56 protein-coding genes (1 of these 56 running past the window's edge) are annotated in these 57,671 nt (G+C 71.2%); 23 read left to right on the forward strand and 33 right to left on the reverse strand.

Going from position 1 to position 57,671, the window contains the following annotated elements:
* Positions 1-198: 198 nt before the first annotated feature.
* A complete protein-coding gene (locus IEY55_RS19660; protein WP_189059968.1) occupies positions 199-435 on the forward strand; it encodes a hypothetical protein in 237 nt (78 codons plus the stop codon).
* A 217-nt stretch (positions 436-652) separates the two neighbouring features.
* On the opposite strand, the gene IEY55_RS19665 is transcribed toward IEY55_RS19660, so the two are convergent.
* Positions 653-1,114 carry a MarR family winged helix-turn-helix transcriptional regulator gene (locus IEY55_RS19665; RefSeq protein ID WP_189059969.1) on the reverse strand — a complete coding sequence of 154 codons (462 nt, stop codon included), beginning with the start codon at positions 1,112-1,114 and terminating at the stop codon, positions 653-655.
* A 957-nt stretch (positions 1,115-2,071) separates the two neighbouring features.
* Here IEY55_RS19665 and IEY55_RS19670 point away from each other — a divergent pair.
* Together IEY55_RS19670 and IEY55_RS19675 are read left to right on the forward strand one after the other, a co-directional pair.
* Positions 2,072-2,476, forward strand: a complete 405-nt coding sequence (locus IEY55_RS19670; protein ID WP_189059970.1) for a MerR family transcriptional regulator — start codon at positions 2,072-2,074, stop codon at positions 2,474-2,476.
* A complete protein-coding gene (locus IEY55_RS19675) occupies positions 2,473-3,462 on the forward strand; it encodes an aldo/keto reductase (protein WP_189059971.1) in 990 nt (329 codons plus the stop codon). The genes IEY55_RS19670 and IEY55_RS19675 overlap by 4 nt, the downstream gene beginning before the upstream one ends.
* A gap of 72 nt (positions 3,463-3,534) precedes the next feature.
* Here the strand turns inward: IEY55_RS19675 and IEY55_RS19680 are convergent, their stop codons facing one another.
* The 6 genes from IEY55_RS19680 to IEY55_RS19705 all read right to left on the reverse strand — a co-directional run bounded on the left by IEY55_RS19680 (position 3,535) and on the right by IEY55_RS19705 (position 11,402).
* Positions 3,535-4,173 carry a peptidase inhibitor family I36 protein gene (locus tag IEY55_RS19680; protein ID WP_189059972.1) on the reverse strand — a complete coding sequence of 213 codons (639 nt, stop codon included), beginning with the start codon at positions 4,171-4,173 and terminating at the stop codon, positions 3,535-3,537.
* A 226-nt stretch (positions 4,174-4,399) separates the two neighbouring features.
* The gene (locus tag IEY55_RS19685; RefSeq protein ID WP_189059973.1) at positions 4,400-5,785 is read right to left on the reverse strand and encodes a helix-turn-helix domain-containing protein; all 1,386 of its coding nucleotides are present in this window, start codon (positions 5,783-5,785) and stop codon (positions 4,400-4,402) included.
* 462 nt (positions 5,786-6,247) lie between these two features.
* Positions 6,248-6,721: a nitroreductase family deazaflavin-dependent oxidoreductase gene (locus tag IEY55_RS19690; protein ID WP_189059974.1), complete on the reverse strand. Its 474-nt coding sequence runs from the start codon at positions 6,719-6,721 to the stop codon at positions 6,248-6,250.
* 291 nt (positions 6,722-7,012) lie between these two features.
* Positions 7,013-8,692 carry a phospho-sugar mutase gene (locus IEY55_RS19695; RefSeq protein WP_229686554.1) on the reverse strand — a complete coding sequence of 560 codons (1,680 nt, stop codon included), beginning with the start codon at positions 8,690-8,692 and terminating at the stop codon, positions 7,013-7,015.
* Positions 8,689-9,492: a purine-nucleoside phosphorylase gene (locus tag IEY55_RS19700; RefSeq protein ID WP_189060048.1), complete on the reverse strand. Its 804-nt coding sequence runs from the start codon at positions 9,490-9,492 to the stop codon at positions 8,689-8,691. Before IEY55_RS19700 ends, IEY55_RS19695 begins: the two co-directional genes overlap by 4 nt.
* A 164-nt stretch (positions 9,493-9,656) precedes the next feature.
* Positions 9,657-11,402, reverse strand: coding sequence for a serine/threonine-protein kinase (locus tag IEY55_RS19705; protein ID WP_189059975.1), 1,746 nt, complete (start codon positions 11,400-11,402; stop codon positions 9,657-9,659).
* A 261-nt stretch (positions 11,403-11,663) separates the two neighbouring features.
* Between IEY55_RS19705 and IEY55_RS19710 the strand changes: the two genes are divergently transcribed.
* The 4 genes from IEY55_RS19710 (at position 11,664) to IEY55_RS19725 (ending at position 17,036) form a co-directional block, all read left to right on the forward strand.
* The gene (locus IEY55_RS19710) at positions 11,664-13,259 is read left to right on the forward strand and encodes an acyl-CoA mutase large subunit family protein (RefSeq protein ID WP_189059976.1); all 1,596 of its coding nucleotides are present in this window, start codon (positions 11,664-11,666) and stop codon (positions 13,257-13,259) included.
* 786 nt (positions 13,260-14,045) lie between these two features.
* Positions 14,046-14,312 (forward strand): hypothetical protein, encoded by a 267-nt coding sequence (locus tag IEY55_RS19715; RefSeq protein ID WP_189059977.1) that lies wholly within the window; start codon positions 14,046-14,048, stop codon positions 14,310-14,312.
* Positions 14,313-14,490: 178 nt separating this feature from the next.
* Positions 14,491-15,738: a M20 family metallopeptidase gene (locus IEY55_RS19720; RefSeq protein ID WP_189059978.1), complete on the forward strand. Its 1,248-nt coding sequence runs from the start codon at positions 14,491-14,493 to the stop codon at positions 15,736-15,738.
* 56 nt (positions 15,739-15,794) lie between these two features.
* Positions 15,795-17,036: an amidohydrolase gene (locus IEY55_RS19725; RefSeq protein WP_373290032.1), complete on the forward strand. Its 1,242-nt coding sequence runs from the start codon at positions 15,795-15,797 to the stop codon at positions 17,034-17,036.
* A gap of 92 nt (positions 17,037-17,128) precedes the next feature.
* Here IEY55_RS19725 and IEY55_RS19730 read toward each other — a convergent pair whose 3' ends face one another.
* Together IEY55_RS19730 and IEY55_RS19735 are read right to left on the reverse strand one after the other, a co-directional pair.
* Complete coding sequence (locus tag IEY55_RS19730) at positions 17,129-17,314, reverse strand: hypothetical protein (RefSeq protein ID WP_189059980.1); 186 nt, start codon at positions 17,312-17,314, stop codon at positions 17,129-17,131.
* Between the two features lie 64 nt (positions 17,315-17,378).
* A complete protein-coding gene (locus tag IEY55_RS19735) occupies positions 17,379-17,831 on the reverse strand; it encodes a gamma-glutamylcyclotransferase (protein ID WP_189059981.1) in 453 nt (150 codons plus the stop codon).
* A gap of 145 nt (positions 17,832-17,976) precedes the next feature.
* Between IEY55_RS19735 and IEY55_RS19740 the strand changes: the two genes are divergently transcribed.
* A complete protein-coding gene (locus tag IEY55_RS19740) occupies positions 17,977-19,380 on the forward strand; it encodes an NAD(P)H-quinone dehydrogenase (RefSeq protein ID WP_189059982.1) in 1,404 nt (467 codons plus the stop codon).
* A 146-nt stretch (positions 19,381-19,526) separates the two neighbouring features.
* On the forward strand, positions 19,527-20,063 hold the full coding sequence (locus IEY55_RS19745) for a hypothetical protein (protein WP_189059983.1): 537 nt from the start codon (positions 19,527-19,529) through the stop codon (positions 20,061-20,063).
* 320 nt (positions 20,064-20,383) lie between these two features.
* Here IEY55_RS19745 and IEY55_RS19750 read toward each other — a convergent pair whose 3' ends face one another.
* The 3 genes from IEY55_RS19750 to IEY55_RS19760 form a co-directional block, all read right to left on the reverse strand.
* Positions 20,384-20,914, reverse strand: coding sequence for a hypothetical protein (locus IEY55_RS19750; RefSeq protein ID WP_189059984.1), 531 nt, complete (start codon positions 20,912-20,914; stop codon positions 20,384-20,386).
* Between the two features lie 345 nt (positions 20,915-21,259).
* Complete coding sequence (gene glpK, locus IEY55_RS19755; RefSeq protein ID WP_189059985.1) at positions 21,260-22,771, reverse strand: glycerol kinase GlpK; 1,512 nt, start codon at positions 22,769-22,771, stop codon at positions 21,260-21,262.
* A gap of 32 nt (positions 22,772-22,803) precedes the next feature.
* Positions 22,804-23,547 carry an MIP/aquaporin family protein gene (locus tag IEY55_RS19760; protein ID WP_189059986.1) on the reverse strand — a complete coding sequence of 248 codons (744 nt, stop codon included), beginning with the start codon at positions 23,545-23,547 and terminating at the stop codon, positions 22,804-22,806.
* Between the two features lie 330 nt (positions 23,548-23,877).
* On the opposite strand from IEY55_RS19760, the gene glpD reads away from it, so the two are divergent.
* Positions 23,878-25,590 carry a glycerol-3-phosphate dehydrogenase gene (gene glpD, locus IEY55_RS19765; RefSeq protein ID WP_229686570.1) on the forward strand — a complete coding sequence of 571 codons (1,713 nt, stop codon included), beginning with the start codon at positions 23,878-23,880 and terminating at the stop codon, positions 25,588-25,590.
* Positions 25,591-25,811: 221 nt separating this feature from the next.
* Here glpD and IEY55_RS19770 read toward each other — a convergent pair whose 3' ends face one another.
* From IEY55_RS19770 to IEY55_RS19810, 9 genes are all read right to left on the reverse strand, one after another.
* A complete protein-coding gene (locus IEY55_RS19770) occupies positions 25,812-26,645 on the reverse strand; it encodes an ESX secretion-associated protein EspG (RefSeq protein WP_229686555.1) in 834 nt (277 codons plus the stop codon).
* On the reverse strand, positions 26,642-28,036 hold the full coding sequence (locus tag IEY55_RS19775) for a PPE domain-containing protein (RefSeq protein ID WP_189059988.1): 1,395 nt from the start codon (positions 28,034-28,036) through the stop codon (positions 26,642-26,644). Before IEY55_RS19775 ends, IEY55_RS19770 begins: the two co-directional genes overlap by 4 nt.
* A 23-nt stretch (positions 28,037-28,059) precedes the next feature.
* On the reverse strand, positions 28,060-28,440 hold the full coding sequence (locus tag IEY55_RS19780) for a PE domain-containing protein (protein ID WP_189059989.1): 381 nt from the start codon (positions 28,438-28,440) through the stop codon (positions 28,060-28,062).
* 288 nt (positions 28,441-28,728) lie between these two features.
* Positions 28,729-29,331, reverse strand: a complete 603-nt coding sequence (locus IEY55_RS19785) for a DUF3558 domain-containing protein (protein WP_229686556.1) — start codon at positions 29,329-29,331, stop codon at positions 28,729-28,731.
* Positions 29,332-29,383: 52 nt separating this feature from the next.
* On the reverse strand, positions 29,384-29,932 hold the full coding sequence (locus IEY55_RS19790; RefSeq protein WP_189059990.1) for a GNAT family N-acetyltransferase: 549 nt from the start codon (positions 29,930-29,932) through the stop codon (positions 29,384-29,386).
* A gap of 165 nt (positions 29,933-30,097) precedes the next feature.
* Positions 30,098-30,994: an HAD family hydrolase gene (locus tag IEY55_RS19795; RefSeq protein WP_189059991.1), complete on the reverse strand. Its 897-nt coding sequence runs from the start codon at positions 30,992-30,994 to the stop codon at positions 30,098-30,100.
* A complete protein-coding gene (locus IEY55_RS19800) occupies positions 30,987-31,388 on the reverse strand; it encodes a DUF1707 SHOCT-like domain-containing protein (RefSeq protein WP_189059992.1) in 402 nt (133 codons plus the stop codon). The genes IEY55_RS19795 and IEY55_RS19800 overlap by 8 nt, the downstream gene beginning before the upstream one ends.
* Entirely contained in the window at positions 31,385-31,882 is a 498-nt protein-coding gene (locus tag IEY55_RS19805) for a DUF1707 SHOCT-like domain-containing protein (protein ID WP_189059993.1), read from the reverse strand. The genes IEY55_RS19800 and IEY55_RS19805 overlap by 4 nt, the downstream gene beginning before the upstream one ends.
* Positions 31,883-32,046: 164 nt before the next feature.
* The gene (locus tag IEY55_RS19810; RefSeq protein WP_189059994.1) at positions 32,047-33,828 is read right to left on the reverse strand and encodes an acetyl/propionyl/methylcrotonyl-CoA carboxylase subunit alpha; all 1,782 of its coding nucleotides are present in this window, start codon (positions 33,826-33,828) and stop codon (positions 32,047-32,049) included.
* A gap of 132 nt (positions 33,829-33,960) precedes the next feature.
* Between IEY55_RS19810 and IEY55_RS19815 the strand changes: the two genes are divergently transcribed.
* The gene (locus IEY55_RS19815; RefSeq protein WP_189059995.1) at positions 33,961-34,692 is read left to right on the forward strand and encodes a hypothetical protein; all 732 of its coding nucleotides are present in this window, start codon (positions 33,961-33,963) and stop codon (positions 34,690-34,692) included.
* 212 nt (positions 34,693-34,904) lie between these two features.
* Here the strand turns inward: IEY55_RS19815 and IEY55_RS19820 are convergent, their stop codons facing one another.
* The 8 genes from IEY55_RS19820 to IEY55_RS19845 form a co-directional block, all read right to left on the reverse strand.
* Positions 34,905-36,227 (reverse strand): dicarboxylate/amino acid:cation symporter, encoded by a 1,323-nt coding sequence (locus IEY55_RS19820; RefSeq protein ID WP_229686557.1) that lies wholly within the window; start codon positions 36,225-36,227, stop codon positions 34,905-34,907.
* A gap of 51 nt (positions 36,228-36,278) precedes the next feature.
* Complete coding sequence (locus IEY55_RS33045; RefSeq protein ID WP_373290033.1) at positions 36,279-36,356, reverse strand: putative leader peptide; 78 nt, start codon at positions 36,354-36,356, stop codon at positions 36,279-36,281.
* Positions 36,357-36,446: 90 nt separating this feature from the next.
* Positions 36,447-37,076, reverse strand: a complete 630-nt coding sequence (locus tag IEY55_RS19825; RefSeq protein ID WP_189059996.1) for a Maf family protein — start codon at positions 37,074-37,076, stop codon at positions 36,447-36,449.
* Positions 37,077-37,258: 182 nt separating this feature from the next.
* Positions 37,259-39,196: a Xaa-Pro dipeptidyl-peptidase gene (locus IEY55_RS19830; RefSeq protein WP_189059997.1), complete on the reverse strand. Its 1,938-nt coding sequence runs from the start codon at positions 39,194-39,196 to the stop codon at positions 37,259-37,261.
* 85 nt (positions 39,197-39,281) lie between these two features.
* On the reverse strand, positions 39,282-39,503 hold the full coding sequence (locus IEY55_RS32145) for a PIN domain-containing protein (protein ID WP_229686571.1): 222 nt from the start codon (positions 39,501-39,503) through the stop codon (positions 39,282-39,284).
* A complete protein-coding gene (locus tag IEY55_RS19835) occupies positions 39,497-39,733 on the reverse strand; it encodes a DUF6364 family protein (protein WP_189059998.1) in 237 nt (78 codons plus the stop codon). Before IEY55_RS19835 ends, IEY55_RS32145 begins: the two co-directional genes overlap by 7 nt.
* 42 nt (positions 39,734-39,775) lie before the next feature.
* Entirely contained in the window at positions 39,776-40,003 is a 228-nt protein-coding gene (locus tag IEY55_RS19840) for an acyl-CoA carboxylase subunit epsilon (protein ID WP_189059999.1), read from the reverse strand.
* A gap of 162 nt (positions 40,004-40,165) precedes the next feature.
* On the reverse strand, positions 40,166-41,806 hold the full coding sequence (locus IEY55_RS19845) for an acyl-CoA carboxylase subunit beta (protein WP_189060000.1): 1,641 nt from the start codon (positions 41,804-41,806) through the stop codon (positions 40,166-40,168).
* A gap of 79 nt (positions 41,807-41,885) precedes the next feature.
* Here IEY55_RS19845 and IEY55_RS19850 point away from each other — a divergent pair, with 79 nt between their 5' ends.
* The 3 genes from IEY55_RS19850 (at position 41,886) to IEY55_RS19860 (ending at position 44,004) form a co-directional block, all read left to right on the forward strand.
* Entirely contained in the window at positions 41,886-42,725 is an 840-nt protein-coding gene (locus IEY55_RS19850; RefSeq protein ID WP_229686558.1) for a biotin--[acetyl-CoA-carboxylase] ligase, read from the forward strand.
* A gap of 98 nt (positions 42,726-42,823) precedes the next feature.
* The gene (locus IEY55_RS19855; protein ID WP_189060002.1) at positions 42,824-43,348 is read left to right on the forward strand and encodes a PH domain-containing protein; all 525 of its coding nucleotides are present in this window, start codon (positions 42,824-42,826) and stop codon (positions 43,346-43,348) included.
* Positions 43,345-44,004, forward strand: a complete 660-nt coding sequence (locus IEY55_RS19860) for an adenosylcobinamide amidohydrolase (RefSeq protein ID WP_229686559.1) — start codon at positions 43,345-43,347, stop codon at positions 44,002-44,004. The genes IEY55_RS19855 and IEY55_RS19860 overlap by 4 nt, the downstream gene beginning before the upstream one ends.
* Positions 44,005-44,046: 42 nt before the next feature.
* Here the strand turns inward: IEY55_RS19860 and IEY55_RS19865 are convergent, their stop codons facing one another.
* On the reverse strand, positions 44,047-44,526 hold the full coding sequence (locus IEY55_RS19865; RefSeq protein ID WP_189060003.1) for a MaoC family dehydratase: 480 nt from the start codon (positions 44,524-44,526) through the stop codon (positions 44,047-44,049).
* Between the two features lie 567 nt (positions 44,527-45,093).
* Between IEY55_RS19865 and IEY55_RS19870 the strand changes: the two genes are divergently transcribed.
* From IEY55_RS19870 to IEY55_RS19885, 4 genes are all read left to right on the forward strand, one after another.
* Positions 45,094-45,546 (forward strand): YbaB/EbfC family nucleoid-associated protein, encoded by a 453-nt coding sequence (locus IEY55_RS19870; protein ID WP_189060004.1) that lies wholly within the window; start codon positions 45,094-45,096, stop codon positions 45,544-45,546.
* 88 nt (positions 45,547-45,634) lie between these two features.
* Positions 45,635-45,955, forward strand: coding sequence for a WXG100 family type VII secretion target (locus IEY55_RS19875; RefSeq protein WP_189060005.1), 321 nt, complete (start codon positions 45,635-45,637; stop codon positions 45,953-45,955).
* A gap of 11 nt (positions 45,956-45,966) precedes the next feature.
* A complete protein-coding gene (locus tag IEY55_RS19880) occupies positions 45,967-48,279 on the forward strand; it encodes a TNT domain-containing protein (protein ID WP_189060006.1) in 2,313 nt (770 codons plus the stop codon).
* Positions 48,280-48,597, forward strand: coding sequence for a hypothetical protein (locus tag IEY55_RS19885; RefSeq protein ID WP_189060007.1), 318 nt, complete (start codon positions 48,280-48,282; stop codon positions 48,595-48,597).
* Between the two features lie 705 nt (positions 48,598-49,302).
* Here IEY55_RS19885 and hisN read toward each other — a convergent pair.
* Positions 49,303-50,097, reverse strand: coding sequence for a histidinol-phosphatase (gene hisN, locus IEY55_RS19890; RefSeq protein WP_189060008.1), 795 nt, complete (start codon positions 50,095-50,097; stop codon positions 49,303-49,305).
* A gap of 32 nt (positions 50,098-50,129) precedes the next feature.
* On the opposite strand from hisN, the gene IEY55_RS19895 reads away from it, so the two are divergent.
* Both IEY55_RS19895 and IEY55_RS19900 read left to right on the forward strand, forming a co-directional pair.
* The gene (locus tag IEY55_RS19895) at positions 50,130-50,798 is read left to right on the forward strand and encodes a response regulator transcription factor (RefSeq protein WP_189060009.1); all 669 of its coding nucleotides are present in this window, start codon (positions 50,130-50,132) and stop codon (positions 50,796-50,798) included.
* Between the two features lie 9 nt (positions 50,799-50,807).
* On the forward strand, positions 50,808-52,091 hold the full coding sequence (locus tag IEY55_RS19900) for a sensor histidine kinase (protein ID WP_189060010.1): 1,284 nt from the start codon (positions 50,808-50,810) through the stop codon (positions 52,089-52,091).
* Between the two features lie 203 nt (positions 52,092-52,294).
* On the opposite strand, the gene IEY55_RS19905 is transcribed toward IEY55_RS19900, so the two are convergent.
* A complete protein-coding gene (locus IEY55_RS19905; protein WP_189060011.1) occupies positions 52,295-52,843 on the reverse strand; it encodes a GtrA family protein in 549 nt (182 codons plus the stop codon).
* Positions 52,844-52,969: 126 nt separating this feature from the next.
* A complete protein-coding gene (locus IEY55_RS19910) occupies positions 52,970-55,189 on the reverse strand; it encodes a sigma-70 family RNA polymerase sigma factor (RefSeq protein WP_189060012.1) in 2,220 nt (739 codons plus the stop codon).
* Between the two features lie 137 nt (positions 55,190-55,326).
* Here IEY55_RS19910 and IEY55_RS19915 point away from each other — a divergent pair, with 137 nt between their 5' ends.
* The 3 genes from IEY55_RS19915 to purE all read left to right on the forward strand — a co-directional run.
* Positions 55,327-56,151, forward strand: coding sequence for a hypothetical protein (locus IEY55_RS19915; RefSeq protein ID WP_229686560.1), 825 nt, complete (start codon positions 55,327-55,329; stop codon positions 56,149-56,151).
* Between the two features lie 80 nt (positions 56,152-56,231).
* Complete coding sequence (locus IEY55_RS19920; RefSeq protein ID WP_189060054.1) at positions 56,232-57,416, forward strand: 5-(carboxyamino)imidazole ribonucleotide synthase; 1,185 nt, start codon at positions 56,232-56,234, stop codon at positions 57,414-57,416.
* Between the two features lie 113 nt (positions 57,417-57,529).
* Positions 57,530-57,671: the 5' end (the start) of a 5-(carboxyamino)imidazole ribonucleotide mutase gene (gene purE / locus IEY55_RS19925; protein ID WP_189060055.1), read on the forward strand. The gene runs 335 nt beyond the window's last position; the window shows 142 of its 477 coding nt (coding positions 1-142); the start codon lies at positions 57,530-57,532; its stop codon lies off the right edge, out of view.

Here is a 57,671-nt window from a genome sequence, read left to right on the forward strand (position 1 = left end):
GAGCACGACGAGGACGTTGACACCCCTGCCCGATCGGCGGAGCCGGCCCATGCCGTAGCCGAGGGGCGGGTCACGGGCGTCAGGCCCTAGGCGGGGTGTGTAGCTTGTCCAGCAGGTTGCGGAGGATCGCGGGCCCGTCGAGGGTCAGGACAGACCCGGCGTGAAACCGGGCGGGTCCACCTCTTCGACGAGCCCACCGTGGGGCTGCACATGGCCGAGGTCGACGTGTTGCTGGCGTTGTTCGGCCGGCTCGTCGATGCGGGGAACAGCGTGATCGTGGTGGGACGCCCGGACAGCTGGAGTGGGTCCACGCGCAACGCTCGCACACGGCCGCCGAACTGCGTCGAGACCTCGCGCGGGCAGCGGTGGATCAACTGGCGAGGAGTGAACCTGGTGATCGTTTATCCGGCATCGGCATCTCGTTTCAACGGATGAGCGATCGGGTGTTCAGGATATCGTTTGCCGTTGGCGGGTTCCGGTAGGGCTGCGCTTCTTCTGCCCACCTGCTGTCCATTTTCCTCCCGGTGGAACTTCAGGAGCTGGACGGAATTGGGTAGTTCATTCTGTTTCCTCTACCCGGAACCGGGGTGGATCGGCTGTGGGTGACTCTTGACCAGTTGTGTCTGGAGGGCAGTGGGAAATGTTCGTGTGCCTAGAGGAACCGCTGCTCGAGTGCCGCTGCCACTTTATGGCAGAGCTCGGCGAACATGGCCTGTTCGCCGGGAGAGAGTGCTTCCACGGCGACCGCGGCGTTCTCCCGGCGGCTGTGTGCCGCGCGAGTGAGGAACTGCAGGCCCCCCTCGGTCAGTGAGGTCAGCTGCTCGCGACGGTCCTCCCCGGCGGCCTGCTGTCTGATCAGGTGCCGGTCCTTGAGGGTGCGGAGGGCCTTGGAGACGCTCGGGCGCGAGCTGCCCAGCGACACGCTCAGCGCCGACGGCGTCATCGGCCCACGGATACGGAGCAGCTCCAGAATGTCGTACTGGGTCCACGTAACACCCTCCGGATTGGTGCGGGTGCGTTGCGCGACCAGTACGCACTGGAGGTGGGACAGCGCATTCTCCAGATCGCAGGGCTGCTCCGGGGTCGGCTGCGGTGAACTGGTCGATGTCGTCATGGGAGCGGCTTTCGGTGTGTTGGGGGAAGGTGATCGTTCCAGGGGTGGGGGAGGTATTCGGGGGTGGCCAGGAACGGGTCCGCCGGACCGTATCCGGCCACCGGTGGCGGCCGCGGTGGGACGCATCCTAGGGTAGATGCCGTGCTCTTCCCAGGCTGCGGCGGTGAAAGGCCGGAAAACGAGGGCGGTAATGCGGCGACGGTCGAGCTTCATGTGCGCCGGCCTTTCTGGAAAAGGTGCCGGCTCGCGCCCTGTCGATGGTCGACGTTATTCGGTCGGCAGCGGCGAAACCTCCGGGGCACCCGAGGCTGGGACAACTCCGGACACCCGCCGCCGACCCGACGGCGCCCGGACGCTGCTGACGCGCGCTGACCAGCCGAAACCACCTCGCCACCGACGATCAGGACCGATAACCGGGAGGCTACCCGTTGGGGCGAGGCACCCCGCCGGCCCGCACTCCGGAACCGGGCCTTGCCCGGTAGTGATCCGCTGTCAACCCGGTCTCACACGCCTGTGGATTGTCCTCGCCAGCTGTGGACACCCGTTTTGACCTGCGCAATTCGCCCCCTAGGCTGGACGCGGGGCGCCGCCCCCGGAGAGGGCGGGGGCTGCCTACAGACAGGGCGGGGCCATCGTCCGGAGGGGCAGCGCAGCCCGGTGCGGGGCTGCGCGGAGCGAGGGGTGGTCGACCCCGCGATGGCCAGCCGGCCACAACCGAAGCCGGTTCGGCCCGCGCCCGGCACCCCCGGGGCGCGGCGGGCCGTTCCCGCTCGCGATGCTCAGTCGCCGGCGATCGGGGCCGGGGGTGGCGGGTCGCCTCGCCGGGCGGGCGGGGTGCTGCGGCGGGGGCAGGGCAGCCAGCTTCGGCAGCAGTCGGCGAGCGGCCGTGCCGTCGCCGGGCCGGCGCCCGCGACCGCTGTTGACTTGGAGCGCGCTCCAACTCGTAGCGTCGTCCCCGTGAGCTACCCGATTGCGCAGGCAGCCGAGAAGAGTGGGCTGTCCACCGACACCCTCCGGTACTACGAGCGGATCGGGCTGATCGACCGGCCGGCCCGTGACTCCAACGGTCGCCGCAGCTACTCCGACGACGACCTGGCATGGCTGGAGTTCCTCACCAAGCTGCGGACCACCGGCATGCCCATCCGACTCATGCGGGAGTACGCGCGGCTGCGGCGAGCGGGAAGCAGCACCGCCAGTCGCCGCAAACAGATCCTGGTCGAGCACCGGCAGCAGGTCCTTGCCCGGATCGCCGAGCTCGAAGCCTGCGTCGACGTGCTCGACTACAAGATCGACAACTACGAGCGGCTCGCCTGCGAAACCGCCGAGCCGCCCACCCACGTCTACCAGGAGAAGACCGCATGACCACGTCCTGCCTGGCCACCCGCTGGCTCGGCACGCTCGAGGTGTCCGCCCAGGGCCTCGGCTGCATGGGAATGAGCGAGTTCTACGGCCCCGCCGACGAAACCGAGTCGGTCGCCACCGTGCACCGCGCCCTGGAACTGGGCGTGACCCTGCTCGACACCGCCGACATGTACGGACGAGGTGCCAACGAGGAACTGGTCGGCCGTGCCATCGTCGCTCGGCGCGATCGCGTTGTGCTGGCCACGAAGTTCGGCATCATTCGTAGCAACAATCCCGACGAAAGGGGCGTTCGGGGCGACCCGGAGTACGTGCGGCAGGCGTGCGACGCCTCGCTCCGTCGCCTCGGCGTCGATCACATCGACGTGTACTACCAGCACCGCGTGGACCCCGAGGTGCCCATCGAGGAGACGGTGGGCGCGATGGCCGAGCTGGTCGCTGCCGGCAAGGTGCGTCACCTCGGCCTCTCCGAGGCGGGCGCGGGCACGATCCGCCGCGCACACGCGGTGCACCCGATCACGGCCGTGCAGACCGAATGGAGCCTGTGGTCGCGGGACATTGAGGACCAGGTGGTTCCTACCTGTCGCGAGTTGGGTATCGGCATCGTGCCGTACTCCCCGCTCGGCCGCGGTTTCCTTACCGGGCGGATCAGTTCCCGCTCCGACATCGGTGGCGACGACCGGCGGCTGAGGTATCCCCGGTTCCAGGACGGCAATCTCGACCGGAACCTCGCCATCGTCGAGGCCCTGCGGAAGATCGCGGCGGAGCTGGACGTGACCGCGGGCCAGCTCGCACTGGCCTGGGTGCAGCATCGCGGCAGCGACGTGGTGCCCATCCCGGGCACCAAGCGGCGCAAGTATGTGGAGGAGAACATTCACGCCGCGACGTTGGAGCTGTCCGACGAGCAGCTGGATCGCATCACGAATGCCGTTCCACCGGTAGCGGGCGACCGCTACGAGGAGACCAGCATGCGAATGATCGGACTCTGATCCACCAACAGCCTGTCGGCGTCTCGCCCACCTGATGGGCGAGACGCCGACGCGGCGCGATTTTTGGAGCCATCAGGCTAGCTTGAATGCTTTGAAACCGTTCGGCATGCTGCGGAACTCGCGCACTGCGATGTTCCCGACGTTGGTGAAGCACCAGCCATCGTTACTGAAGGTTTGGACGGTATTGCCAGTCATGTTGTAAATGGCGTGCGGGACGTTGCCGCCATGCCTCGAGTTGTAGCAGACGCTGGCGAGGCTGGGAGAGCTCGCCCAGCTCTTTCCGCTGAAGTCCCCGTTCTCGTAGAAGCACACTCGACCGCCGTCGCAGCGGGGTGCGACCCGGATCGCCTTGGCGCGATCGGAGACACCCGTCGCGCCCTGCTTGAACCGGATCAGTGCGTAGGGCGCGTTCGAGCAGTTCTCGTCGTCGAACGCCTCGACCTGGGCGACCTCGCTGCGGTTGTTGTAAATGGAGGCCACGCGGGAGGACGTGCCGTCCGGCCAGGTGGCGGTCAGCCGGTAGCACTGGCCGGCCTTCGTGTCCACCTCCTTCTTCTTTCCGGTGTAGTTCGCCTCGGACCACACGCAGACCCGTTTCGTGCCGCAGTCGGGGTCAGCCGGTGCTGCCGACGCTGCGGAGCTCAGTGCGGTACCCAGTAAGGTGGCGCCCATTAATGTGCCGAGAACCAACCGTGCAGTGCGGCGGAACACTATCGGTCCTCCATTTGTTCGCCTTATGCCATCGGAAAACGACGTGGTGGGCGGCGACGTTAGCTAGCACGCATCGAAACGCTCAAGCGACCTCCACCTGAACGGAGCGAAGATCTTTCAGGTTATTGCCGGATCGGGTGAACCGGTGCGAGGTTTCGGGCCCGAGGACGGCGTGCCGGCCGCACGACAACGGCCGGCACGCCATCCATCACTTCCCCCGGGTCCTTCATGCGGCGGGTTCGAGCAAGTCCGAGATGCGCTGCGCGAGTTCCATCGCGTCCCTGGACTTGTGATGCCGCAACGCTTCCGTGCGTAGCGCACCGATCTTGCGCGTAACGCGTTCCGAACGGACATCGGGCACCAAATCGGCCACCTCGTTGCCCACCCGGACGCCGTAGCCGGTGTCACCGAGGCGAAGATGGGTGATGGCGAGCCGGTTGAGCGTCAACACCCGGCGGCGCGTCCTCGTTTGCTGGTCTTGGCTCGCGCTGCGCATCAGACGCTCGACGGCATGCGTCGCGTAGCGGCGGTCGTGCAGGGCGAGCATGGCATAGACCCGGCCGGCCAGGTTGTCCAGGCCGGAGGCGTCCAGCAAGGGCGGTCCGGGACGGTCGGAATCCCGATCCCTGCCGTGGAACGCTGCCTCCGCGCGGGCCAGCGCGTCCACCGCAGCCCGCGGCATCGCCATATCCGCGTACGCCTTGGCCTGGTGCCCCCACAGCAACGCGCTCGCCCGGCCAGAGCGGGACTCGCTCGCCGGCAGATGCCCGAGCTGGAAGTACTTCAACGCCTCGTTCGGCGCGGCCTCGCCGAGGTGGACACAACCAATGTGGTTCAACGCCGACACCGCGCGCACGGGATCGCCCGCCGCGCGCGCGGAGGCGAGCGCTTCCGTGAGCAGGCCGTGCGCTTCCCGATTCAGCCCAAGGTCGTGGGAGGTCCAACCGGCCAGGTTGCGCAGATCGGTGAGCACCGCCAGCAGCCCGCGCTCGACCTCCTCGCCCCGGGCCGCCTCGAGCAGGCGCTCCGCGTAGTGCATGGCGGCCAAGACCGCGTCCCGGATCGTGCGCGCACCGTACTGCTTGTCCAATGCCGCAAGCATGCGCGCCGTGCTGCGCAGCTGCTCCAACTCGGCACGGCCCACCCGGTTCGGCACCGGCGTCTCCGACGTCGGCGTCGCCAGCGCGGTGCCCGTCGAGGCGTCGATTCCGACGCCCGCGGCGAACCCGAGAGCCAGGCTGAAGAACCGTCGGCGTTGCATGTCGTCGTCCTCCACTTCTCCGGCACCGGGGCCGGGTGGCGACGTGACGCGCGGCGGGGCGAGATCGTCGTCCTCTGCGTAGGCCAGCCCGAGGTACCCGCGGGGTACGCCGAGACCGTCGGCGATCCGGATCAGCACGTCGTAGGAGGTGACCTGCCGGCCGGCCAGGATTTCCGACACTTCCGACGGGGACTGCTGGGTGAGTAACGCGATGTTCCGCTGCGTCACCCCGCGGCGTTGCAGCAGCTGGTAAACGCGGGCGATGTCGCGGCGGGCGAGCGCGGCGCGCATCTCGGGCGCCCGCCACAGCACCGGATCCACAACGTCTTCCCCTGGCTGATGCCTGGTCATCCTGACCACCCCCCATGCGGCCTACTCCAGAGTAGGGCTGATCACCCGTACGAGGAGCGCCAATCGGCGAACGGCATCGGCGAGGCCGAACAGCCGTGCGGTGAGCGGTTCGATTGGCGAGGCGAACGGTCGGGTGACGCGTTGGGCCGAGCGGGTACGTCCCGGGAGATGGGCCGCTGCCACGCGTCACCTCGGTTGACCCGACGGTGGCTTTGCACGGAAACCGGCCATCGTCAAGCGTCTTTCCAGCGGCTGTGGATTCCGTCGGTGAGCTGTGGACAGCGGTTTCCGCCGATGAGCGCCGCCCGATAGGCTGGCCCAGGGGCCGCCCCCCGGAGAGGGTGGGGGTGGTCTTTCGGACGAGCGCTCGAGGGCGGGCGAGGTGGCCGGCCGGCTCTCCGGCGCTGGAGCCGGCGAGGCTGCGGTCCAGCAGCGGGCCGGGTGGCCGCGTTCGCGCCGGGCCTAGCCTTGGTCGCCCTGGCCGAGCCGCTGGACGCGAACCAGGGGGAGCCGCTCGGCGATGTCGGCCGGCAGCGGGTCCGGGCCGGCCAGCTCCCGGATACCCAAGGCCCGGGCGAGTCCGGCGGCCGTCCGCCGGTGACGTTGCCGGTAGATCTCCAACCGTGCGCGGGCCTCCTCCGGCGGAAGGACACTCGCCCGCGCCTCGGCCCCACGAACGCGTCCGGTCCACACCCGGACCGCCGGCTCCGCACGGACATTGCGGAACCACTGGGAATGCGGACCATAGCCGGACACCAGAATCAGCGCTCCCGGCTCGCGATCGAGCACTTCCAGGACGACGTAGCGCGGGAGGCCGCTGCGTCGCCCGCGGTGTTCCAGCATCATGAATTGCGGGCCGAGAAGCCATCCGAAACCGCGCCGGAACAGCGGAACCGGAGCGCGGGCAAGGGCGCGCGGAATGCGTCGTCGTACCACGGGTCAACCGTACAGCCGCCGCGTCGTGCCGGCCGACGACCGAAAGCGGACCCCGTCACCGGCATGAGCCCATCCGGCGCACGACACGGTTACCGGATCAGACACGCGAAACTCGCCGAACGGTAAGAAACGACCCATGAGCCGGACGTCAGCCCACCACTGGTCGCGGTGGTGCTCCATGAACGGCAACACGGGTGAGAAGCCCGGAACACCAAGGCAAATCCACCTGGTGCGGAAACCACCGGCCGTGCCTCGCCGGGGAGACGGGACCGGCCGATGGTCCGGACCAGCTCACCCCCGGAGCAGCGCCTCGATCTCACCGCGCAGCCCGTCCAGGGTCTGGCGGCCCCGGCGACGCGCATCGGTCAGCTCCTCCGTGCTGCCGGCCTGCTCCACGACCTCCACGTACGCCTTCAGCTTCGGCTCGGTGCCCGACGGCCGGATCATGATCCGCAGGCCCTCGCCGCGCAGCGCGACGGTGTTGTCACGCGGCCGCAGGTCCTCGGCCGTCACCGCGCGGCCACCGATCTCGGCCGGAAGCCGACCGCGCACCGCCTCCATCGCCGGCACGACCTCCGCCATCGCCCCGAGCCGTACCGACACCTGGTCGGTCATGTGCAGACCGTGCCGCACCGCGAGCTCGCCCAGCGCGTCGATCAGCGTGCGACCCGACGCCTTCAGCTCCGCCGCGAGGTCGCAGGCCAGCAGGGCCGCGGACATCCCGTCCTTGTCCCGCACCAGATCCGGGGCCACGCAGTGCCCCAGCGCCTCCTCGTAGGCGTACACCAGGCCGGTACCCGCACCGTCGCCGGCACGCACCAGCCACTTGAACCCGGTCAGCGTCTCGTCGTAGCGGGCACCACGCGCCGCCGCAACCGACCGCAGCATCGACGAGGACACGATCGTCGTGGCCACCAACGGATCAGGGTACTCCGATCGATCCACAGTGGACAGAATCCGGTCGCCGAGCAGCACGCCCGTCTCGTCACCACGCAGCATCCGCCACGACCCGGCCGGCTCGCGAACCCCGACCGCACAGCGGTCCGCATCCGGGTCCAGCGCGATCGCGACGTCCGCACCCACCTCGGAGGCCAGCTTCAGCAACGCATCCGTCGCGCCCGGCTCCTCCGGGTTGGGGAACGAGACGGTCGGAAAGTCCGGATCTGGCGCGGCCTGCGACGGTGTCACGTGCACGTCGGTGAACCCGGCCGTGTTGAGTACCCGCACCATCGTCTCGGCGCCGACCCCATGCAGCGGCGTCACCGCCACCCGCAGGTCACGCGCCGACCCGGCCGGCAGCTCCGCCACCCGGTGCACGTACTCGTCGACCAGCTTCTCGTCGCTCGTCGTCCAGTCGCTGGATCGCGGAACCGCCACGGCAGCGCCAACCGCCGCGATGGCCGCCTCGATCTCGGCATCCACCGGTGGCACGATCTGCGCGCCCGCCTCGAGGTACACCTTGTAGCCGTTGTCGCCCGGAGGGTTGTGCGAAGCGGTCACCTGCACACCCGCCACGGCGTCCAGCCGCCGCACGGCGAACGCCAGCACCGGGGTGGGCAGTTGCCGCGGCAGCACCCGGACGTCGAACCCCGCGGCCGCCAGCACACTCGCGACATCCGCGTGGAACTCCTCCGAGCCGTACCGGGCGTCCCGGCCCACCACGACCACGCCACCGCCGTGCCCGTGCTCCCGCAACCACGCGGCCAGACCCGCGGTCGCCCGCACCACCACGGAGCGGTTCATCCCGTTCGGCCCGGCCCGCAGCGGGCCGCGCAGGCCCGCGGTGCCGAAGGTCAGCGGGCCGGACATGCGCGCGGCCAGCTCATCCGCCGCCCCCGCGTCACCGGCCAGCGCGGCCGCCAGCACCTCCTGCAGCTCGGCCCTGGCCGCCGGGTCCACGTCGTCGGCGATCCACCGGAACGCCGCGTCCCGCAGCGCCGGTGTCACGCGCCCCGAACCCGGCGTACTCACGCCCGCTCCACCAGCTTCCGCAGCAGCTCGCCCATGCGGGCCGCGGCGGCCCGGCCGGCCTCGAGGACCTCCTCGTGGTTCAGCGGCTCGCCGGTGATGCCCGCGGCCAGGTTCGTCACCAGCGACAGGCCGAACACCTCCGCGCCGGCCGCGCGCGCCGCAATGGCCTCCAGCACGGTCGACATACCCACCAGGTCGGCGCCCAGCGTGCGCAGCATCCGGATCTCGGCCGGCGTCTCGAAGTGCGGTCCGGGCAGGCCGGCGTAGACGCCCTCCTCCAGTGACGGGTCGATCTCCCGCGCCACCGTGCGCAGCCGCTGCGAGTACAGGTCGGTCAGGTCGACGAACGTCGCGCCGACCAGCGGCGAGGTGGCGGTGAGGTTCAGGTGGTCGCTGATCAGCACCGGCTGGCCGACCTGCATGCCCTGCCGCAGGCCGCCGGCGGCGTTGGTGAGCACGACCATCCTGCAGCCCGCCTGCACGGCGGTCCGCACCCCGTGCACCACCTGGGCCACACCCTTGCCCTCGTAGTAGTGCGTGCGGCCGAGCACCACCAGCACGTTCTTCTCGCCCACAGGCACCGAACGCAGGGAGCCGCCGTGGCCCTGCACGCTCGGCGGTAGGAACCCGGGCAGGGTCGCCACCGGCACCTCGGCCGCGGGCTTACCGATCAGATCCGCCGCTGGCCGCCAACCGGAGCCGAGGACGACGGCCACGTCGTGCCGCGCCACCCCGGTGCGCTCGGCCAGCTCCGCCGCGGCCGCGCTCGCGGCGCCCGTGGGGTCGGCCGCCGGATTGATCCTGCGCTCGCTGCTCGGCAACTCCGTACTCGGGGCGGTCGCCGGGTCCGTCGTCGGGTTCGTGCTGCTACCGGTCACGGCCGCAGCCTAGCCCGGGCCGGTGGGCGGTGTTCGGGGTCGGTCCGCGACCACCGCCGGCCGGCTCAGCAGCACGATCCGGCTGGTCAGTCCGTGATCCGGAACGTCGGTGCCAGCCGGTCGTACACCTCGGTCCGGCCCCGGTCCTCCTCCTCGACCGGAACCGTGACCCGCACCACCCACAGATCCGCGCCGTGCGGCACCAGTCGCGCGATCGTCGACCGGTGCGCCGAGTCGTTGCCCTGCGCCCGGCTGGTGTGGCCGCGCTCCTCGGTGCGGTACAGCACCTCGCGCGCCGGCTCGTTCCCGCCCTCCAGCCCCGGGACGACCTGGTCGAAGAGCTTCACGAACGTGTTCGGGCCGGCCTCGACCCGCTTCTGGAGCTGCCGCAGGTAGGAGCTGATGTTGCCGTAGCCGTAGAACCCGGCGAGGCGCTCCACCGCGAGTTCACGTCGCCCGTCGGGGGAGACGTAACGGAGGACGGAGCCGAACATGCCTTCGGTGGGCTGCGCGCGGAAGCTGTCCCAGCCGGCCGGTGCCTGGATGGCGAACGACCCGCCGCCGGTGGGCCCCTCCGCGGTGTCCTCCCGCCGCACGAGGTCCTTCAGCGTGGTCCCGCTGTCGGTCACCGGGATGAGCTCGGCGCGGGGGATCAACGGGTGCCCGGCGACCACCCGGGTCAACGCGAAGCCGCCGGCCGCGGTGACCAGGAAGAGCAGTACCGCCAACACGATCAGACCCACCCGCCGCAGCCGGCTCGGTGGCGTCGGCTCGCGCGGCAGGAACGGCAGCGGGCCCGGGTCGGCGGCCAGCGGAGCCGACTCGGCCGGCGGCTCGGCCGTCGGCCCGCCCACCGGGACCGGCTCGACGGGCACCACCGGCACCTCCAGCTGGGTGCCACCGGCCCGCTCGACGTCGTCGAGCTCTGCGGGGTCGAACACCTGTGTCCCCGGCTCCGGCAACAGCGGTCGCAACGCCCGCCGGACCTCGGTCAACGACATCCGCCGCGCCGGGTCCTTGGTCATCAGCCCGCGGATCACCGGGGCCAGCGGGCCGTCCCCGGGCTCGGGCACCTCGCCGTGGACGACCTGGCTCACCGTCTCCAGGGGGTCGCCGTCCACGTCGTAGGGCGGCCGGCCCTCCACCGCGCTGAACAACGTCGCGCCCAGGCTCCACAGGTCCGCCGCCGGCGTGGTCGGGTCGCCGGCGGCGACCTCGGGCGCGATGAACGCGGGCGAGCCGAGCGTCACCCCCGTGCTGGTGATCGTCTTCTCCGCCATGTTGCGGGCGATGCCGAAGTCGGTGAGCTTGATCCGCCCGTCCCTGCCCACGAGCACGTTGCCCGGCTTGACGTCGCGGTGGGTGATCCCCGCCTGGTGCGCGGCGTCCAGCGCCGAGGCCACCGCGTCCGCCACCGCCGCCGCCTGCCCGGTGTCCAGCGGGCCATGCCGGCGCACCAGGGAAGCCAGGCTGCAGGACGGGATCAGCTCCATCACCACGAACGGCTCGTCGTCCTGCTGCACGACGTCGTGGAGCGTCACCACGTTGGGGTGGGACAGCACGGCGATCGCGCGCGCCTCCCGCATCGTGCGTTCCCGCAGCTCCTCGGCCTCCACGGCGGGGATCCCCGGGGGCAGCCGCACCTCCTTGACCGCGACCGGGCGGCGCAGCATCTCGTCGTAGGCGGCCCAGACCACACCCATCGCGCCCCAGCCCAACACCCGGTCGAGCCGGTAACGCCCACCGATCCGGCGCGGCTGCGGCGCGTCCGTCGCCGGGCCCCCGGCCTCGGCGGGGACCTCGGCCGGCTGATCGGCGTCGGGGTTGGACACCCACCTATTGTCCACACGCCGTCTCGGCCACGACGTTGTGTAATACAGGGTGCTGGCGGCGTGATACCCGATCGCGACGTTGAGCACCGGCGCGGTGACGCGATCGCGCGCCGAGCGGCCGAGCAGGCGTGGCTGTAGGGCCGGCTGATCGGCGCTCGCCCACCGGATCGGACCACACGAGGACCGCTCGCAGGGCCACGATCGGCTCCGATGCCTTGCGAGGTTGTGGCTTCAAGACCCGCACGAGGCGGGGAGGCGACCATGGACCAGTCGGGAAGCCGGGACAGAACAGCGGAGTCCGGGTTCGCGCTGCGGCCGGTGTACCGCGCCGAAGACGTTCGCGCGGGCCTGCCCGGCCGCCTCGGTGAGCCGGGCCATTACCCGTACACGCGCGGGGTCTACCCGGCCATGTACACGAGGCGACCCTGGACGATGCGGCAGTACGCGGGATTCGGCACGGCGACCGAGTCGAACGCCCGCTACCACCAGCTGATCGAAGCCGGAACGATGGGCCTGTCGGTGGCCTTCGACCTGCCCACGCAGATGGGGTACGACTCCGACGATCCGATCGCGCACGGCGAGGTCGGCAAGGTGGGCGTCGCCGTCGACTCGCTGGGGGACATGCGTACGCTGTTCGACGGCATCCCGCTGGACGAGGTCTCCACGTCCATGACCATCAACGCGCCGGCGAGCGTGCTTCTGCTGCTCTACCAGCTCGTGGCGGAGGAACAGGGAGTTTCCGGGGCCCAGCTCACCGGCACCATCCAGAACGACGTGCTCAAGGAGTACATCGCCCGCGGCACCTACATCTTCCCGGCGGCGCAGTCGTTGCGCCTGACGGCCGACATCTTTGCCTACTGCCGCACGGAAATCCCACGCTGGAACACGATCTCCATCTCCGGCTACCACATGGCCGAGGCGGGCGCGAACCCCGTGCAGGAGATTGCTTTCACCCTGGCCAACGGGGTCGAGTACGTGCGCGCGGCCCTGCGTGCGGGAATGGCGGTGGACGAGTTCGCGCCCCGGCTGTCGTTCTTCTTCGTCTCTCGCACGACGCTGCTGGAGGAAGTGGCGAAGTTCCGTGCTGCACGGCGGACCTGGGCACGAATCATGAAGGAGGAGTTCAGGGCGAAGGACCCGAAGTCGTGGATGTTGCGGTTCCACACGCAGACCGCGGGTGTCCAGCTCACCGCGCAACAGCCGGAGGTCAACCTGGTGCGTGTCGCGGTACAGGCGCTCGCCGCCGTGTTCGGCGGTACCCAGTCGTTGCACACCAACGCATACGACGAGGCGATCGCCCTTCCCACCGAGAAAGCCGCCCGGTTGGCGCTGCGCACGCAGCAGGTCATCGCGCACGAGACCGACCTGACCGCGACGGTTGATCCGTTCGCCGGTTCCTACGCCGTCGAAGCGATGACCGACGAGGTCGAGAACGACGTCGTCGAGCTCATGGCCAAGGTGGAAGAGCTCGGGGGAGCGGTGCGGGCCATCGAACAGGGCTTCCAGAAGGCCGAGATCGAGCGAACCGCGTATCGCACCGCGCAGCAGATCGACAGTGGTGAGCGGGTTGTCGTCGGCGTCAACCGGTTCACGCTGGCCAACGAAGAACGCTACGAGCCGTTGCGCGTGGACCCGCACATCGAGGAGCAGCAGCGGGAACGGTTGGCCCGGTTGCGCTCGGACCGTTCGGACCACGAGGTGTCGACGGCGCTGGATGCCCTGCGCCGTACGGCCGAAGGTAACGACAACGTCCTTTATCCGATGAAGAATGCGTTGGCGGCGAAGGCCACCGTGGGAGAGGTCTGCAACGCGCTGCGAGATGTGTGGGGCACTTACGTGCCGTCGGAGACGTTCTGACGGCTACGTATGGAACGACGCCGTCTGGTTCCCTGGCGTCCGTGTACCAGCGAGGTCCCTCGAAGCCCTTTCATGTCCGACGAGAGGGAACGCCGGGACGCCCTCGCCGCAAGGATCCGCTGGATTCTGTCGATTATCTGTCAGCGGAGCGCAATCGAAGGGGAGTCGCCGCCTGGGTGGTGGCCAGGCTGAGGAGCGCCAGCCAGATCTGTCGCGGTCCTTGGACGCCCGGCCCAGGAGGTACCGCGGCGTCCTGTGGCAAGTCGGTAGGCTGCCACGCTGTTGCTGTGCCCGGGCACCAGCATATGAGGCGAGACAAGGCTCTGTGACGGATGCGGCGCAAGCTGTTCCAGCTCAGAGTGCGCATCGAAGTCCTTGCATCACCCGATGGATTCGGCTGCCGCTGGTGCGCGTCGCGCACCGCGGCCACAGTCAGGGACTGGCTGCCCGTCGCGGCGCGCTTCCCCGACACGTTCTCGGCGATTCCGCAGTCGCCGCCGCTCCACGCGGTCGCGGGCCACGCCACGGACGCCGCGTCTCTTCGCAGGTAACAGCCGAGAAACGCGCTCCCGCAACGCCTGGGTTGAACAGACCACCCTGCCCGGAGGAGAGTGTGACCTTCATCGCTGGGATGGGTGAAGGGTGCAGCCCCGGGCGGCACACTCGTACGCATCCGTGCACCCAGCCCCGCCGTCGGCGTGGGAATCGCCACCGACTCTCCCGCGCCCAGCGCGGGAGAGGGTCATCCGGACGGGTACGGACGACCGCACAGACACTGGAGGTGACATGCGGCCCGCGTCCCGGGGAGCGCTCGCCACGCTGCTCGCGTTATCGGTGGTGTTGGTGCCGGCATACCCGGGCGCTGCCGCGGCCGGGAGGGCGGACACGCCGGTCGCGCGGCCGGAGCCCACCACGACGGTGTCCACACCGGACGACACGCCTGGCCAGGATGGACGGGAGAAGGACAGGTTGTGGCTGGGGTTCGTTGCTGCGGCGCTGTTCGCGACCGTCATCTACGGTCGGAGGGTCCGGGCGAAACACCGCTCCTCGTAACGAGCCGGACATATCCCGGAAATGGCATCCCAGTATATGGAAACCTGAGTCGGGACCAGTCCGGGCTTCTGCCAGGCTGAAGTGGCGATAACCGCTCACCGCAGCACGGCGACCGGACAGCCGGCAAGTCCTTCGTTCGGCGCATGAACAATCCACCCGTGATGCAGGATGTGTGCAAATGAGTACCGATCCCAGCAGCCAGCACCGGGACCGCTGCCGCGCAGTCGTGGAGCGGCACGCGGCGGAGCTGGTCGGGCTCTCCCACAGCATCCATGCCGAACCGGAGCTCGCCTTCGCCGAGCACCGCAGCGCCGCCAAGGTGGCCGAGCTGCTGCGTGACGGTGGCTTCACGGTGCGTACCGGGGTTGGCGACCTGGACACCGCGTTCACCGCCACCGCTGGCAGCGGCGAGCTGGTGGTGGGCCTGTGTGCCGAGTACGACGCGCTGCCGGAGGTCGGGCACGCCTGTGGGCACAACGTCATCGCCGCCGCCGGGGTCGGTGCCGCGCTCGCGCTGCGCGCGGTCGCCGACGAGCTGGGGATCACGGTCAAGGTCGTCGGCACGCCGGCCGAGGAGTCCGGCGGCGGCAAGGTCCTGCTGCTCGAGCGCGGCGTCTTCGACGATGTCGCGATGGCGATGATGGTGCACCCCGGCCCGGAGGAGATGGTCGCGCCGTCCTCGCTGGCCATCACCGATCTGGAGGTCCGCTACACCGGCCGGGAGTCGCACGCCGCGGCCGCCCCGCACCTGGGGGTCAACGCCGCCGACGCGCTCACCGTCACCCAGGTCGCCATCGGCCTGGTCCGGCAGCATCTCGAGCCCCGGCAGATGGTGCACGGTATCGTGACCAGGGGCGGAGCCGCGCCCAACATCGTGCCCGCGCACACCGCGGCCGTCTACTACCTGCGTGCCGCTGACGTCGACTCCCTACAGCGCCTGGAGAACCGGATCCGGGACTGCTTCCGGGCGGGAGCCGTGGCCACCGGGTGCACCCACGAGGTGGTCCAGGTCTCGCCGGTGTACGCCGAGCTCACTCCGGACCGGTGGCTGGCCGAGGCCTACCGCGCGGCCGTCGTCGAGCTGGGCCGTCGGCCGCTGTCCCCCGAGGCGGAGCGCACCCGCTCCACCGGCAGCACCGACATGGGCAACGTGACCCGAGTTCTGCCCGCCATCCATCCGACCATCGCGATTGACTGTGGAGACGCGGTGAACCACCAACCCGAGTTCGCGGCCGCATGCGCCTCCCCGTCGGCCGACCGCGCCGTGCTCGACGGCGCCCTGGCGATGGCCTGGACCGCGGTGACCGCGGCCGGCGACACCACCCAGCGCGCCCGGCTGCTCGCCGGCCGGATCGGACGGGAAGGGACCCGGACCGTATCCAACGTCGGCGTGGCCGCCTCTGCTGTGCCAGGAGGTGCGGTGTGACCCTGCTGGATTCCCGAGCCGACGCCGGCTGGCCGTCCCCGGCCCCGAACGGGGCCCTGGACGCCCCGCCCGACGAGCTGTTGCCGGCCACCAGCCCCACTATGTCCACTGTGGCGGACCTCGGTATCGGCCGTGGACCGTCCTGGTTGGACGGATGGCTCACCGCGCACGCCGCGGACGTGGTCGCGTGGCGCCGCCGGCTCCACGCCAACCCCGAGCTGTCCCGCGAGGAGCACGTCACCACCAGCTTCCTGGTGGACACCCTGACCAGGGCCGGGCTGCGGCCGCGGGTGTTGCCCGGCGGCACCGGGTTGATCTGCGACGTGGGCACGGGCCCGCGTTGTGTGGCACTGCGTGCCGACATCGACGCGCTGCCGCTCACCGAGGCCACCGACGTCCCGTTCGCCTCCACCCGGCCGGGCGCCGCGCACGCCTGCGGGCACGACGCGCACACCACGGCGCTGCTCGGCGCCGGGTTGGCACTGGCCAGCGCGCCCGGGCTGCCGGGCCGGGTCCGGCTGCTGTTCCAGCACGCCGAGGAAGTCATGCCGGGTGGTGCGCTGGACGTGCTGGCCGCCGGCGGGCTGGACGGCGTGGACCAGATCTTCGGGCTGCACTGCGACCCGCGCCTGGAGGTGGGCCGGGTGGGCACCCGGGTCGGGGCCATCACCTCCGCCTCCGACCTGCTGGAACTGCGGCTCACCTCGCCGGGCGGGCACACCTCCCGGCCGCACCTGACCGCCGACCTGGTGCACGCGCTGGGCACGGTGATCACCGGGTTGCCGGCGCTGCTGTCCCGGCGGGTCGACCCGCGCTCGGGCACGGTGCTGGTGTGGGGGCAGGTGCAGGCGGGCGAGGCGCCCAACGCGGTGCCGCAGGACGGGGTGCTGCGCGGCACGCTGCGCACCGGCGACCGCGACATCTGGGCGGAGCTGGAGCCGCTGGTCGAGGACCTGGTCAACGCGTTGCTACTGCCGACCGGGGTGGGCTTCGAGTGGCGGCACCAGCGGGGTGTGCCGCCGGTGGTCAACGACCGGGAGAGCACGCAGATGCTGCGTGACGCGGTGCGTGCGGCGCTGGGCGAGGACGCGCTGGCCGGCACCCAGCAGTCGTCGGGCGGCGAGGACTTCGGCTGGTACCTGGAACACGTGCCGGGCTCGTTCGCGCGGCTGGGCGTGTGGCCGGGGCACGGGCCGAAGAAGGACCTGCACCAGCCCACGTTCGACCTGGACGAGCGGGCGCTGCTGTGCGGGGTGCGGGTGCTGGTGCACTCGGCCCTGACCGCGCTGAAGGCGTAACGAGAACGAAGGCGGACCGCGGGGGAGCGACCACGGTGGTCCGTCGCTTCCGAGTGCGGGTGGTGGGCTTCCCTGGGGGCAACGCCGCTTGCTCAGCGATCGAACAGGCTGGGAGCGTCCGTGTTCTCGCACGCCATCGCCTTCTCGGTGATCTTGGTTCGACCTCGAGCATCGTTCCCGGGGAAGGCCATCGTCGCTTCGCCGTGTTGTGGCCGCGCACCCCATCCACCGTGCCGGCCGTTGCCGCCGGGGTAGGGCGGCTTTCCCAAACCAGCCACGAGGATCGCACCTTGTCCCGAGGCATCCGGCGAACTGCGTGTGCGCCGGTACGGCTGCGTTCGGTTACGGGCCGACGCGGCGGCAGGGGCGGGTGCGGAGGTCGTTGACGTAGTCGTCCGGGGCGCCGGCCGCTTCGGCGGCGTCGGCCACCACACCCAGGTAGCGCGCCGACGGCAGGCCGCCCTCGTAGGCGTCCAGCACGTACAGCCAGGCCAGCACCGAGCCCTCCAGGGTCTGCACCCGCAGCCGGATCTTCCGGTGCAGTCCCAGCTCGGCGCCCTCCCAGCGGTCCAACTCCGGCTCGTCCTGCGCGCTCACGTCGTAGAGCACCACGAACACCCGGGCGGTCAGGTCCTCCACGATCGTCGAGAGGGCGCCCTCCCAGCCGACGTCCTCCCCGGCGAACGTCAGCCGCCAGCCTTCCAGCCACCCCGTCCCCACCATGGGCGAATGCGGGGCACGCTCCATCATCTGGGCCGGATCCATGTTGGACCCGTAAGCGGCGTAGAGCGGCACGGGGGACAGCGTAGCGACCGCGGGCCCCGGACATGGGACGTACACCACTCCTGGCCGGGGCATTCCGGCCACCCGACGGGAGCACGCGAGCCACCGCGTACGGTTGGGGCGGCTCGGACACCGACGTCGCGCGCAGGAGGACCTGGTGACCCGCATCGTGATCATGGGAGGCGGCCCCGCCGGCTACGAGGCCGCGTTGGTGGCCGCGCAGCACGGCGCCGACGTCACCGTGGTCGAGTGGGAGGCGCTGGGCGGCGCCTGCGTCCTCTACGACTGCGTCCCGTCCAAGACCTTCATCGCCTCCGCCACCGCGCGCTCGGCCTTCCGCAACGCCGGCGAGCTGGGCATCCGCACGCAGAACGACGACGCCGCGGTCGAAGTTCCGGTGGTCCACGGCCGGGTGAAGGGCCTGGCGCTCGCGCAGTCCGCCGACGTGCGGGCCCGCCTGCAGCGCGAGGGCGTGCGGTTGCTCACCGGCAACGCCCGGCTGTGCGACGACCAGCCCGGCCTGGCCCAGCACCGGGTCGGCGTGGAGCTGCCGGACGGCGGTCACGAGGTGCTGCCCGCCGACGTCGTGCTGATCGCGACCGGCGCCACCCCGCGCGTGCTGTCCGGCGCCGAGCCGGACGGCGACCGCATCCTCACCTGGCGGCAGATCTACGACCTGCCCGAGCTGCCCAAGCACCTGATCGTGGTGGGCTCCGGCGTCACCGGCGTGGAGTTCGCCTCCGCCTACACCGAGATGGGCGTGAAGGTCAGCCTGGTCTCCAGCCGCGACCGGGTGCTGCCGCACGAGGACGCCGACGCCGCGGCGGTGCTGGAGGAGGTGTTCGCCGAGCGCGGCACCACGGTCGTCAAGCACGCGCGGGCCGAGCGGATCGAGAAGACCGCCGACGGGGTGACCGTGCACCTGCAGGACGGGCGCACCGTCGAGGGCAGCCACGCCCTGATGACCGTGGGCTCGGTTCCCAACACCACCGACATCGGTCTCGACCGGATCGGCATCGAGGTCGCGCGTGGCGGCTACATCCCGGTAGACCGGGTGTCCCGCACGTCGGTGCCCGGCGTCTACGCGGCCGGCGACTGCACCGGCGTGCTGCTGTTGGCCTCGGTGGCGGCGATGCAGGGCCGGATCGCCATGTGGCACGCCCTCGGCGAGGGCGTGCAGCCGATCAAGCTCAAGACCGTGGCCGCGAACGTGTTCACCAACCCGCAGATCGCCACGGTAGGCATCACCCAGCAGGCGATCGACACCGGCGAGGTGCCGGCCCGCACCATCATGCTGCCGCTGGCCACCAATGCCAGGGCCAAGATGGAGGGCCTGCGTCGCGGGTTCGTGAAGCTGTTCTGCCGACCCGCCACCGGTGTGGTGATCGGCGGTGTCGTGGTGGCCCCGGAAGCCAGCGAGCTGATCCTGCCGATCGCGTTGGCGGTGCAGAACCAGCTCACCGTCGAGCACCTCGCCTACACCTTCGCGGTGTACCCGTCGTTGTCCGGCTCGATCACCGAGGCCGGGCGGCAGCTCATGCGGCACGACGACCTCGACTGAGTGTGACGGCGCCCGGGGGTGCGCCCTCCCCCTGTCGCGTGCGCGGATGACCGTGCACGTCGCCGGATGATCCGGCAGGCTCCTTGCGTCGGGGGTGCCGACGGCTGGTGCGGCGCCCGTAGCGCTAGCCACGGCGGAGGCTCGTCATGGGAAAGCGAGCGCACGCGGTGCTCGGGTCCCTACTCGTCGGGGCGTTCCTCGCCATCGCGGTACCCGGTTCCGCGCAGGAGGAGGGCGGCACCAGACCCACCGACGCTCCGGTGTGGATCAAGGTGTCACCGGACCATGCCGAAGCCGGCGACCGGGTGCAGGTGCAGGCTGCCTGCGAGGCACTCAGCTGGGGGCCGGTGGTCTCCGATGCGCTGCGGGCCGAGACGCTGGAACGGCCGGCGGAGGGACACCAGCCGTGGGCGTTGTACGCCCAGGCCACGGTGCTCGACGTCACTCCCGGTACCTACCCGGTCTCCTTCCGCTGTGGGCGGGGACGCGCGGACACGGCCGTCACGGTGTTCAACGCGGGGACCGTCCGGGTCGTCACGAAGTCGGAGACCGGCGCCGGTGACGGAGAAGACGGTCCCAAGGAGGGTGGCGTCCTCGCCCTCATGATTGCCGGCGGGGTCGTTCTGGTCGCCCTGGCCGGTGCCGGGGTTGCGCTGACCCGCCACCGGAGCGGACGTCGCTAGTGGGTGACCGCTTGCCTTCGCCGGGTTGACAGCATTCAGGCGTCCCTGACGCCAGCACTCGTGTCGACCCGGTGAACCTTTCTGGCCACCGCACCAGGGCCAGTTATCAACATGCTGGCGAGTTGTCCACAACTTGCGATCTTGTTTTTGCCCCGCCTTCCGACGGCTCACTACGCTGGACGCGGGGCGCCAGCCCCGGAGGGGGCCGTCCGCTGAAGCGGCAGCCAGCTGTGGGCCAGTTCATTACGGGGTTGCGTCAAGATCGCCGTATTTAGTGATCAGCGGCCGAACGGGTTAACGGTCTGCGCGTGTGGGCGATGTCAGGGGTGGAGAGCGTGATCACTCCACTCGTCATCGTCCTGGGAGTACGTGCAGATGAGCATGCGGTTGCCTGCCGAGAGCGAACTGTCGGCCCAGCAGTGGCTGCGGCCGGTTCTCGCCGCGGCACTGCTGGGTGGTCTCGCGACGGGGGCGGTGAGCTGGAGCCAGCAGGCGCGGGTCGAGTTCACCGCCCCCTCGCCCATCGACATCATCGGATCGCCCGCCACGACCGGCTTCGGCGGGGTGGCCGCCCCGCCGGTGGTCCGAACGCCCACCGCGGCCGAGGAAACCAGCCGGCCCACCGAGACGCGGAAGCCGACGCCCTCCGGCCGGCCGGAGCCGACGGTGCGGCCCGCTTCCACCGCGGCGGTGCGGCCGATCCCCATGCCGACGCCGGCTCCTCCGCCACCCCCGCCGCCGAGGGAAACCATGCAGCCACGAGCAAAGACCGCACCGACGGCAACGCAGACGTCCACCAATACCTCGTCGGGCGGGGAGCGGGGAATCCTGGTGCCCTGCCTCCCCGGCATGTGCGGGCGGTAGGTCTTCGCCGAGTTATGGCTTGTTCCTGCAAGCCCGTAAATACGGGGTGACACAGGGAAAGCGGCCATACGTGGGCATGGGACGTTGGCCGTGCAGGCGTAGCGTAAGACCCGCGAGCCTGATGTCACACGACAACCCGGAAGATGTCGGGTGTGCGATTGCGCATGCCACGGCGGTGATCCGCCGCTGGGCAACTGAATGGCCCCGTGTGCGGCTGAGGGGGTCGGTTCACCAAGCGGCGCCCGACAGCTGGCGAAGACACGAAACGACCCGCTGCCCAACGGGCTTCCATTGGGCAGCGGGCCGCCGCTAGTCCACAGCTGACTGTCTACTCAGGATCGCTTGACCCAGTCGAAGGTCTTCGTGACGGCCTTCTTCCAGTCGGCGTAGAGGGACTCGCGCTGGGCGTCGCCCATCTTCGGGTCCCATTCCTTGTCCTTGGCCCAGTTCGACCGGATGTCGTCCTCCCCGGACCAGAAGTCCACCGCGAGACCGGCGGCGTAGGCCGCACCCAGCGCGGTCGTCTCGTTCACCACCGGGCGGATCACCGGCACGCCCAGGATGTCCGCCTGGAACTGCATCAGCAGCTCGTTGACGACCATGCCGCCGTCGACCTTCAGCGACTTCAGCGGCACCCCGGAGTCGGCGTTCATCGCGTCGATGACCTCGCGGGTCTGGTAGGCCGTCGCCTCCAGCACCGCCCGCGCCAGGTGACCACGGTTCACGAACCGGGTGAGGCCGACGATCGCGCCCCGCGCGTCCGCCCGCCAGTAGGGGGCGAACAGGCCGGAGAACGCCGGCACGAAGTAGGCGCCGCCGTTGTCCTCCACCTCCGAGGCCAGCTTCTCCACCTCATCCGCCGAGCCGATGAGCCCGAGGTTGTCGCGCAGCCACTGCACCAGCGAGCCGGTGACCGCGATCGAACCCTCCAGCGCGTACACCGCGTCCTTGCCGTCGAGCTTGTAGCACACGGTGGTGAGCAGCCCGTTCTCGCTCATCACCTTCTCGGTGCCGGTGTTGAGCAGCACGAAGTTGCCGGTGCCGTAGGTGTTCTTGGCCTCGCCGACCGACAGGCACGCCTGGCCGAAGGTGGCGGCCTGCTGGTCACCGAGGATGCCGGCGATCGGCCGGTCGCCCAGCGCGCCCCGGTGCCGGACCTTGCCGTAGACCTCCGAGGAGGACCGGATCTCCGGCAGCATCGACATCGGAATGCCCATTTCGGCACAGATGTCGGCATCCCAGGACAGCGTGTCCAGGTCCATCAGCAGGGTGCGCGAGGCGTTCGTCGGCTCGGTGACGTGCACCCCGCCCTCCGGGCCGCCGGTCATGTTCCACAGCAGCCAGGTGTCCATGTTGCCGAAGGCGAGCTGCCCGGCCTCGGCCCTGGCCCGGACGCCCTCGACGTTGTCCAGGATCCACTTGATCTTGGGGCCGGAGAAGTAGGTGGCCAGCGGCAGGCCGGTGGTGGTCCGGTACCGCTCCTGGCCCCCGCCCAGGCCGCCGAGCTTCTGGCAGATCTCGTCGGTCCGGGTGTCCTGCCAGACGATCGCGTTGTAGACGGGCCTACCGGTGGTGCGGTCCCACACCACCGTGGTCTCCCGCTGGTTGGTGATGCCCACCACAGCGATGTCCGCGTTCACCAGGTCGGCCTTGGCCAGCGCACCGGCCGCGACCCGACGGGTGTTCTCCCAGATCTCCTCGGCGTCGTGCTCCACCCACCCCGCCTGCGGGAAGATCTGCCGGTGCTCGAGCTGGTCGACCGAGACGACGCGGCCGGCGTGGTCGAAGATCATGCAGCGGGTCGACGTCGTGCCCTGGTCGACGGCGGCGACGTACTGGGTCATGGCTCCTCGCTTCCAGGTTGTGCGGTGCCGGGTCACGGGGTCGGTAGCGCCAGGAACAGCAGACCGGCCAGCGCGCCACCTACCAGCGGGCCCACGATAGGCACCCACGAGTAGGCCCACTCCGCGCTGCCCTTGCCGCGGATCGGCAGCAGCGCGTAAGCGATGCGCGGACCGAGGTCACGTGCCGGGTTGATGGCGTATCCGGTGGGACCACCCAGCGACGCGCCGATGCCGATAACAATGAAGGCAACCGCGGCGTAGCCCAAGGCCGAGTTTCCGAACTGTGGGACACCGTCCGGCCCGGCCTGTGCGCCCGGGCTGAGCAGGATCCAGAACACCAGTACGAAGGTGCCGACGATCTCCGTCAGCGTGTTCCACAGCTTGCGGTCCACGGTCGGTCCGGTGCAGAAAATACCGCGCGTGTTCGCCAGGTCATCGTGCGTGTCGAACTGCAGCTTGTAGGCCAGGTATGCCACGACCGCACCCACGAACGCGCCAACCACCTGCGCGGTCATGTAGACCGGCACCTTGTCCCAGGCAAGCTTGTCCGCGGCCGCCAGGCCGATCGTCACGGCCGGGTTGATGTGCGCACCGCTGGGGGCGGCGATGCTGGCGCCGGCGAAGACGCCGAAACCCCACCCGATGTTGATCAGCAGCCATCCACCGTTGTGCCCCAACGTCTTTCTGAGCACAACGTTCGCAACAACGCCGCAACCGAGCAAGGCCAGTGTGGCGGTGCCGAGGAACTCCCAGAGGAAGATTTCGGCATTGCTCATCGCGGACCTCCTTGTCCGTCCCTCGCCCTGCACCGGTCCGGACACGGGGAACGGACCGCGCGGACGTTACCCGCCAGTAGCGGGCGGGAGGCTACCTGCACCGCTCGGCAGTGCTGCGGGAGGCTACCGAGCACACCCTCGTCTGTCCACTGTTTGCGCAGCTCACGCGGGTTGCCACGGACTGTGAAATCGGGCCGCGGGGGCACACTTCGAGCGGCACATGTCCACCGGATGCCCCATGCTGGGCGGTAGCCTGCTGATCGGGTGATGCCGCGGTTGCGAGGGAGGCGGGTACCGGTGGCCGACTCGGAGCACCGAGGAGCTGAGGTCATCACCGGCCGGCTCGGCCCGGCCGAGCGTGCCGACGCGTGGCGGCGGCTCGGATCGGAACAGTTCGACCTGGTGATCATCGGCGGTGGAGTGGTCGGGGCGGGCGCGGCACTGGACGCCGCGACCCGCGGCCTGAGGGTGGCCCTGGTGGAGGCGCGGGACCTGGCGTCGGGCACCTCCAGCCGGACCAGCAAACTGATCCACGGTGGCCTGCGGTACCTGGAACAGCTCGAGCTCGGGCTGGTGCGGGAGGCGTTGCGGGAACGTGAACTGCTGCTGACCCGGCTTGCCCCGCACCTGGTGAAGCCGGTGAGCTTCCTGTACCCGCTCAGCCACCGGTTCTGGGAGCGGCCCTACACCGCGGCCGGTCTGTTCCTCTACGACAGCATGGGCGGGGCACGTTCGGTACCGGGCCAGAAACACCTCACGCGGGCCGGCGCGCTACGCATGTGCCCCGCGCTCAAGCGGGACGCCCTGATCGGCGGCATCAGGTACTACGACGGCCAGACCGACGATGCCCGCTACGTGATGTCCCTGGCTCGCACCGCGGCCCATTACGGCGCGGTGGTACGGACGTCCACGCAGGTCGTGGGGATGTTGCGCGAGGCGGACCGGGTGTCCGGGGTGCGGGTGCGCGATGCCGAGGACGGAAGCGAGACCGACGTGGCGGCGCACGCGGTCGTCAACTGCACCGGCGTGTGGACGGACGAGATCCAGCGCCTGTCCGGAAGCCGTGGGCGGTTCCGGGTGCGTTCCAGCAAGGGTGTGCACATCGTGGTCCCCCGGGACCGGATCGTGTCCGACACCGGGATGATCCTGCGCACCGAGAAGTCGGTGTTGTTCGTGATTCCTTGGCGCAGCAACCACTGGATCGTCGGAACCACCGACACCGACTGGAACCTCGACCTGGCGCACCCGGCGGCCACCAAGGCCGATGTCGACTACATCCTGGACCACGTCAACAAGGTGCTGGCCACCCCGTTGACGTACGAGGACATCGAGGGCGTGTACGCCGGGCTGCGGCCGTTGCTGGCGGGGGAGAGCGAGGAGACGTCGAAACTGTCGCGCGAGCACGCGGTGGCCCGGGTGGCGCCCGGGCTGGTCGCGATCGCCGGCGGCAAGTTCACGACCTACCGCGTGATGGCGGCCGACGCGGTGGACGCGGCCTCGGCCGACCTGTCCGGCCGGATCGCACCCTCCATCACGGACAAGGTGCCGTTGCTGGGTGCGGACGGCTATTTCGCGCTGGTGAACCAGGCGGACCAACTCGCGGCCCGGCACGGGCTGCACCCGTACCGGGTGCGTCATCTGCTGGACCGCTACGGGGCCCTGGTACACGAGGTGCTCGCGACGGCGAAGGACCGCCCCGAGCTGCTCAAACCCATTCCCGCCGCGCCGGACTACCTGCAGGTCGAGGTGGTGTACGCGGCGGCGAACGAGGGTGCGTTGCACGTCGAGGACGCGCTCACCCGGCGCACCAGGATCTCGATCGAGTACCCGCACCGCGGCGTGGACTGCGTCGAGCCGGTGGCGCATCTGATGGGCGAGGTGCTGGGCTGGGACGGCCAGACGATCGCCCGCGAGATCGAGGTGTACACGGCGCGGGTGGAGGCCGAACGGGACTCGCAGACCCAGCCCGACGACCAGGCGGCGGACGCCAAACGCTCGGCCGCCCCGGAAGCCCGGCAGAGCATTTCCGATCCTGTTGCCTGAGCGGTTCCACAATGGACAGATAACTCGAGGGCTCTTCCTTACCGGCCCTCGGTACACAATTCTTGTCGGCGGATGCTCTGGGAAGTCTTCACGGGGATGGCTAAAAAGCCCACCCCCTACTGCCCAGTATAGTTGATCTTGCTTAGCTGGGCAAGATCACTGAAGAGGGGATTTGGTGCACTGGCGGCGGTCCCTGGGCGCAGCTTCGTGGTCTCTCACGGTCAGGTGACCGTCCCGGTCGGGTTCGGCACGCTGCCATCGCCCTCGGCTTCCCCGAGCGCTTCCTCGACGAGTGCGGTCAGGCGGCGCTGATCGGTCGGGCAGACCGTGCTCCACGCCCCGCAACCCGACAGGCTCCGCCGGATCTGCAGGTAACGACCGCGGGGCGTGTCGAAGAACCCGACGACCCACTCGGTTCGGCGCCGGCGGTCGAGCCTGTCGCGCGCCGCCGCACCGAACTGCCCTCGGTTCCCGGCCTCGGCCACCATCGCCGCGAGCGCCCGCGCATCCTCCGCACGCACTCCACGCTCCCGGAGTGCCCGCGCGAACCCGTCCGGGGTTCCGTCGCAAGCGGCCGCCGCGGCATCCAGGTTGGCCGACGGCACGCTCACCGAGTGGCCGAACCCGGGACCACACGGCGGCAGTACGCCCACCGCTGCCCGCGGCAGGCCGGACGGCGTCACCGGGCGCAGCGTCAACTGGTCCCCGTCGAGTACGGCCAGCACCGCTTCGTCGCCCCTTGCCGCGGCCAGCACGCGAACACTGCGGTTGAGCCAGATCCGCGCGTCAACATCGCGATCCGGTCGCGCAAGCACCCGCAGCAGCTCCGGGATCCGCGGGTCGAGGCGCGCCGGGCCGCCCAGCCCGCGGGCCAGCAGCCCCGCCCACGCCGTGTCGGCGATCTCCGCCCTCTCGGTCCACGTACGGCCCGGGGAGGCAACCTTGACCACCAACGGCATCGGTCCCAGCTCCAGGTGCTCCCAGAGCACGTCGAACTCCAGCGTGGTCAACGTGATCGGTGCATCGTCGACCGAGGTGCCCAGCAGGTCGATCACGACGCGTCCGTCTCCCCGATCACCGGTGGCGCGATCCGCTGCCGCGAGCCGTGCGGGCTGTAGTCCTCGTCAACGTCGAAGACATCGTCCGCCGACAACAGATAGTCCGGCCGCTCGTGGTCCTCGTCGTCGTTCCCCCCACCTTGTCCCACCGGCGCAAAAGCCGCGTCCCCACGGGAATCCGTCACGCTCCGCCGGTGTGTCGTACCCGAGCCGCCGAGCATCGGGCCCGCGCCGACCATCCCGATCGGTGCCGCGCGTCCGGCTCCGGCGTGACCGGCTCCGGACGCCGTGCCCTCCCGCAGGGCCGCATGCAGTGACTCGGCGGGCCCCAGCGGACCCCGCCGCATTCCCGGCGTGTGCTCCGGCTCGGCGGCCCCGGCCGCGACCACCCCCGGGCTCATCCAGGTCGACAGCGAACTGCCCCGCGACGGAAGGTCCTTCGCCGGCGCTGGTCCCGGCGACGACGGTGCGACACCACCCGGCCGGCCCTGGCCGGGCTGCCCGGCAGGCCCACCACCGGGGCGCGGACCCGGTGCCGCGGCGCCGAGACCGGAACCGGGCGCCGATGCGCCCGTCTTCGACGGCGCCGCCGAGGATCCGGTCGACGGTGCCGCAGCCGCCGGGTTGGTGGCCGCGGGACGTACCGTCCTGGCAGGCCCCGCGATGGCCTTGGTCTCCGGCGAGGTCGGCGAGCCGAGCACCGAGAAGCCGCCGGGTGCCGGGCGGGCGGGCTGTGGGCTGGTCCGCGTCGGAGTAGCCCAACCACCCGGCCGCGCGGCCCCCATCCCGGTGAGCAACGCTCGACCGACCAGGCCGGCCACCGTGCCACCGACCGCGAGTGCGGCCGCCGGACCCGCCACCGCGATCTCCGGTGGCGGGCTGAACTGGCTCAGCGTGCTGGTGTTGCTGCTGGTGCTGGCCTCGTAGGTGGCCATCACCTCGAACGCCTTCTGCTCGGCCGCGTCGGCCGCGGCCTCCTGCCGCTCGTAGTCGGTCTGCCCACCGAACAGGTGGACCAGGCCGCTCACCGCGGCGGGTGGCTGCTCGGCGGTGACCTCCACCGGCGCCGGCATGTCGGCCCGCGCCTTGCTCACGTGGTCGGCCTGCAACTCGGCCGACAAGCGCATCACCTCGGCGCTGTGCTGCGCGTCGCTCGCCCACTGCCCCAACGGGTTGAGCCCGGCCCGCGCGGCGTCGGCGGCGGCCCCCTCCCAGCTACCCCCGGAACGCTCGAGGGCGGCCGCAAGATCGCCGTCGATCTCCCCGAGCGCCTTGGACAGCTCGTTCCATCGTCCCGCCGACGAGGCGGAGGCGGCCGGACCGGGGCCGGCGTGGATCTGTCGGTAGAGCTCCTCGTGCGTATACCCGCGCCAGCGGTGGTCGCCCATACCGCGCCCTCCTGATGGCGTTGTCAGCGCTGTTGGGGTCCCCAGAGGGCGGTGTTCTCACCCTCCGCGGTCCGGTACTGGTGCTCGGCGCCCTGCAACGCCTCCGCCGCGGCCCGCAGCTGACGCTGGTAGCCCTGCAGCGCGGCGAGTGCGGCCTCGCTGCCGCTCACCGAGACGCGGTTGAACCGCTCGGCGGCCTCCGCGCTCACCGGGTCGCCGGCCCACGGCCGGATGCGCAGGTCGGTCACGGCCATGTCCACCTGGGGGTCCAGCCGGCTGAGCGCGGCCTCGAAAGCACGCCGCAGCTCGGGAATCGCCGCCGGGTCGACGTGCAGCGTCGGCTGGCCAGCGGCGTCCGGCTCGCCGGGTGGGGAACCGTTCTCGGGGCGCGACGTGAACGGCATGAGCTGCCCTCCCAGGAGTCACGTAAGGCTCGATCACTGTATCCACCGAGAGTGATGATGTGGAGTGGCCCACGTGACGTTCACGCAGTCCGGGAACCAGGGATTTCACCCGGGAACGGTAGTGGTCGCGGCGCGCCCCGCCGCCCGGTTCGTCCCGACCGGCCCGTAGCCACAGCCCGCGTACACAGGTGCTTTCCCATGGGCCGGTCGCACGGCGCCCGCAGCGGTTTCATCGCGCGAGAAACCACGTTTCGTGCGACGAGAAACCACCGGGAAGGAGGAAGCGGCCTACGGCGTGTTGGCGGCCAGCGTGGACACCGCCTCCTCGGCGATCTCCCGTGCCCCGGCGCACAACGTGTCCAGCGGTGGAACGTGCTGGTTTCCGCCGTCCCGCAGGAGAATGTCGAGGAACTGGGCGTCCGCCACGTCGACCTCGACGTTGCAGAACGTGTCCTGGCCGGGGGTCCGCACCTCCAGCGCGGGGAAGCCGGCCACCTGGATCGGCTTCGCCTCCACCTGCGCGGTCCCGTCCAGCCACACCTCGATTCCCTGGTCGGTGACCAGGGCGAGCCGGGTTGCCACGCCGCGGTGGTTGTCCCGCATGCTGCACGCTCTGGCGTGGGAGAACCGTGAGTCGGTATAGGGCTTGGGCGGCCCGTCCAGGCCGAGTTCCGCGCGCTGCCGTGGAGTGAGCAGGCTGCACGGATCGACCATGTCCAGCGGCAGCTCACGTGGACGTTCCGGCAGCCCCGGCTTCGTGGTCGTCGGCAGGGGAGCGGGCGCCGTCGCGCGTCCGGAGTGGGCGGTGCCGCCCCACGTACAGCCGCTGGCGAACAACGCCATGGCAAGCAGAACGCATCCGGTCCATCCCGGCCGCAGCCGACCCCACACGGCGCCGTACGGTAGCGGACCGGACCACCGATGACGGGATCCGGTTGTCACGTCACGGATCGGTGGCCAGCCGTGACCAGACCAGCACGTCCTCCCGCGCACCGTCGACCAACGCCGCTGCGCGCAGCCGGCCGTCCAGTGTGAAGCCGCATTTCTCGGCAACGCGGCGGGACGACGTGTTGCTCGCCGCGTGGGCGTAGCCGATGTAGTGCAGATCCAGGGCGCCGAAGCCAAACCGAAGGACGGCCCGCAGCGCCACGCCCATGATCCCCAGTCCACGCCAGTCCGGGTGTGTCCAGCAAGACGCATTGGCGAAGGCTTGGTGGAGGTCGACATCTTTCAGCCCGACCTCGCCGACCATCTCGCCACTGACCGGCTCCGCGATGGCCCACGAGTAGCGCTCGTCGCGCTCCCACTCCGCGGCGCGGCGCGCCACGTACTCGCCCGCTGCCGCCAGGTCCGGGATCTCGAACTGCGGGGTGTACCGCTTCAGCGCCGCCTCGTTGAAGGCGGCCGTGATCGCGGGCCGATCGTCGATCGCCGAGTCGGCCCGGATCTGCCGCAGGTACCAGGTGCCCGTGTTGATCTCGACAGGCTGCACGGGTCGACCCTATCCACTGCCGTGTGCGGCCCGGTCCGCGTCGTCCCCCAAAGTGTTCGCGGGCGGTGCCAGCTCGGTATGTGGGCCTGTTTTGTTTCCGGACCTGCTTGCCTTCGCGGACCCGACGGCCGTCGGCCGAGCCTGCCGGGTCTGGTGTCGCCGTGCCTAGTCCGCCTGGCAGGTGAAGCCGTCGCGTCGCTCGGCGAGGCGGTCGAGGGTGTCCTGCCAGCACGCCGCGGGCAGCCCGTCGGGCGCGGTCTCCACGACGATCACCCAGTCCACGTCCTCGGCGTCGTCCTCACCGGCCAGCATGTCCCGGTGCACGGCACAGGGCGACCAGCCGTCGGTCGCCAGCTCCTCGGCCAGCTGTTCGGCCTCGTCGCGGTCCGGCAGCACGAGGTAGATCCCCGGCGCCGAGCCCGTCCCCGATGAACCACCGCAGCCCTGCCCGTCGAGCAGGCCGTGCGCGGCGAGCGCCTCGCGCAGCGCGGCCGTGGTCGGGACGTGGGCGGTGCGCAGCCCCAGCGCCGCCGCGGCCGTCACGTTCCGCTCCTCGTCGTCGACGTAGAGCGTCCGGCCGGGGGAGTGCTGGAGCACGCGCAACGCACGCCGGAACGCCTCCGGGTCCGGCTTGGCCGCCCCCAACCGGTAGGACGCGACGACCGCGTCGACCTCCTTGTCCAGCCCCAGCAGACGAAGATCGGTCCCCAGCGACGACGTCGCGTTCGTCAGCAACGTCACCCGGCACCGCTTCCGGGCCGCGCGAACCAGCTCCAACGCCTCGGACACGACGAAGCCGGTGCGGCGCCACGCCGTCACCGCGGCCTGGGCGGCATCCACCGGCACGCCGTCGGTGACGAGCCGCCGCACGATGGCCTCCCGCCATGCCGCGTCGTCCACCTCGCCGAGCAGCGCCGGCCGGATGACCTCCGGCCGGAACGCCGCGGCGGCCAGCACGCCCCTGGGCAGCCGGTGGACGCCCTCGATCACGTGATCGGGCTCGAAGCCGCGCAGCACACCGTCCAGATCGAGCAACAACAACGTGGGGTGGGGCTCAGCCACTCCGCCTCCCGGCACCGATGACGAGGAACAGGACCACGATCAGCGGCAGCATGATCATCCAGTGTCTGGTTACCACGAGGAGCGCGAGGCCGGCGACGAGGGCCACGGCCAGCAGCACGCCGACCCGGAGCCGGGGGCGGTGTGCCGGCGGTCCGGTGGCGTCGGGGGTGCGGACCACCGCGGAGCCGACGAAGCCCGGCCGCGGGTCCGGCAGGTCGTCGAACAACGTCACCAGCTCCGACCGGAAACGGGCCCGGGTGGCGCGGGCGCAGCGCTCGTCGTACTCGCCGATGTCCAACCGGCCGGCACCGAGGTGCTCGGCCAGGGCGGCGATGGTCTGCTCCCGCTCGGTGTCGCCGACCCGCAGGTCCCGTCCCGGCTCCCGGCCGGTCATGCCCGACCCCTGCCCCGCTGACCGCCGGCCGGATCACCGCGCTCGCCGTTCGGCCCACAACATTCCGCGTCCTCGCCGCGCAGCGCTTTCGCCACCACGTAAACGGCCGCGGGGAGGAGGAAGACCAGCGGGCCGAGGGGGGTGGTGAAGAACAGGATGAGCGTGATGATGCCGGACAGTCCCATCGCCGCGTCGCCCAGCCGTCGGGCGAGGGTCGGTTCGGTGCGGGGTGCCGGGCTCCTGCCGCCCTCCGTGGGGGCGGGCGCGCTCCCGGCGGCCGGCACCGGCAGGTCGAACCGGGGGTGTGGCTCGGGCAGGTCGGTGAACAGGTCGGTCAGCTCACCCCGGGTGCGGACGGTGGTGACCTTCGCCGTGCGCTCCCCGTACTCCTCGACGTTCAGGCGGCCGGCCTGGAAGTGCTCACCGAGCAGCGCGAGCGCGTTCTCGCGCTCCGTGTCGCCGATGCGGATCCCCGAGGGCGGTTGCTGGGTCACATCCCGATCGTACGGCGGGCGCGACGGCGTGGGACCGGGTTCGGTTGATCCGCGAGCAGCCTTGACCTGGCCCGATGCCCGGGAGGTCGTAGGTCGGGAGGAAACCGACGAACGCGGCGCCCGAGGTGCGCCAGCACCCGGACGCCGCGCCCGACCCGATTGCGTCAGCCCTTGATCTCGCAGAGGACCGTGCCCTGGCTGACCGTGCTGCCGGGCTCGGCGGCCAGCGAGGTGACCGTGCCGGCCTTGTGCGCGGTGACCGGGTTCTCCATCTTCATCGCCTCGAGCACCAGCACCAGGTCGCCGGCGGCGACCTCCTGGCCCTCCTCGACCGCGACCTTGACGATCGTGCCCTGCATCGGCGCCGCCACGGCGTCGCCGGAGGCAGCACCCCCCGACTTGCCGGTGGCGCGGCGCCGCGGCTTCGCCTTGGCGCCCGCACCCGGGTTGGCGGTGCCCACGGCCAGGTCACCGGGCAGCGAGACCTCCAGCCGGCGCCCGCCGACCTCGACCACGACCGTCTGCCGCTCGGCCGCTGGCTCCACCTCGGCGCCGTCGCTGAACGGCTGGACCGTGTTGTCCCACTCGGTCTCGATCCAGCGGGTGTGTACCAGGAAGCCGTCCTCGCCGGTGAAGGCCGGGTCGCGGACCACCAGCCGGTGGAACGGCAGCACCGTGGCCATGCCCTCCACCACCATCTCGTCCAGCGCCCGTCGGGCCCGCTCCAGCGCCTGGGTCCGGTCGGAGCCGGTGACGATCAGCTTGGCCAGCAGCGAGTCGAACTGGCCCCCGATCACGCTGCCGGACTCCACGCCGGCGTCGACCCGTACGCCCGGCCCGGCCGGCGGCTCGAACCGGGTCACCGTGCCCGGGGCGGGCAGGAAGTTGCGCCCGGCGTCCTCGCCGTTGATGCGGAACTCGATGGAGTGGCCGCGCGGGGCGGGATCGGCGTCGAACCGCAGCTTCTCGCCGGCAGCGATCCGGAACTGCTCCCGCACCAGGTCGATGCCGGTGGTCTCCTCGCTCACCGGGTGCTCTACCTGCAGCCGGGTGTTGACCTCCAGGAACGAGATCGTCCCGTCCAGGCCGACCAGGAACTCCACGGTGCCGGCGCCGTGGTAGCCGGCCTCCCGGCAGATGGCGCGGGCCGCCCCGTGGATCGTCCGCCGCTGCTCGGAGCTCAGGAACGGGGCGGGTGCCTCCTCCACCAGCTTCTGGTGCCGCCGCTGCAGCGAGCAGTCCCGGGTGCCGACCACGATGACGTTGCCGTACTGGTCGGCCAGCACCTGGGCCTCGACGTGCCGGGGCTTGTCCAGATACCGCTCGACGAAGCACTCGCCGCGGCCGAAGGCGGCCTGCGCCTCGCGCACCGCCGAGTCGTACAGCTCGGGGATCTCCTCCAGCGTCCGGGCCACCTTCAGGCCACGGCCGCCGCCGCCGAAAGCGGCCTTGATCGCCACCGGCAGACCGTGCTCGGAGGCGAACGCGACCACCTCGTCCGGGCCGGACACCGGGTCCTTGGTGCCCGGTACCAGGGGCGCGCCGGCGCGCGTGCCGATGTGTCGGGCGGTCACCTTGTCGCCGAGGTCACGGATGGCCTGCGGGCTGGGGCCGACCCAGGTCAGTCCGGCGTCCAGGACGGCCTGGGCGAAGTCGGCGTTCTCGGACAGAAAGCCGTAGCCCGGGTGCACCGCGTCCGCGCCGGACCGCTTGGCCACCTCGATCAGCTTGTCGATGACCAGGTAGGACTCGGCGGCGGTGGTGCCGCCGAGGGCGAATGCCTCGTCCGCCATGCGGACGAACGGGGCGTCACGGTCGGGATCGGCGTAGACGGCGACGCTGCCCAGACCGGCGTCCTTGCAGGCTCGGACCACCCGGACGGCGATCTCGCCCCGGTTGGCGATCAGCACTTTGCGGATAGTGCGCTCCGCGGCCGGCTCGGGCACGCCTACCTCCTCGTGTCGCGTCCCACGCACCCTGCTCTGCGCTGCGCGGGCGTTTCCGGCTGAGTTTATGGTCGGCGCGGGGCGCGCCGACCGAGAGCCGCCTCACTCGTTGTTGACGGGAGGTGCCACGCAGTGCCCGCTGGACGCCCGCCGCGCCCGGCCGGTCCGTCCCGCTCGGTGGTGGTCACCATGTGGCTGGCCGCCATCGTGGCGACGGCCGCGCTGGTCACGGCCGCAGCGCTGCGCGCGGAACCGGCGGGAACGGCGTCGGATGCCTCGGTCGCCCCTTCAGCGCAGGGTACGCCCGTGCCACCGAACGCCCCGATGAAGTGTGGTGGAGACCCCTGCGAGCGGCTGGCCTCGGCGACCGTGGCCGACGAGGAGGTCGAGCTGCTGGTCGGCACGGATGGCCGGAGCGGCCGGGTGCGGATCGCCGGGCGGTCGGGGGCGAACGTGTTCGAGACCGGCCTGCCCGAGTCCGGGGTCCGGCTGACCGCGGACTCGCTGCGGTGCGCCGACCTCGGCCGGCCCGCCTGCCTGGTGCGGGGACCGGACGTCAGCGGGGTGCTCGTCGGTGAGGTCTACGCCCGCGACGACGACGGCGCCTGGTTCCGGCGGGCCACGATCCACTCCGACGCCGGCTACCTGGAGCTGGGGCAGGTCGACGGTGCGGAGGGGGTGCGGGTCATCGCGCTGCAGCGGTCCTGCGGGGACGAGTCGCCGAGCTGCCGGCGGGTTGTGGCGCAGGTGGTCGACGTGAACGGCGAGGACATCTCCTGCACCCGCGCGTTCGAGTCGCGGGAGCAACTCCCGGGCTGGCCGAACCCGAAGTTGCGCCCCGACCAGCTCGAGGAGTGCTTCTGACCGGTCAGGACGCCTCGACGTTCCCCGGTCACGTGGCCGGGCCCGTGCGCCGTGCTAGCTCGGTCACCGAGAGCCCGGGCGCCTTGCCCGCGAGGTCGTGACGCACCCGCAGGGTGCTGACCGCTGTGCTGGAGGCCGTCAGCTCGGCCGCGAACAGACCAAGGGGTGGACACCGCGGCGGTGTCCACCCCTTTATTACGTCTGTGCTGGTTTCAGACCGTCGCCGGCTGTGGGGCCGGAGCCTTCTCCCGCTCGACGACGTCCTCCTGCTCGAGCGTGTCGCGCCGCGGCGCCGCAAAGGTCTTGTCGTCCAGCATCCCCTCGCTGCGCGCGACCACGACCGGCACGACCATCTGACCGGCCACGTTCGTCGCGGTCCGCATCATGTCGATGATCGGGTCGATCGCCAGCAGCAGCGCGATTCCCGCCAGCGGCAGGTTCAGCGTCGACAACGTCAGCGTGAGCATCACGATCGAGCCCGTGAGCCCGGCGGTCGCCGCCGAGCCGACCACGGACACGAACGCGATCAACGCGTAGTCCTTCAGGCCCAGCGGGATTCCGAACACCTCGGCCACGAAGATCGCCGCGATCGCCGGGTACACCGACGCGCAGCCGTCCATCTTCGTGGTCGCACCGAACGGCACCGCGAAGCTCGCGTACTCCCGCGCGACACCGAGGTTGTCGACCGTCGTCCTCTGGGTCAGCGGAAGAGTGCCGACCGAAGAGCGGGAGACGAAGGCGAGCTGGATCGCCGGCCACGCGTTCGCGAAGAACCGCAACGGGTTGACACGACCGAACACCCGCAGCAGCACCGGGTACACCACGAACAACACCACCGCGCACGCCACGTACATGGCGATGGTGAAGTTGGCCAGCGGCTTCAAGGCGCCGAACCCGTACTGCGCGGTGGCCTTACCGATCAGTCCGAGCGTGCCCAGGGGTGCCAACCGGATGACCCACCAGAGGGCCTTCTGCACGATTTCCAGCAGCGAGCGGTTGAAGTTCAGGAAGGGCTCCGCCTTCGCGCCGACCCGGTAGGCGGCGATACCGACCACGATGGCGAGGAAGACGATCTGCAGCACCTCACCCTCGGCGAAGGCGGCCACCGGGTTGGCCGGGATGATGCCCTGCAGGAAGTCCAACCAGCCGCCGGTGCTCTTCGGCTGGTAGTTCTGGTCGACCGCCAGCGTCACGCCGCGCCCGGGCTGCGCGATGAGCCCGGTCGCCAGGCCGATCAGCACCGCGACCAGCGAGGTGATCCCGAACCAGAGCAGGGTCTTGCCGCCGAGTCGGGCGACCGCGCGCGGACCACCCTCGATGTCACGCAGGTTGGCGATGCTCACCACGATCGCGGTGAACACCAGCGGGATGACGGCCAGCTTGAGCAGCTGGACGAAGGTGTTGCCGATGGTGGCCAGGGTGGTGGCCAGCCATGCGGTGTCGGTGGTCCGGGCGATCAGGCCGAGGACGACACCCAGCACCAGGCTGGCGATGACCTGGACGCTGAAGGGAATCTTTCGCAGCGCGCTGAGCACGGCACACTACTCCGGGTGTGTCGGAGGGATTGCGGACGCGGGAGATGTGCTTCAGCGAGAACAGATGGCGCTGGCCTGCCGTCGGAGGTCGACGTGCAGGCGTTCGGTGAGAAGCCAACCAAGGTCCATAGCGCTCGGTGCAACCCTAAGCGCCGCCCGGACTGTTCCCGGGTCAACTAACAGGTGAGAACTGTCACGCTCCGGATACGGCCGTCCGGCTCAGTCGTCCCTCCGCCACAGGTCGGTGACACTGACCCCGACCTCGCCCAACAGGTGGCGGGTGAGCGGCAGGCTGATGCCGATCACGCTCGAGGGGTCACCGTCGACACCTTCGATGAACCACCCGCCGTAACCGTCCAGCGTGAAGCCGCCGGCGACCACCATGGGCTCCCCGGTGGCCAGATATGCCTCCAGCTCCTCGTCGGTCGGGGTGCCGAACCGTACCGTGGTGCTCTCGCTGCCGTCGGCCTCCGCCGTGCGCCGGCCGCCGCCGAGTCGGACCACGGCGTGCCCGGTGACGAGTTGGGCGCTGCGGCCGGCCACCCGTGCCCATCGCTCGCGGGCCCGCTCCGGGGTACCCGGCTTGCCGACGATCTCCGGGCCGTCGGCCACCAGCATCGAGTCGCAGCCGACCACGACCGCGTCCGGGTACTCGCCGGCCACCTGCTCGACGACGGCCTCGGCCTTGGCGAGGGCCAGCGCGGTGACCAGCTCGGCCGGCCCGGGGTCGACGAGCCGGGCCGCGACCGCGTCCTCGTCGACGCCGGAGACGACCACGACGGGGTCCACCCCGGCCGCACGCAGGACCGCCAGCCGGGCGGGGGAAGCCGAAGCGAGCACCAGGCGCATGGTTTTCGAGCCTAAAGGCTGAGTCGGAACGCGGATGCGGCCGTGCACCAGACCACCCTTTTGTGATCTTGCCCTCCCTCGGCAAGATCAACTAGAGTAGAGAATTAGGGGGTGGGCTAGTTGCCATCCCCGTGAAGACTTCCCAGGGGTGCACGGGTACGTTGCTCGGCCGCCCCGGTGCGTCAGCCGCGTACCACGTCGCCCTCCAGGCGGATCTCGGGCTCGGTGGGGATACGGTCCGGCCGGATTTCGGGTTCCCGCGCTTCTCCGCGCATCGGCGGCGGCGTGCCGGCGATCGGCAGGTGCACCGAGGATTTGTTGAGATCGATGGTGATCTGCGGAGGCTGCGCGGGAGCGACGATGAAGTGCCCATCCGTGCCACCGATGATCAAGGCCAGCTGGTGGCCGGCCGGCACGACGTGGTCGGTGGTGGAGAGCCGGAAGGTCATGGTGTAGGGCGCACCGGGTCGCAACCGCTCACCGTGGCGGAGCGAGGCGTGGTTGCCGATGTCCGCCCACCCGCGAGCGAACACCTCGAGATCGACTTCTTTGGTCGTCGTCGCCGTGTCCCGGAAACAGGCGGTGTCACCGGGCCGGCTGGAACCCCAACAGGACTTCGACGTCAGGGTGTGGACACCTTCACCCGCACCCAGATAGTCCCGGATCGTGTTGGGGCCGTAGTGGACCAGGACGGCCGAGACGTGCGCGGTCGGGGTGGAGGAGCGCACGGTGACCGTCACCTCACCGGTCCCCGACAGCCGGAGATCCTCGGCGAGCGGCCCGGTGTTGAACACCACCCGCTCCGAGAAGGGCTGGTTGGGTTGCTTGGCCCAGTCGAACTCGCTCTGGCGCGGGTCATCGGTGAACGATTCGGTGGCCCCGGGCCCGGGCGGCTGCACACCGAGCCGTCCGATACCGGGAGTATCGCCCCGGCGCATGCGCAGGGAGATCCCGTTTGCGGTCGGCCAGCTCGGCTCGTCCACCCACTGGTCGGGATGACGTTCGATGCTCACGACCGGCTCGCGGTCGATGCCGTTGGGAACGTTCAGCAACCAGCGGTCGAACCAGCGGTGCAGCGTGCGCACCCACTCGGCACGGCGGAAGTCGAACGGGTCCACGTGCCCGGCCTGGCCGAGCCACAGCTTGCGCGGCACGCCCGCCTTCGCCAGCTCGTTCCACCACTGTCCGAAGTGGATAGTCTTGACGTTCAGATCACCCTGGCCGTGGACAACGAAGACGCTCGCCTTGACTCGTTGGGCTCCCGGCACGTAGTCACGAGCGGTCCACAGTGGAGTTACGTTGCCGTTCGCCGGGGCGCCCCTGGAGAGGCCGTCCTTCACGTGCCGGCAGTCCGGCCGACCGCCGTTCTCCTCCACCGTCCTGGCCAGCCGATCCGGGTTGAAGCCGAACGAGACGCCGTCCGAGCGGTAGTAGTCGTACCAGGAACTGATCGCACCGATCGGTACGATGGTACGGAGTCCGGGGACGCCGAGGGCCGCGACGCCGTTCGCGATCGTGCCGTCGTAGGACTTGCCGATCATGCCGACCGCGCCTGTCGACCAGCCTGCTCTCACGTGTCTGCCGCCGGCCTTTGCGTCGTATCCGTTGGCGCGACCGTTCAACCAGTCGACCACGGCTTTGGCCGACATCACGTCGGACCGGCCGCCGACGTCGACGCAGCCTTCCGACCGGTTCGTACCCGCCAGGTCCACCAGCACGACCGCGTAACCACGCGGCACGAAGTAGTTGTCGTAGAACAGTGGGAAGCCGACCGGGCGGCCGGACTTGTCGTATGTCTTGTGTTCGCTGTCATTGCCCCGGCCGCAACAAGAGAAGTACGGGCTGGCGACCATGATCACCGGAACCCGTTGACCACGTGTCGCCGGCTCGGCGGGTCGGATGATGTCGGCCGCGACCCGGTCCCGGACGTTGTCGCGGTCGCCGTCCATACCGATGTCGACCCACACCGTCTCGCGGACGGCCCGGGCGAAGTCGTAGATTGGCTGTGTTACGCCAGTTGTCACCACATGTGCCGGGCTTGGTTCCGCCGAAGCAGGGGCTGCCAGTGCGGACAACAGCGTGGCGAGCGCAGTGAGGGCAAGGAGTAGACGACGCGACACCGAACACCTCCCGCTGCAGGGTGATCGGCACGCTACTGGTGATGATCAGTGGCAAGGCAGGGTCGATCGTCGGTACCTGGCCGTATCAGCGGAACGGATTCTTCACGACGAGTTGGGCTGAACGGCGGCCGTGCCGCAGCTGCTCCGAAACGAGTCGTTCGGCCCCGCAACGGAGAGCGGCTTCGATGATCAATGCATACCAGTAAGGCGAGAATGTGCTCCTCAGGTGCCGGTGGCCTTCGTCCAAGTCGTTCGCGTACACCAGCACATTGGTATCGATAAAGATCGGTTGGGTAGAGGTCACCACCGGTCGTAGAGGTCCTCTCGACGCCAGTGACGACCACCACGACCTATGGCTTCGTCCATGGCCTTGAGCGCGACCTCTCGCGCTTGCTCACAGCGCTCCTCGGCCGTGGCGAGCTTGGTGACCTGCTGCGCCAGCAGCCTGCTGAGAGACGTACCGCGCTTGGCGGCGACCACCTTGGCCAGCTGGATGACCTCCTCATCCAGCTGGATCGTCACGTTCTGCTTGGACATAACCACAGAATTTCGCGTGGAACACGTGATTGTCACGTGGGCTCAGCGGGGAAGGGCGGAAGCGCGCCAGGCCCGGGGGCCAGGATGCAGCGGCCGCCGCATCCGCGCCGCCGGATCGGCCCACAGCGACCGCTCCTTGGCCGCCGGCTCGGCCGCCGCACCGGCCGCCAACGACAGCCCGGCCACCACCGCGGTCAACGCGGCCAGCTCGACGTCATCCGGGGTGCCGCGCACCACCCGCAGCACCGGGCGCTGGTTCTGCTCCGTCACGGCAACCTCCTGCACTTGTCCGGCACACCTGCATCCCGTCGACGACCGCGAGCGTAGCCAGCACAAGCACCACTCACGGTCATCGTCCAGCTTCGGGCGAGACGAGCCGGGGCCGACGCGCCGCGGCAGTACCGGCCCCGCGCCCGTCACCACCAAGCCAGGTCACAGCGGGATGTTGCCGTGCTTCCTCGGCGGCACGCTCTCCCGCTTCTCGCGCAGCATCCGCAGCGCGCGGGCCACGTGCCCCCGCGTGTAGGAAGGCGGGATCACCCCGTCCACGTAGCCGCGCTCGGCCGCCACGTACGGGTTGCACAGCGCGTCCTCGTACTCCTGCTGCAGCTTCGCGCGCAGCGCCTCGACGTCCTCGCCCCGTTCGGCCGCCTCGGCGAGCTGCCGCCGGTACAGGATGTTGGCCGCACCCTGCGCGCCCATGACCGCGATCTGCGCCGTCGGCCACGCCAGGTTCACGTCCGCGCCCAGGTGCTTGGAGCCCATGACGTCGTAAGCACCGCCGTACGCCTTGCGCGTGATCACTGTGACCAGCGGCACAGTGGCCTCGGCGTAGGCGTAGATCAGCTTCGCGCCGCGCCGGATGATGCCGTTCCACTCCTGGTCCGTGCCGGGCAGGAAACCGGGCACGTCCACGAAGGTCAGCACCGGGATGTTGAACGCGTCGCAGGTGCGCACGAACCGCGCCGCCTTCTCGCTGGCGTCGATGTCCAGGCAGCCGGCGAACTGCGTCGGCTGGTTGGCCACCACACCCACGCTGTGGCCCTCCACCCGGCCGAAACCGACCAGGATGTTCGGCGCGAACAGCGGCTGCACCTCGCAGAACTCGCCGTCGTCCAGCACGCGGGTGATGACCTCGTGCATGTCGTAGGGCTGGTTCGCCGAGTCCGGGATGAGGGTGTCCAGCTCCCGGTCGGCGTCGGTCAGCCCCTCGGCGATCGCACCCCCGGTGGGCGCCTCGGCGTCGAACACCGGCGCCTCGGACAGGTTGTTCGACGGCAGGAAGGACAGCAGCTCCTTGACGTAGGAGATTGCGTCCTCCTCGTCACTGGCGAGGTAGTGCGCGTTGCCCGACCTGGTGTTGTGCGTCCGGCCGCCGCCCAGGTCCTCGAAACCGACGTCCTCGCCGGTCACCGTCTTGATCACGTCCGGGCCGGTGATGAACATGTTCGACGTCTTGTCGACCATCACCGTGAAGTCGGTGATCGCCGGCGAGTACACCGCACCGCCGGCGCACGGCCCCATGATCAGCGAGATCTGCGGGACGACGCCGGAGGCGTGCACGTTGCGCCGGAAGATCTCGCCGTACAGGCCGAGCGAGACCACGCCCTCCTGGATCCGGGCGCCGCCGGAGTCGTTGATCCCGATCACCGGGCACCCGGTCTTGAGCGCCAGGTCCATCACCTTGACGATCTTCTCGCCGAACACCTCGCCGAGCGAGCCGCCGAAGACCGTGAAGTCCTGGGCGAACACGCACACCGGCCGGCCGTCGATGGTGCCGTGGCCGGTCACCACGCCGTCCCCGTAGGGTCGGGTCCTGTCCAGACCGAAGTTGGTCGACCGGTGCCGCGCCAGTGCGTCGAGCTCCACGAACGAACCGGGATCCAACAGCATGTCGATCCGCTCGCGGGCTGTCCTCTTGCCCTTGGCGTGCTGCTTCTCCACCGCCCGGCCCGAGCCCGCGTGGACCGCCTCGTCGTCCCGGCGGTACAGGTCGGCGAGCTTGCCCGCAGTGGTGTGGATGTCCGGCTCGGTGGCCGGCGGCTGCCCGATCGGCTCCGTCGCGCTGCTCACGGACGTGGAGCGTAGCCAGCCCGGGTCAGACCGCCGCGCCCACGTTGCCCACGTCACCCCGCTCGGCCACGCTGGAGGGGTGACGACCGACGTGCTGCGCGCCCCGTTGCGCGCCGAGGTGCTGCGGGAACAGCTGGTCGAGGCGAACCGCTGGGTCCGGTTGGACGTGGTCGAGCGCACCGGCTCCACCAACACCGACCTCGCCGGGGCCGCCCGGGCGGGTGCACCGGACCGCAGCGTGCTCATCGCCGAGGAGCAGACCGCCGGCCGCGGCCGGCAGCAACGCGACTGGACCTCACCCAAGGGCGCCGGCCTCTACCTCAGCGTGCTGCTGCGGCCGCCGGTGCCCGCGCAGCGGGTGGGCTGGCTGCCGCTGCTGGCCGGCGTGGTGCTGGCCGAGGTGATCGACGAGCTGACCGGGGTGGACGCCGCCGTCAAGTGGCCCAACGACCTGCTGGTGGGCCCCAGGCGGGGCAAGTGCGCCGGCATCCTGGCCGAGGTGGTGGCCACACAGCCGGAGCCTGCCGTGGTGGTGGGTGTCGGGCTCAACGTCAGCCACCGGCAGGAGGAGCTACCGGTCGGCCCGGGTGGCCTGCCCGCCACCTCGCTGGCCATCGAGGGCGTCACCAACACCAGCAGGGAGCACCTCGCGATCGGGTTCCTGCGCCATCTGGCGACGGCTGAGGCCGCGTGGCGGGCGGCCAATGGCGACGCCGAGAGCAGCGGGCTCCGCGCCGCGTACGCCCAGGTGTGCGCCACGATCGGCCAGGAGGTGCGCGTGGCGCTGCCCGACGGCGGCGAGCTGCGGGGCACCGCGGTGGACGTGGACGCCGACGGCCGGCTCGTGGTGCGCGACGCGGCCGGTGAGCTGCGCGCGGTGGCCGCGGGTGACGTGGTGCACGTGCGGCCACTTGAGTAGGACCTCACAATCACCGGGGCCTCGGCTCGTCACCGTCGTGGCCAGGGCCGACCCGGGTACCGTGTCGACACCAAGGGCGCGGTACCCGGGAGGAGCACGTGGCGTATCCCGACGACCTGCTCGGTGACGACGAGTACGTGGTGGTGCACAAGCACCCGCACTGGAAGATCCTCGTCTTCCCGGTAGTCGTGTTCCTGCTCACCGTGGGCGTCTGCGTCTACCTGGCCGCGCTGGTGCAGGACTTCTCGTGGCGGTCGATCGCCTGGATCGCGCTCGCCGTCCTCGGCGGGGTCGTGATCATCTGGTTCACGCTGGTGCCGCTGGTCCGCTGGCGCACGACGCACTTCGTGGTCACCACGCAGCGCGTCATGGCGCGCGAGGGGGTGCTGACCCGAACCGGGATCGACATCCCGATGTCGCGGATCAACAGTGTCCGCTTCCAGCACGGGCTGATCGACCGCGTGTTCGGCTGCGGCACGCTCGTCGTGGAGTCCGCATCGGACGAACCGCTGGAGTTCGACGACATCCCACAGGTCGAACGGGTGCACTCGCTGCTCTACCGCGAAGTCAACGCCGACCCGGACGACGACTACTACCCGCAGCCCCGCTGGGAGGGCCGTTGACCGCGGGCTGGTGCCCGCCGTTACCCGAGCTGTGCTGGGCCGAGGGACGCCCACTGCTGGTCTGGCGGTGTCACCGTCCCTGGCAGGCCATCTCCTCGGGGCCGCACGGCGGCGGCCTGGGGCAACGGTGGTGGGTGCTCAACGCCACCGTGTGGACGGATTACGACCGGGACGATCCCGCCGAGCACATCGGGGAGCTCGCCCGCGAGCAGGGGCTCACCGGCGTGGGCACCGGCCTGCTCACTGCCGTGGACGTGCGGTACGTGGTCTCCGAGACGGAGGGTGGGGTGCGCGCGGATGTCACCACCGGGGTCGGGCAACCGGTGTGGGCGGCGGAAACGGGTACCCGGACGCTCGACCGTCTGGTGGCCGGGACGATCAACATCGTGTGCTGGTTGCCGTCCCGCATGAGCGAGGCTGCCCTGGTGAACGCGGTGGCCACCGCGACGGAGGCGAAAACCCAGGCGCTCGTGGAGGCCGGGCTGCCCGGGACGGGAACCTGCACGGACGCCGTGGTCTTGCTGTGCCCAACGGAAGGAGCAGCCGAACCCTACGGCGGCACGCGATCCCGGCTCGGTGCGGGACTGGCCCGCGCCGTGCACCGTGCGGTCACCGCCGGCCTGAAGGTTCAGCAGCCCCGATTTGCGTGCCGATAACAGACATTCCGCGCATACCGAGCCGTCGCATGCGGCGTGTCGTCAGCTCGACTCTTCGGAGTCCTTGCCGGCGACTCCGAAAAGCCCGGTGTAGGTGAAGCGCAGGACGCACTGCTCCCCGCCGTCTTCGGTCATGCGGTACGCGGTGCCCGTCATCTCGACCAGGCCCATCTCCGGGCGGCTGCGGGACCGGCGTGCGGACAGGACCTCCAGCTGGAAACGCAGTTCGTCTCCGGCGCGCACCGGGGCGAGCCAGGACAACTCCTTGCCGCCGGGGGAGCCGAGGGAGGTGGAGTCGGCCAGCAGGTGGTCCACGTAGGCGCGCATCCACAGTGACGCGGTGAACCAGCCGGAGGCGCACAACCCACCGAGGACCGAGTCGGCCGGGGTGTCCTCGTCGAGGTGGAACGGCTGCGGGTCGAACCGGCGTGCGAAGGCGAGCATCTCGTCCCGGTCCACCACGGTTCGGCCGAGGTCGATCACTCGGCCCGGCGAGAGGTCCTCGTAGGCGACGGTAGCCACGTCCACGATGTTGCCACCCATACGGGTGCAGGACGGGCGCGGCCCGGCCCGGCATCGCGCCCGCCCCGCCGGTGAGAGTTTTACCCGTTTAGGTAAGGCTTACCTTAGAAAGCGGGCGTGCAAGGTGTCCAGGGTGAAACGGCCCTGGCGACCGAGATCCGTGCCACCCCACGGCAGCGCCGGAGGAGCAAACTCCTGGAGGCACCGCGATGGAGGAAGGCCGGCGCCTGGGCATCGCGCTGACGATGTTGGTCGTCTCCTTGGCGAGCGGCCCGATCTCCACGTGGACCTCGTTGGTGAACTTGAGGCGGACCACGCCTCAGTACGAGCTGCACCACGCGCCTGCGGCGTACCTGCTCCGCGGTCGCGATCGGTACTTCGCCAACAGCGTCCCCCGTGCACCCGGGCAGCCCTGCGAGGTCAGCTCACACCAACCATTCGCTCCGGGGAACAGCCTGACGACGAGCCGACCGAAAATTCGCGGAAACCGGCGGGAACCTGCTTGGCTCGCGACACGTCGAACACCCGCGACACCACTGCCAGGCAGCCCGCACCACGGAGGTGGCCGTGCCGACCGACCACCATGCGGAGGTGGCCCAGCTCCTCTCCGACTACCGGCGGAGCCGCGACCAGCTCGCCGCCGTCCACCACGCCCTCGCCACCGTCAAGGAATCCCGCACCAGCGACGACGGCACCGTCACCGTCACGGTCGGCGCCGGCGGCATTCTGGTCGACCTGGCCATCGGCGACGACGCCTACCGGCGGCACCGCCCCGCCGACCTCGCCCGCCTCATCCTGGATCTCACCACCGTGGCCGTACGCCGCGCCGCGGAGCGGTCCGAGCAGGCGGTAGCCGCCGTACTGCCCTCGGACGCCGATCCCCGCGCACTCCTGGCCGGCACCGCCGACCTCCGCCCGAACGAACTGGCCCCGCCGGCTCCGAGGCCGCAGCCGGCCGAGGACGACGACAACTCCGAACAGAGCTGGCTCGAGCATTCCTATCCCGGGAGGCGCAGGTGATCAGGCGACCCACACCTGCTGCCAGGCCGACTGCGATCCAGGCACGCAGTGGCACGTCGGGAACCACAGCTGAGAACGGGGGTGCCCGATGAACGGTTTCCGGGTAGACGACCAACGACTTGCCGAGCGGGCGCACCAGTTCGACGGCCTGGCCGAACGCAGTGGCCAGATCGCCGAGGAACTGAACCGTGCGCTGTCGGGCACCGGGGCGTGCTGGGGCAGCGACGAGATCGGCCGGAGCTTCGCCGCGGTCCACGCCGGACCGGCCGACGACGCGCTGGGTCGGCTCTCCGGCTTGGCCGACCGCCTCACCGACGTCGGGCAGCGGTTCGCCGAGACCGCTCGTGACTACCGCGCGGCGGAGAGCGACGCCGCCGCCCGGGTCCGCGCGATCGAACACGGCCGCTGAAGGGGACGGACATGGGACTCGAGCTGCCGGCCGAGCTGGCCGACGTGGCCGCGGCCGCCGGAGTGCGATGGCCGGAGGCGGACGAGGACGCCATGCGCGAACAGGCCAGGGCGTGGCGGGACGCGGCGGGCAAGCTCGACGGCCTCGGCCGGGACGCCGACGGCCTCGCCCAGGACGCGTTGTCCACAGTGGAGGGAGGCGCGGCCGATGCCGCGCGGCGGCACTGGGACGGCTTCGTCGCACCCGACACCGGCCACCTGTCCCGGGCGGTGAGCGACTGCCACCGCGCCGCGGACCGGCTGGAAAACGCCGCGGAGCAGGTTGGTGCCGCCAAGACCGAGATCGTGCGGCAGCTGGCCGGGCTGGCCCAGCAGCGGGATGCGGCGGAGCAGGCCGCGTCGGCCGGTCACCCGAACGCGCGCCTGGGGTTGGACACGGTCGTTCGCGGCGTCGCCGCGAACGTCGCCGCCGTCCACGACACCCTCACCAAGGCGGTGCAGCCCGGCAGTGGAGTCTCTGTCGCCGGTATGGAACTGCCGGCACAGCCACCGGAGATGACATCCCAGATCGAGAAGGCGGTCTCCGACGTCATGCCTCCCGGTCTCCCGAATGAGGCGGACCGCGCGGGCGATGCGCTTCTCCAGACGGCGGACGGGGTCGACGAGACGGTGGACGGGGCTCTCCGCGACGACGTGCCGGGCGTTGGCCGGGACCAGCTGCCCGATGTGGGCCGGGGCCAGCTGCCCGATATCGGCCGGCACGGTGTCGACGACCTTTCACCCGGGGTGGGCGGGACGGAGCGGCCACCCAGCGGCCCGCCCGTCGACCTCAGCCACCTCGACGCGGAGAGCACGGGCCCCATCCCGGTCAACGCCGCGGGTGGGCCACCCGTGAGCCAGGTGGGCCCGGTCGACCTCGGCGGTCCCGCGCCGCACGGCCCGGTCCCCCCGGGAGCGGTCCCGCAGATTCCCCCGGGCCCGGCGCCGGGGCAGGTCCCGTCCGGGCCGGCCCAGGTCACCCAGGCGTGGGCGAACATGCCGCCGGGTCCGCCCGCGCCACCCGTGGTGTCCGCGGAACCCGGGCCGGCGCCCGCCCAGGGCACCCCCGCGGCACCCGGGGTACCCGGGCCGGCCGGCGGCCTGGCAGGGACGGCGGCGGCCGGGCCCCATGCCCCGGCCGCCCCCGTCGCGGGTGGGACTCCGGCCGGTTCTGCCGGAGGTCCCAATCCCGCGGTGGCGCAGAAGCCGGCCCCGGGACCGTGGCGACCCGTCGGCGGGGCGGACCTCGGCAACATCACAAAGCATCCCGGGGACGTTCGTGGGGCTCCTCCGCAAGCGCCGGCGCCCGGTGTCAGGGGGCCGGTCGGCTCGTCCGGCGGTGCACCCCAACCCGGCGTCCAGCAACCTCCGCAAGCCGGCATCGGCCATCCCGCAGCACCCGCGCCGCAGCCGAACCAATCACTTCCGCCCGGACAGTTCACCGGGATGGGCCAAGCCGGGCTGCCCGCTCCGGGGAGCTTCGGGGCCGCACCTTCCACGCTCCGTGCGGGTGGTTTTGCCGGTGCCGTCGAGCCGTTGCCCATCGGTGAGCCCGCGCGGGACGTCGATGCGGGCCGCACGAACCGGGCACCGCGCAACGAAACCGTCATCGCGTTCCTGCTCCACCAGTTCCCGATCGGTTATTTGCCGAAGATCGCGATTCGGCCGGCTCGGCAGCTGCAGCGGCCGGAACCGGACGAGGACTACGCGCCCGGGCTGCGGTTCCCGCCGCAGGACCATCCCCGGTCCGGTCTGGTGGTCGACCACGCCGCGTTGGCGCGGGTCGGCACCGGTGCCCCGCCGGCGATGTCCGCGGGCCTGCCCGCCGGGCACGCCGTGGTCGCCGAACTGGTGGGCGACCACGACCCCCTGGGCGGGCAGCACGAACGGGACTGGGAACGCCGGTTCGTGGTACGGCCCGGGGCAGAAGGCGGCCGCGCGGAGTACAACTGGCCACCCTCGGAGATGTTCCCCGAAGGCGGCAGCGACCCCGGGGGCGGCGAGCCGGTGGTGCTCGCCGAGGGCACGCTGCTCGACCGGTTCGGCCGGCCGGACGGCAGGGTCCTCTCCGCCGCGGGCACACCGTTTTCGGCCCGCTCGCTACCGCCCGAGTACCTGGCGCGCGGCTACCACCGTTACCGGGTGCTGCGGCCGCTCCCGGTGTGGCGGGCGCTGTCGGCGCCCTGGTTCGGCCAGCCCGGTGGCGGGGAGAGGTACCGCGCCACGTACGCGGTGGCGGAGTTGGTCGCGATGGGCTACCTGGCCGAGATCGGGGAGGAGACCTAGGTGAACGCGGAGTCGGTGACCAACTGGCTGACCTCGGCGGGGGTGCCCCCCGAGGTGGTGTCGATCGGGGCGGAGGCCGACGACGCATGGTGCCTGCTCCGGGACGAGCAACCCGGCCCGGACGGCCAGCTCGGTTGGGAGGTCTTCTGGCGGGAGCAGGGCAACCGGTACGACTGGGCGCGTTTCGACAACGAGCAGGTCGCCTGCTTCTACCTGTTCGGCCGCCTCGCCTGGACCCAGCTCGTGCGCGGCCACCTCACGCCGACCACGCCGGCCGAGCGGCCGGAACCCGCGGCCGGGGGAGCGCCCGCACAGTGAGCCCGCGTCCCGCGAGGGCGTCGATCTGCCGGGAGAAGAAGGCGCCGGACGTCGGTAGGTGCTATGCAGGGTGAGCGGGGGTGGTTCGGGCCGTGGCGCGAACGGCCCGAACCACCCGCCGTCCGGATGCTCGGTTCCGGGTCTGCTCCGTGCGCCGTGGCAACGGAGCGATTACTGGCTCTACTCGGTCACCGCTGTGTTGATCTGCTCGGTTTCGGGCTCGCTGCGCGCCTTGTCGTCGCGTAGCGATACTCGCTCTGCCCGTCACCGCACTGTGGTTGTCAGTTCGGTTCCGGGCTCACTCCGTATCCCGTGCTACGGAGCGATGCTCACTCGCCCGTCACCTCGCTGTGGTGGTCTGCTCGGTTTCGGGCTCGCTCGCCGTGCTCATCACCTTGCAGGAACCGGTCTCGGTCAGGGGGCTGTGTGATCTCGGTTTCTGCCACTGAGCCGAATGGGCGTCGACTCGTCTGGTCCTCGCCCGGATGCACCCGCTTGTTAGCGCCATCCGGCGCAGTTCACCCGCACGTGAGTGACCGCTGTTGTGCATGTGGGTTTGGCCCGCTCACACGAACGGACGCAGGCCCACCGGAATGGCCCGCCCGCACTCGTCTTCCTACGAATGAATCTCGCCTCCCCGGCCCCGGGGGCCGGCTGCCCGAGCCACCCCGCTGAAACAACACGGGCCCGGACAGCACGCAGACTTCAGGAGCCGCCCGGAAGCTTCAGCAGCGCGAGCGCGTCTTCGTGCAGCCGACCGTTGGAGGACAACGCGGTCCCACCGTCGTAGCGGGCCTCGCCGGACAGGTCGGTGAACCGGCCACCCGCCTCCTCGATGAGGACCTGTACCGCGGCCACGTCCCACGGGTTGACGATCGGCTCCGCCGCCAGGTCGATCGCACCCTCGGCGACCAGGCAGTGCTGCCAGAAGTCACCGAACGCCCGGTTCTCCCAGCAGGCGTCGGCCAGCGCCAGGTACGCCTCCCGGGAGTGGTACTCGCGCCACGTCCCCAGGTGCGTGGTCGACAGGTAGGCGTCCACCAGATCGGACACCGAGGAGACGTGCACCTGCCGTTGCGCGCCGTCGGGGTCCCGGGTCCACGCCCCCCGACCGCGGGCGGCCCACCAGCGCCGGCCCAGCGCCGGGGCACTGATCACGCCCAGCACCGGCCGACCCCCGTCCACCAGCGCGATCAGGGTGGCCCACGCCGGCACCCCGCGCAGGAAGTTCTTGGTGCCGTCGATCGGGTCGAGCACCCACGCCCGTCCCTGGCCGGCCTCGCCGCCGCGCTCCTCGCCGACCACCGCGTCGCCGGGCCGTTCGGTGGCGAGCATCACCCGTGCCGCGTCCTCCACGGCCAGGTCCGCGTCGGTGACCGGGGTGCGGTCCGGCTTGCGCGTCACGTCGAGGTCGAGGGCCCGGAAACGGGCCAGGGTGTGGGCGTCGGCGGCATCAGCCAGCCGCAACGCGACTTCGAGATCCTCGACAAGTGTCGTCACCCGGGCATGCTCGCACGCCTACTCTGGGCGCCGTGAGTGTGGTTCTGCTGGCGGAGGACGATCCCGCGATCGCCGAGCCGCTGTCTCGCGCGTTGGAGCGCGAGGGCTACCAGGTCATCGTCGTCATCGACGGCCCGGCGGCCCTGCACGAGGCCGCCCAGGGCGGCATCGACCTGCTCGTGCTCGACCTCGGCCTGCCCGACCTGGACGGCCTGGAGGTGTGCCGCCGCCTCCGCTCGGCCGGCCGGGACCTGCCGGTGCTCATGCTCACCGCCCGGGCCGACGAGGTGGACTTCGTGGTCGGGCTGGACGCCGGAGCCGACGACTACGTCGCCAAGCCGTTCCGCCTGGCGGAACTGATGGCCCGGATCCGGGCCCTGCTGCGCCGCCGGGTGCCGGAGGCGGTCGAGGTCAACGGCGTCCGGATGGACCTGGCCGCGCGCCGGGTGCAGGTGGACGGCCACGAGGTGCAGCTGGCGAACAAGGAGTTCGAGCTGCTGCGGGTGCTCATCCAGCACGCCGGCCAGGTGGTGAGCCGGGACGAGATCCTCACCCAGGTCTGGCACGACCCCGAGCTGAAGGGCAGCAAGACCCTGGACATGCACATCTCCTGGCTGCGCCGCAAGATCGGCGACAGCAGCGGCCGGGAGCGCCGGATCTCCACCGTGCGGGGCGTGGGCTTCCGCTTCAACGCGGACTAGGACGGCGGCGTGCGCAGGCGAATCCTCGCCGGGACGCTGCTGGCGGTCCTGGTCACCGCGATGGTGCTCGGCCTCCCGCTGGGCTACACCGCCATGCGTGTCGTGGAGGACACCAAGCGGGCGGAGCTGAAGACCCGGGCCCAGCAGATCGCGGCCACCCTGGACAGTCAGCAGGCCAACGGGCGCCCGGTGGACCTGGAAGGGGTGCGGATTCTGGTCCCGCCCAACGGCGGGCGGGTGGTGGTGCGGCTGCCCAACAACGGAGTGCAGTCCTACGAAAACGGGTCGCCCGGCACCGATGCGCTCACCGAGACCGCACCGATGGTGCACCAGGGCCTGGTCGAACTGTCCGCGCCCGCCGCCGACCTGCGCGCCCGGCAGACCGAGGTCGGCCTGCTCGTGGGTCTGCTCGTGGTGTTGTCGGTCGGCGTCGGCATGATCGCCGCCTCGCTGACCGCGCACCGGCTCGCTGAGCCGCTGCAGCACGTGGCGCGGCGGGCGGCCCGGCTGGGTGCCGGCGACTTCCGCGCCGACTCCCGCCGGCACGGCGTGCACGAGCTGGACCGGGTGGCCGAGGCGCTGGACGCCTCCGCGTGCGCGCTGGCCCAGCTCATGCAGCGGGAGCGCAACCTCGTCGGCGACGTCTCGCACCAGCTGCGCAGCCGCCTCACCGCGCTGCACCTGCGGCTGGAGGGCCTGGCCGTGCATCCCGATCCCGGTACCGCGGCGGAGGCGCAGGCCGCGCTCGAGCAGGCGGAGCGGCTGTCCGGGGCACTGGACGAGCTGCTGGCCGCGGCCCGTGCCGCGCGGCAGGAGGGCGCCTTCCCGGTCGACCTCTCCGAGGAGTTGCCGGTACTGGCCGAGGACTGGCGGGAGCTGTTGCGCGCCGAGGGCCGGACGCTGCGAGTCCGGGTGCCCAAGGGGCTGCTGGCCAGGGCCACGCCCGCGCGACTGCGCGAAGCCATCGGGGTGCTGCTGGACAACGCGCTGCAGCACGGTGGCGGCACCGTGACGCTGTCCGCCCGCCTGGGCGAGGGCACCGTGGTGGTCGAGGTCGCCGATGCCGGCACGGGTGTGCCCGACGAGCTGGTGCCGCACATCTTCGAGCGGGGCGTCTCGGGCAGCGGGTCGACGGGCGTTGGCCTGGCGCTCGCGCGGGCGCTGGTTGAGGCCGACGGTGGCCGGCTGGAGCTGAGCTCCAAGCGGCCCGCCACCTTCGTGGTGTTCCTGCGGGTACCGCGCGCCGACGACCTGCTCAGTGTCTCCTGGCAGACCGAGCGCGCCCCGCGCTGATCTGCCGGCGTGGGCCCCGACATCGACGACCTCGGCGCCGACTCACCCGTGGGCTGCGCTGAATCCGGTATCGACCTACCCGTCCGGGGCGACGCATTCGGCACTGTCTCGCAGGAAACCCAGTGTGGAATCCGACGCCGCCCCCGTGCCGGACGTGCCGGACGCACAACCTCACTGACGCCCGTGGCCACCCGTGCCGTGAATCAGGAGTGGCCCAGCTCCTCGGTGACCAGGTCCTCCTGGGGCACGCTGCCGCGCGGCGGCCGGACGTCGGTGTTGGGAAACACCCACTTCCGGAACGCCCACCACCGGAAGATCATCGCCAGCAGGGTGCCCAGCACGACACCGAAGGCGAAGTCGGAGACCTCCTGCACCAGCAGGCTGACCTCGGGCACCCTCAGGTGGAACACGTTGCGGGCGAAGAACAGCGGCGTGGCGGTGATCCCCACGCCAATTCCGCTGACGATGAAGAACAACGCCGCCTCGTGGTGCCGCTCGCGCCCGCCGCGGGTGCGGAAGGACCACTCCCGGTTCAGCACGTACGAGACGATCGTCGCGACCAGGGTGGCGATGATCTTCGCGGTCGTCACCTTCTCGTTCAGGATGGTGAGCTTGAGCCAGTAGAAGATCGCCTGGTCGATGATGAAGGTCGTGCCGCCGACCACCGCGAACTTCAGCATCTCGTGGTGCTGCTGGGCCAGCGCACGCAGCCGCGGAGGCAAGCGGCTCATCACGGTATCGACGACGGACACCCCAAGGAGTCTACGGATCGCCGTTGAACCGGCTCACCGCATCCGGCAATCATCCGGTCGCCGCGTGGGACCTTTCACAGCTCACGCCGGGGAATCCGGCCTCGTGGGGATCGAGAAAGCGACAAATCACGCGCGCCCCTGCCCCGGCGGCGTGCTCGGCGGCCCCTGCGGGGTCTCCGGCTTGTCCGGCTTCGACGGGTGCGTCGGTTTCGAGGGGTGCGTCGGCTCCGTCGACGGCGGGTCGGACGGCCGCGGCGGTTCGCCCGTCGTGGTCGGCGGCGCCGAAGGCGGCGTGGTGGTGGGCCGCCCGGGAGTCGACGGAGGCGTCGGTGACGGATCCGTCGGCGTCGGCGTAGCCGGGTTCGGCTTCGTGGGTTCCGTCGGCGACGTGCTCGGTGGTGGCGTCGGCGTTGTCGTCGGTGGCTCGTCCGGTGGCTTCGGCTTGTCCGGCGGCTCGGGCTCGTGCGGCAGGTTGAGCTCGATCGACTTGCTGGCCTTGGCGTCGCCCAGGGTCGCGGTGATGTTGACCGTGCCGTGGTGGTGCCATCCGATCGTCCAGAACGACACCGTGTACCGCTCACCCGGCAGCACCTCGTGCTGTGCGGTGCAGGTGATCCGTTTGGGCTCGTAGTGGCACCCCGGCGCGAGCGTGATGGCCGGGATGAACCACGGCGTCTCGACCGTGATCGTCGGCCGCCCGGGAAGATCGCCGGTGTTCGTGGCGGTGACGTCCATCCGGCTGTGCAGGGGCGGGAAGCCCCAGTGGAAGAGGCGGACACCGAGATCCACCCCGTACCGTCTGGGCACGGTCACGGCCACGTTCACCGGCGCGTTGATGTTCGGGCCACCCCGGATGCTGCCCGTGATCACACCGCTCTGCAGCTCCGGGCCCGCGGTCAGCACCAAGGTGAAGGTCACCTGCTCGCCGGGCTCCAGTCCCCGGTCCGTCGTGCACTGCACGGCGCGCTCGGGGAACTCGCAGCTCACCTTGGCCGGCGCGGAGGCGGTCTCGCGCCGCAGCAGGCCGCTCTCCAGGAAGCGCGCGGTACTCCCGCCCTGGCGAGCGGTCAGTCCCTCGGGCAGGTCCAGCTGCAGGGTTACCGGCTCGGAGGCGCCGTCCCCGTTGTTGGTCACCGTGATCGGCAGCTCGGCCGACTGGCCCGGCGTGAGCTGGAGCGTGGTCGGCGTGCTCAGGGTCAGGCTCGGCCGGCCGGGCACCGGCGGGGGCGGCGGTGGTGGAGGTGGTGGCGGGGGCGGCTCCACCGGGGGCGGCGGAGGCGGGGGCGCGGGCGGTTCCGGTGGTGGAGGTGGCGGGGGCGGCTGCACGGGGCTCGGCGGGGGAGGCGGCGGTTCCTGGGCGAGCGGCGCCTTCTGCCCGGTCGGGCCGGCCACCAGGGCGGCCACGACGGCGGCGGCCAGTGCGGCCGACGAGGCGCCCGTGCCCACGGCCTGCCGCGGCACCGAGCTGGCGGCACTCCCGAGCCCACCGCCGGCACCCGCCCCAGCCCCACCCGCCACGGCGGCACCGGCCACCCCGGCGACCTTCGCACCGGTGGCCGTGGCCGCCAGGTAGGCGGTGACCGCACCACCGAGCACCAGCGGCGCCACGACCGCCTTCAGCGCGCCGTTCACGTCGGCCAGCTCGGCGGCCAGCGCCCGGCACCGGTCGCACTCGTCGAGGTGCTTCTCGACCTGGGCGGTCTCCCGCCGCGACAGCCCCTTGCGGGTCCAGGCCCCGAGGCGATCAACGGTCGCCCGGCACCGCTCCGCGGTGGTCTCGGCCAGGTGCACCTGCAGGTATGCCTGGCGCAGGCCCTCCCGGGCACGGTAGGCCAGCGCCGACACCCCGTTGGCGGTGAGCCCCAGCAGCGGCGCGACCTCGACCGGGGACTGGCCCTCGATCTCGGTGTGCCAGAGCACCGTCTGCCAGCGCTCGGGCAGGCGGGCGAAAGCCTTGGCCGCCAGCGAGCGCTCCAGACCGGCCAACGCGGTGTCCTTGAACTGCACCACGGTCTGCTCGCTGGTGATGTTCGACACATCGTCGGAAAGCTCGACCTTCCGCTCGCGGCGCGTGCGGTCGTAGGCGACGTGGCGCAGCGCGGTCAGCAGGTAGGCGCGGAAGGCGGTGTGTGGGCCCCCACCGGCCCGCAGCGTGTCCAACACCTTGGCGAACGCCTCGGACACCAGGTCGTCGGCCTCGGCCGGAGACCGGGCCAACTGGCGGGCGAGGTTGTAGGCGGCCCGGACGTGCCGCTCGTAGAGCTGGCCGTAGGCGTCGATGGTTCCGGCGCGCACCGCGGCGATGAGTTCGGTATCGCTCGGACCCTCGGCAGCGGCTGTCGACACTTGCGTCCCTCCCCTGTCCTGCTCGGTCAGTGTGACGAACGAAGCGAGCGACCGTCACGCCAGATGGCGTCACGACTTGAGGCGGCGGGAGTCACATGGGTGGTGCGAACAGCCGACCCCGGAAGGGAGGGCCACCGGTGACGAACGGGTCGAACACGCGCCGCCGCATGCACGGTGGCATCACCCATCCGGATGAGACCGCGGCGCTGCGGGCCCGCTGGCGTACGGCCTCGGTGGCCGCCGGCTGGCCGTTTCCCAGCGACTGGGCACTGCCCGCCGTCGAGGAGGTGTGCCGCGCGGTGGTGACCGGGGCCGACCTGACCCGGCCGCTGGGCGAGCTGGGCACCGCGCGGGCCGAGTCCGGGGCCGGGCTGCGCGAGACGTTGCTCGACGTCGCCGCGCTGCACGCCGTCGGCGACGCGCCCGGCGACGGGCTGGTCGCGCCCGATCCGGACGTGGTTCCCGCGGCGATGCTCCGGCTGGTCGCGCTGGCCTGGGCCGACGTGGCCGACCGGGAGCTGTCCGCCCGCGAGGTGGAGGACCCGCTGACCGGCCTGGCCACCCCCGCCTACCTGCGCACCCGGCTGCGCGAGCTGTGCCGGGAGGCCAGGGCCCGCCAGGTGCCGCTGAGCCGTAGCCACGCGCTGGTGTCGGTGCGCCTGGACCTCACCCAGGCGTCCGGATGGTCCCGGCTGGTGGTGATGGCCCTGGTCGCCGAGGTGCTGCGGGCGGTGTTCGACGCGGGGGAGACGCTGTGCCTGGCCGGCCCCTCGGTGGCGGTGGTCCTGACGCCCCGCGACGACCGGCTGCCCGGCCGGATGGAGGCGGTGCGCATGCTGCTGACCCGGCGCCTGGCGGTCGACCCGGCGGTGCGGCCCACCGGCCCGGTGTGGGTGTCGCGGGTGGCGCTGCCCGACGATCACGCCGACGCGTGCGAGCTGCTGGCCGAGATCGCCCGCTGACCGACGCCACGCTGCCCCGGCGGTCCTCCGCCGATGTCGGGTGGGGCATGTCCGACCTGCTCGATTACGCTGACCGTCCCGTGGACCCCCGCACCGGCATCCCTGTCGTCGGCATGGTGGGCGGCGGGCAGCTCGCCCGGATGACCCACCAGGCCGCCATCCCGCTCGGCCAGTCCCTGCGCGTGCTCTGCGTGTCCGAGGACGATCCCGCGGCCCGGGTCACCCGCGACTACGTGCTCGGTCACCACACCGACCTGGAGGCGCTGCGTGCCTTCGCCGCCGGCTGCGACGTGATCACCTTCGACCACGAGCACGTGCCCAACGAGCACCTGCGCGTGCTGGTCGAGGCCGGGGTCAAGGTGCACCCCGGGCCCGAGGCCCTGCTGCACGCCCAGGACAAGCTCGTCATGCGGAACAAGCTCGGCGAGCTCGGCCTGCCGGTGCCGCCGTTCAGCCCGGTGAAGCAGGTCGACGACGTGCTCGGTTTCGGCGCCCGGTTCGGCTGGCCCGCCGTGCTCAAGGCCGCGCGCGGTGGCTACGACGGCCGCGGGGTGTGGATGCTCGACTCCCCGGCCGACGCCGAGCGGCTGGTCGGCGAGCTGCTGGACGCCGGCACATCGCTGCTGGTCGAGCAGTGCGTGCCGCTGCGCCGGGAGTTCGCCGCGCTGATCGCCCGGTCCCCCTTCGGGCAGGGCGCGGCCTGGCCCCTGGTGCAGACCGTGCAGCGGGAGGGGATCTGCGTCGAGGTGCTCGCCCCGGCGCCCGAGGTGCACCCCGAGCTGGCCGCGTCCGCCCAGGAGCTGGCGTTGCGGGTGGCCGACGAGCTGGGCGTGGTGGGCGTGCTGGCCGTCGAGCTGTTCGACACCGATGCCGGGGTGCTGGTCAACGAGCTGGCCATGCGGCCGCACAACTCCGGCCACTGGACAATGGACGGCGCGCTGACCTCGCAGTTCGAGCAGCACCTGCGGGCGGTGCTGGACTACCCGCTCGGCGCCACCGACCCGGTCGCGCCCGCCGTGGTGATGGCCAACGTGCTCGGTGCGCCCCAGACTCCGGCCATGAGCGTCGACGAGCGGCTGCACCACCTGTTCGCCCGCTTCCCCGACGTGCACGCGCACCTGTACGGGAAGGCGGAGCGCCCGGGCCGCAAGGTCGGCCACGTGAACGTGCTCGGTGAGCGGATGGAGGACGTCCGGGAGAAGGCGCGGCTGGCCGCGCACTGGCTCTCGCACGCCGAGTGGCTGGACGGGTACCGGATCCACTGACGCCCCGGGCGCGCCTCGGACACGCGTCTCGGGCACGGTCGGCAGGCCCCGCGGTCGTGGGGCGACAACGAAAGGGGTAGCGCGTGGCGGACAACCCGCTGGTCGGCGTGATCATGGGCAGTGACTCCGACTGGCCGGTGATGGAGGCGGCGGCTCTCGTGCTGGCCGAGTTCGACGTCCCCCACGAGGTGAGCGTCGTCTCCGCGCACCGGACGCCGCAGCGGATGCTGGACTACGCGCGGGATGCGGCCGGCC

It is taken from the genome of Longimycelium tulufanense, from assembly GCF_014645795.1.
GTDB classification, from domain to species: domain Bacteria; phylum Actinomycetota; class Actinomycetes; order Mycobacteriales; family Pseudonocardiaceae; genus Longimycelium; species Longimycelium tulufanense.

Coding starts and splice junctions, on each gene's coding strand:
- IEY55_RS19665 (WP_189059969.1), bottom strand. CDS start 1,114: ATGACGACATCGACCAGTTCACCGCAGCCGACCCCGGAGCAGCCCTGC.
- IEY55_RS19675 (WP_189059971.1), top strand. CDS start 2,473: ATGACCACGTCCTGCCTGGCCACCCGCTGGCTCGGCACGCTCGAGGTG.
- IEY55_RS19685 (WP_189059973.1), bottom strand. CDS start 5,785: ATGACCAGGCATCAGCCAGGGGAAGACGTTGTGGATCCGGTGCTGTGG.
- IEY55_RS19710 (WP_189059976.1), top strand. CDS start 11,664: ATGGACCAGTCGGGAAGCCGGGACAGAACAGCGGAGTCCGGGTTCGCG.
- IEY55_RS19715 (WP_189059977.1), top strand. CDS start 14,046: ATGCGGCCCGCGTCCCGGGGAGCGCTCGCCACGCTGCTCGCGTTATCG.
- IEY55_RS19720 (WP_189059978.1), top strand. CDS start 14,491: ATGAGTACCGATCCCAGCAGCCAGCACCGGGACCGCTGCCGCGCAGTC.
- IEY55_RS19745 (WP_189059983.1), top strand. CDS start 19,527: ATGGGAAAGCGAGCGCACGCGGTGCTCGGGTCCCTACTCGTCGGGGCG.
- IEY55_RS19750 (WP_189059984.1), bottom strand. CDS start 20,914: ATGCCGGGGAGGCAGGGCACCAGGATTCCCCGCTCCCCGCCCGACGAG.
- glpK (WP_189059985.1), bottom strand. CDS start 22,771: ATGACCCAGTACGTCGCCGCCGTCGACCAGGGCACGACGTCGACCCGC.
- IEY55_RS19760 (WP_189059986.1), bottom strand. CDS start 23,547: ATGAGCAATGCCGAAATCTTCCTCTGGGAGTTCCTCGGCACCGCCACA.
- IEY55_RS19775 (WP_189059988.1), bottom strand. CDS start 28,036: ATGGGCGACCACCGCTGGCGCGGGTATACGCACGAGGAGCTCTACCGA.
- IEY55_RS19780 (WP_189059989.1), bottom strand. CDS start 28,440: ATGCCGTTCACGTCGCGCCCCGAGAACGGTTCCCCACCCGGCGAGCCG.
- IEY55_RS19800 (WP_189059992.1), bottom strand. CDS start 31,388: ATGACCGGCCGGGAGCCGGGACGGGACCTGCGGGTCGGCGACACCGAG.
- IEY55_RS33045 (WP_373290033.1), bottom strand. CDS start 36,356: ATGGACCTTGGTTGGCTTCTCACCGAACGCCTGCACGTCGACCTCCGA.
- IEY55_RS19825 (WP_189059996.1), bottom strand. CDS start 37,076: ATGCGCCTGGTGCTCGCTTCGGCTTCCCCCGCCCGGCTGGCGGTCCTG.
- IEY55_RS19835 (WP_189059998.1), bottom strand. CDS start 39,733: ATGTCCAAGCAGAACGTGACGATCCAGCTGGATGAGGAGGTCATCCAG.
- IEY55_RS19875 (WP_189060005.1), top strand. CDS start 45,635: ATGAACGGTTTCCGGGTAGACGACCAACGACTTGCCGAGCGGGCGCAC.
- IEY55_RS19880 (WP_189060006.1), top strand. CDS start 45,967: ATGGGACTCGAGCTGCCGGCCGAGCTGGCCGACGTGGCCGCGGCCGCC.